This window comes from Paenibacillus sp. NPDC056722 (assembly GCF_042790635.1).
Lineage (GTDB): Bacteria > Bacillota > Bacilli > Paenibacillales > Paenibacillaceae > Paenibacillus_AQ > Paenibacillus_AQ agri.
The window spans coordinates 1-57,671 of record NZ_JBHTYV010000017.1 but is presented as its reverse complement, the minus strand read 5'-3'; the positions used below and the strand labels follow the sequence as shown (position 1 = coordinate 57,671).

Below are 57,671 nucleotides of genomic sequence, written 5' to 3'. Positions count from 1 at the left end.
GTAATGGGACTACCCACTTTGTTATCTGTTGTATTTTCCGCGAGTACAGGCGAAGCCTTCACTTCCCTAATCGCTACATCGTCGATAAAAATACTATGCTCCTTGCCATTGGTCGTACCATCCACATTACCTAGCAGATAAATCAGCTTCAGCGTCGTTGCATTACCTGGAGTAATCGCAGCCTTATACACTGCTTCACGATCACCGTTAATGTTGTAAGTTAGCTTATTCGTACCTGCATAGCCGTTCAGTTCAACGACAACTGGACGATCTAGCGTAGACCATGCTTTGAAGCTAAGTTCATAAGCCTTTCCGCCTTCCAGCTTGATACCTTCCTGCATTAGTTGGGTTGACCAGCTAAATGGAACGCCCCATTCATTCTGGTTGCCGCCATCATAATGAATATCAATCTTGGATACTCCGTCTACAACGTTCCAGTCGGACCAATCGGCAGCATTCTTCCAGACATCCCAGTTTGCTTTTCCATTAGACATGGAGCCATTGTAAACGAGGTTGCCATCACTGCTGAATATTGATTGCTTAACAGTAGCTGGAGCGTACCCGTTCGCTTCTACCGTAATCGTATAAGTTCCATCCGTTTCAAAAAGCTCCGCTGCCAGCGTCAAACGCTCGCCAGAGGCCGTATACTTGCTTGCCGGAACGACGCTCTCTCCAATCTTCACAGATTGAATAGCCTGGTTCCAAGCTTCTGTTCCCGTATAAGTGATCACCACCGGTGCGCCCACAACATTGCCGGTCCGGCTCGGTACCAGTGTCGGTGGACGTTTGACTGGTGCGTCCTTGATCTCGAACTCAACGTTACTAATCTCAATATCATGAATAGCAGACGGGCTGGACGAGGTCTTGCCCAGAATGAACTTCAACGCAACCAAATCATCTGATCCAGCTCTGAAGGTATACGCAAAATGCTTCGTATCCGGAGTCAGATCAATCGGTCCGGTCTCAAAACGCCGGGTGTAGCCCGCATTCTCCAGCGATACCTCTATATTACGTGCAACCGTGGAGCTGGCATCAAAGGACAGTACATATTCGAAACCCTTCGACAGCGGCAAGCCGGATTGGTTCAGCATTACATTCCAGGCTTCGCCTCCGGGATTGGATACTGTGATCTTGGCCTTGCCACCTTCACCAGAGAACGTTGCTGCGCCGCCTTGAACGAATGGCTCCCAGCCTTCCAGACCGAGCGCGAAATCACCGTTGACCAGCGGGAACAGCTTCACGCCCGAGTAATCCACATTATTATTGGTCGTACGGATGAGCCGGACATTGTCGAGGGTGATATTTCCCAGCTCCCCGCCAAGACCAAAGGCCAGTATCGCTTCTATATCCGTTGTTCCAGCAGTCATCGTGAATTCCAGCGTGTAAGTCTTCATATCCGGTGTTAGTGTATAGCTCTGTTCAGCATAGACCGTACCGCTATCCTTACTAAGCAGTGAGGTCTTCAAGCTTCTATCCGCTGCTGATTTGGCATCAAAGGTCAGCTTATAGCTATCCCGCTGCAACAGATTGATCCCCTTCTGCGTGAGCTGGATATCATCTGGCCCCGAACCCGGTTTACTGATCGAAACCGCCAGTTCTTTAGTAGCAGGATCTACCGACGCCTCAGCAGAAGCGTCATTCTTCGCTGCAAAATTCCAGAAAATCATCCGGTCCATCGTTCCAAGCTCGAAGCCGCCATTATAGACATGATCTCCGTTGTCCAATGGCGCCTTAGGCGCATTCAGATCAACCAGCATTTCTGTCTCTTCCACCTTGACGTTGCCAATCCATACCGGAAGGGTGCTTTGCCCCATGTTGAATTCCAAGCGCGCCCCAAGATCCGTATTCTCCGTCATTTGGAAAATAAAGCTGTAGTTCTCCAGCTGCCCCTTCAGCGCCGCAGAGAACACATCCGAGTAGGCCGCCCATGCTCTATCCGCTCCACCGGACAGCTTGACGTTCAGGTTCCGGGCTGCGCCGGCCTTTGCATCGAAGCTCACTTTGTAATAGTGGCCGGAGACCAAAGAGACCTTCTGTATCAGCTGTACCGAATAATCGTTGTTGCCCCCGGCGGTGATGTTCATCTTCGCGTAAGGTGTCCCATCGATGGTCTCGACACTTGCAGTTGCCGCCCCTCCTGTTCCGGTCACCGCGTTCCAATATAAAGGATCAAGAGTATCGTCAGGTGTAATCGCCTTGAATCCCTTCTCGTAGGCAGTATCGTATACATAGTTTCCGTTAATTGCTTTCTTGGCATTCTCCGGAATTGGCTCCTTGACCAGCTCAGGCTCCACCGGTGTCTTGTATTCACGTCCTGTCAGCTCATAGACACGGACATAGTCCACTAGCATTTGTGCAGGCAGCTTCGAGGCAGGCGGTTCCAAACCACCGTCATAGTTGCCTCCAACAGCCAAATTGAGAATCATGTAATATGGCTCGTCGAACGGTGCCGGATAAGCATTTTTCTCCGGTTGTCCTGTGCTCCAGCTGTACCAGTTACTTTCCTTGAAGAAAAGGACGCCATCCACGTACCAGCGGATTTCTCCCGGCTCCCATTCAACCGCATAGGTGTGAAAATCCGTAAAGGATTCCCCCTCAGGGAAAGTATAATGTCCCCCGCTGGCCTTGTTGTTGGGACTACTCTTTCCATAGTGGAGAGTGCCGTCCACGACATTAGGAACTCGGCCGCGCGCTTCCATAATATCAATCTCACCGGAAGCCGCCCAAGTGCCGTACGCCTGATCCTTTGGCATCATCCAGAACGCCGGCCACAGTCCCTGGCCTTCCGGCAGCTTGATCCGGGCCTCGAATTTCCCATAAGCTTTGGTGAAAGTAGGATTGGTCCATAGCCGGCCCGAGGTGTAAGGCTTACCGCCAACATTCTGCTCCTTCGCCTCGATGACCAAATGACCATCCTTCACCTTAATGTTGTCCCTTTGATAATACTGCTTCTCATTGTTACCCCAGCCGTCGAGTCCGAACTCTTGGCCGGTTCCGTTCTGGTATGCCCATTTGCTCAAATCCACGCCGTTGGTATCCAGCTGCGTACCCGTGCCGGAAAATTCATCATTCCAGACCAGGCTCCACTCACTTTCTCCCACAATACTTTGGGTCACGGACACAGGCTCAAAACCTGCCGCCTTAACAGTCACTGTGTATTCCCCTGTGTGCTCGAAGACACTGGCATTCAGTGTCAACACTCCTGCTGTCAACGAGTACGCGGAATCCGGCAGACTGACGTTGTTCACCAACACCTCGGTGACGGCCGTTCTCCAGGCAGGTAGATCAGCAAAAGTAAGCTGAATCGGTGCTCCCGGCTGATTGGCTGATGCATCCGGGGACAGCACAGGTCCTTTAGGCAAGGAAATATCATTACCTTCCTGTGCTTTCTCCCCCGTTGCGGCCTTCGCTCCTTTGACCTCCAGGGTAATCGTATCCAAAAAGATTTTATGAGCTGCAAGTTCTTCTCCATTTACTTTTCCAAGAAGGAACTTGAGGGCTCCAATACTGTTGCCCTTCATTGTGAACTCCAGGGTATAATGCTGAGTCGATGCATCTAATGCCACCTTTTCATTCAGAAAACGGACGTTGTCTGTACTTTCGACTACTGCTTCAATACTCCGCGGCAGTGTCGATCTCGCGAAGAAGGACAACACGTAGGTTTTGCCTTTCTCGAGAGGTTTGTCACCCTGCATCAGCATAATGTCCCATGGATTAGCGCCCGTCTTATCAACGGTGATTTGGGCTGCATGCCCACTGCCGTCAAAGTCGGCCTCTGAGGTGCCAGGATCATACTTGCCCTGCCAATGGGTATCCCATCCGATCAATCCATCGGTGAATTCGCCGTTTTTCAGCAGGAAAGCCTTGGCCCGTGCCCCTTTTAGCTCCACCCGAACATTGTCGACGAAGACATCATGATCTCCAGAGACAGCCAGCCCCTCTACCTTCCCTAGCAGCATTTTGAAGGAAGCTATCAAATTTGCCGTAACCGGAAGTTCATAAGTAAAGGTCTGCTTTTCCGGTGTCAGCCGCACCTTCTGATTGATATAGCGCTCATTAGCTGCGTCAACCACGATTTCAACGTCCCGGCTCTTGGTTGATCTTGCATCAACCGAGACGGTATAGGTGTTGCCTTTGCGCAGCGGGAAATCATTCTGCATCAGCATGACATCCCAAGGGTTATTGCCTTGGCCCGCGATATGGAATTTCAATTCTCCACCTTCCACGGAGAACTTCGTGACCTTATCCCAACCGTCATAACGTCCTTGCACATGCTCGTTCCAGCTCGCTGTACCATTGGAGAAATCGCCGTTTTTAAGCGGGAATTGCTCTTCCAGCGGCAGTTCGCCCATGTTGTTATTGGTCAGGCGTAGCAAAGAGATATCATCCAACACAAGATTGCCGCTATTGCCGCCGAGCAGGAAAATCAACTGTCCTTCAGGATCGGTGACTTCCGGCATGTCGAAGGTTACTGTCTTCTCTGCCATCGTCTCTGTCAGAGAGACCTTCTCAGCTTCCAAGTAACTTCTCAATCCATCTTTACTGCGAACAGCCACCTGAATCTCATGCGGCACATCCGCTCTTCCTTTGAACGTGAGCTGGTACTTGTTCTCTGCCACGAGATTTATACCCGGTTGGCTCAGTGTAACCGCTTCCGGTTTATCGCCACCACCCTTGATAGCTACAGACAACTCACGGGCTTCAGGATCTACCGATGCGGATGCTACGGCCTGATCAGCATTGAAATGCCAGTAAGTCATGCGATCCATACGTCCCAGATCAAAAGAACCGTTGTATACATGGTTGCCATCGGCCAGTGGCTCTTTAGCCTGATCAGGGTAGGCTTCAGGTGCTTCTGTCTCCACCAGCTTCACATTGCCGATCCAGACTGTGGATGGGCTGAGGCCCATATTCAATTCCAATCTCGCTAACGGATCTGAATCCTTATCCATCTGGAAAGTCATCTCATAAGGCTGTACTTCTGTGCCTAACTGAGCCTCCAGCACTCTGGAGTAACTGCTCCAGCCCCTATCTGCCCCACCGCTAAGCTTGGCGCTCAGAGAACGGCTGGAAGCGGCTTTGGCATCAAAACTCAGCTTATACCATCTTCCTTTGCCCAGGGTGACATTCTGAATGAGCTGAACTGCATGCACAGCATTACCAGGTTTAGAAATCTCGATCTTGGCAAACTTGCTGCCATTTACAGTATCGGCGCTTATGGCACCGTCACCACCAAAGGTATCCATATGGACGAAATTCCAATACCGGGTATCCAGTTCTACCGAAGAATCCGGTACATTCGTAAACCCTTGCTCATAACCGGGGTCATACACGTAGCTTCCATTTATAGCAGACTTCGTACCTTCCGGCAGCGGCTCCAGGGCAACGCTCGGTTCAACCGGAGTCTTATACGGTCTTCCGGTCAAATCGTACGCGCGAACATAATCGACTACCATTTCCGCAGGAAGCTGAGAAGCATCCGGCTCCCGATTGCCGTCATATGTTCCACCTACAGCGAGGTTCATAATCATATAGAAATCCTGATCAAACGGGGCTGGGAAGGCGTATTTGGCTGGCATATTCTTGCCCCAGCTATCCCAATTGTTGAGGATCTGGTAGATCTCCCCGTCCACATACCAACGAATCTCACCCGGCTCCCATTCAACGGAATACGTGTGGAAATCCGTGATATCGGTTCCTTCGGCAAAATGATAGGCGGTTCCTGTTGCGCGGTTGTTCGGCCAGCCCTCACCGAAGTGGATCGTACCGTCAACCTCGCCCGGCAGGCGTCCTCTCACTTCCATGATATCCAGCTCACCGGAGGAAGCCCACGTCCCGTATTTGCTCTCGGTCGGTACCATCCAGAATGCCGGCCACAGACCTTGACCTTTCGGAAGCTTGATTCTGGCTTCAAATTTGCCATAAGTTTTATTGAAGGTGGGCTCAGTATACAGTCTGGCTGAAGTATAGGGCTTGCCCTCGAAGCTTTCCTTCTTGGCCTGAATTACCAGCTTGCCATCTGTTACTTTGACATTCTCTTTACGATAATATTGCTGCTCGTTATTGCCCCAATCCGTCAACCCATATTGCGAACCTGTGCCAAGCTGGTATGCCCATTTATCCAGATTCACTCCGTTGGTATCCAGATTGTTACCCTTGCCGTCAAATTCGTCACTCCAGGCGAGTGTCCAATCCTTCTCCTCGGAAGGATTCTTCAACACTTCCTGCACAACGCTGCTGTCGCTGTATCCGGCGGCTGATACAACAATCCTGTTCTCCCCAACACTAAAGGTATCGGCCTTAAATGCGATGCTGCCTGCTCCTACTTTGTAGTGTCCGGCATCCAGGGACACGCCATTAACAGTGATTCCGCTGATCGCACTACGCCATGCCGCTGAATCTGCAAAGCTCAATTCAATAGTTTGGTTTACGAAATTAAACGTCGTATCCGGTGCCAGTACAGGTGGCTCCGTCGTCGGCTGACTTGTTGGCGCCGTCGTCGGCTGACTTGTTGGCGCCGTCGTCGGCTGACTTGTCGGTGTTGCCGTCGGCTGACTTGTTGGCGCTGCCGTCGGCTGACTTGTCGGTGCTGTCGTCGGCTGACTTGTCGGTGCTGTCGTCGGCTGACTTGTCGGTGCTGTCGTCGGCTGACTTGTTGGCGCTGTCGTCGGTTGACTTGTCGGCGCTGTCGTCGGTTGACTTGTCGGCGCTGTCGTCGGTTGACTTGTCGGCGCTGCCGTCGGCTGACTTGTCGGCGCCGTCGTCGGCTGACTTGTCGGGGACGGTGCCGGCGTACTTACCGGTCCCGAGATCGGTTGGCTTGTCGGCGACGTACTCGGTACGACATTGCCGTGAATAACAGGAGGCTGCGAAGGAGCGCTACTGCTCTGGGCTGCTGCTCCTAACACGCCTTTCTCCACTTTTACGCTGCTCTCAGTTGGCAGCGCAGTATTATTAAGGGTAACCGCTTGCGCGGCATTCCTGATCTCCAGGATCGTGCCTTCTGCATCGATCTCGTTGTTAGCCGCATCAGCAGCAATATTTAGTGACTGGATGACGGCGTCTTGCCCTACTTCAAGTCGATTGCCAGGCGTAAGAATGTCTACGTCCTCTACCTGGCTGCCTTCGGAAATAACAACGCGTACAGGACTCTTTTTCTCGATGGATACTTTCCCGAGCTTGGAATCCTTCAGATAGACACTGAACTGCCCTCCACCATTAATATGCACACTGCCCTTAACAGTGGAATGTTCCAGGATCAGATCGCCTTCCCCTACGCCAGGAGCTACATACAGATCCCCGGCGATGTCGGCTCCGGTTAGAGTCACACCCGGCACATTTACCACTACATTCCCAGAGCTCTTGATTCCGGGTACCTTGGCATTCTGCTTATTAACGATCTGACCCGCCAAGCGGTCCAGCAGCGTCACAGCCTCAGCACGGGTAATAACATTCTGAGGCCGCAGTGTATGATCACCGTATCCGCTTACATAACCACCGGCTAGGAGTCCACTCACGGCTTCGCGTGCATAAGCGCTAACTGCTGTGCCATCTCCAAATCCGGCCAATACAGAATCGCCGCTGTGTGGAAGCTTAAATACTCCAGCCAGCATCCGGGCAAATTGCTCCCGGTTCACCTTCTGCTCCGGCTTGAAGCTTCCGTCCGGATAACCTGTGATATAGCCTGCCGCTTTGGCTGCGGATACCGTATCCGCATACCAGGCATTGTCTTTCACATCACTAAAGCTCCCGGACGAAGAAACCTTAAAACCAAACAGCTTGTTGACGAGCGACGCAGCCTCTGCCCGGGTTAAAGCTTCATCCGGTCGCAGGGTGCCATCCGGGTATCCATGAATCAACCCTTTTTCTACCCATGAAGCCAGCGTTCCTTCGGCCCAATGAGCTACGGAAGCGGTTTCGTTTTTGGCCGCAAAAGCAGCCGGAAGATTGCTGAAAACCATCAGGAAACATAACACCAGTGAGATCCCTTTTTTACGCAATTCCTGTAAGCCTCCTTTTGTCTTTGAATGATACCGCTTTCAATGTCTTCTAAACTGGACTGCACAGATTCTTTCCTCCGCGCTGTCGTCTCGCACTGCTGCGCCCGATCCAAGCGGCTGAATAATTCTATGCTAGCGTATACTGCCATAGGATTCCATTACACAAAATAACGAAAGCTATACAATATTAACGGTTTTAAGCATTTATATCTGCAAAAAACCTGCAGTCCCCTATTATAGGAGAAGGCAGGCAGGTTCATCTCTTACTTATGATCCCCATGCAGCTTGTGGAATTCCCCGCTTCTGCGGAATGCCTTGGGGGTCATGCCGGTGTACTTCCGGAACAGCTGGGTATAATAGCTTTGGCTACAGAATTTGAACATGAATGAGATCTCGGAAATTGACTGATTGCTGTGGGCTAAAATGGACTTGGACTCTTCGATCTTACGACGGTTGATAAACTCCGTGATCCCCATCCCTGTCTCCCGCTTGAAGCGGTCTGACAAGTAGCTTGGGTGCACATTCACATGACGAGCGATCATCCCTAGAGTCAGGTCCTGAAACAGATGCTCACGGATGAAATACACGGACAGATTCACAATATGGGAATAGTGAAGGGTCTCTTTTTCTCTTTTCATAACGGCAATAAACTGCAATACCATCTCGTATTCAAAACGCAGCAGCCATTCGATTTCCGTTGCCATCTCAATGTCGCGGATTAGCGTATCACTTAATTGAAAAGCGGTCTCCGGGTCCACACCACCACGGATAATCGCTCTCGTGAACAACGTACATGAAGCGATCATGGCATTCTTCTTCGAACGCAGCGGATAACGGGCCAGCTTGGCCGCTTCCAGCGCATTAATTTTTCGCAGTGCCTCCAGGGCCCCGTTCTCATTCCCTACACGGATAGCTTCCAGCAGCTCATGCTCATAATCCAGCGGAGGATGAACAAAACCTTGGTTTAGGTTCTCGGAACGGGTGGATAAATAGGACGGCAAAGGGGTTGCTTTCTCCTGTCTTGTCATACTTCTACCCCCACCTTAAAATTTTGATAAAAAGTTAAATATATTAGTATAATCTTAAACTTTCCCGCCTTAAAATTCAATCCATAACCACCAAGGGAGGACTTAAAAAGCATGAGCTGGAACATTTCCAATCAGGGATTAACCGCAGAGACACTGCTTAATTTAGAAAGTATTTTCGCGCTGGGCAACGGGTATCTGGGGGTTCGCGGGAATTTTGAGGAAGGGTATGCCGACACTGGAATTCAGAGCATTCGTGGCACATACCTGAACGCCTTCCATGATGTTATTGACATTCCATATGGCGAGAAGCTGTACGCTTTCCCGGGCACGCAGCAGAAGCTGGTGAACATTATCGATGCACAGGGCATCAACATATATATCGGTGACGAGGAAGAAGCTTTCTCACTGACCGAAGGCAGCATTGTGAGTTATGAGCGCAGCCTGCATATGGACAAAGGCTATTCAGAGCGCAAAGTCCACTTCAGAACACCTTCCGGCAAAGAACTGAAGCTTCATTTCCGCAGACTGGTCTCCTTCACGCACAAGGAACTGTTCGCGATTAACCTCACGCTGGAACCAGTAAACTTTACAGGGGCAATCAAGATTGTATCCCGAGTAAACGGGGATGTCAGCAATTACAGTAACCCTAATGATCCGCGGGTCGCTGCCGGACACAGCAAACGGTTGTCTGTAGTCGGCTGCGGTATTCAGGGTGAGTATGTGCATGTCGAGAACGCCACTATGACTTCTGGTCTGCGCACTGCCTGCGTTACCCGGCACGAATGGGACGGGGCTTGGACAGTTAAGGCACAGAGCAACGATCTGGCAGGCGAAATAACAGCCACGGCTCAGCTCACGGGTCCACTGCAACTGACCAAATGGAATGTATATACCGATACGCTTCGTCATTCGGACGCTCTTGTTGAGACCGGAATTGCTCTGCAAGAAGGCCTTAAAGCTCTCACGTTTACGAATTTGCTGGAACAACAGCATCAATATCTGCAAGACTTCTGGAAGACTTCTGATATTGTGATTGAGAACGACACCCAGCTTCAGGAGGGTATTCGTTTCAACCTGTATCAGCTTCTGCAATCCGCGGGACGCGATCCGCACAGCAATATTTCTGCCAAAGGTCTATCCGGTGAAGGATACGAGGGCCACTATTTCTGGGATACGGAAATCTACATGTTGCCTGTCTTCCTAATGACCTCTCCTGACCTGGCTCGTCAACTGCTGCTATACCGTTATTCTAAGCTGGAGCAAGCTCGTGATCGTGCTAAGGAAATGGGACACTCCAAGGGCGCATTGTTCCCGTGGCGGACGATTTCCGGCACGGAATGCTCGTCGTTCTTCCCGTCCGGTACCGCTCAATATCATATCAGTGCCGATGTTGCCTATAGCTACATTCAGTATTATCTGGCTGAACAGGATAACGCCTTCCTGCTGGAATACGGCGCTGAAGTATTGTTCGAAACCGCCCGCTTGTGGATGGAAATTGGCCATTACCATGAAGGCAAATTCCACCTTGACGAAGTTACTGGACCGGATGAATACACTTGCCTCGTGAACAACAACTATTACACGAACGTGATGGCTAAGCATAACCTGAAATGGGCGGCTACCAGCTTCGAGACCCTGAAATCGTACGACGAGCAAGGCTTCCGCGCACTAACTGAGCGCCTTGGCGTGACAGCTGAAGAAGTTGCAGAATGGAGTCAAGCTGCCGAAGCCATGCTGCTGCCGTTCGATGAGAAGCTGGGGATCAACCCGCAGGACGACACTTTCTTGCGTAAAGCTGTTTGGGACTTCGAAAATACTCCAAAAGAGAAGCATCCTCTGCTGCTGCACTACCATCCGCTCACACTGTATCGCTACCAAGTGTGCAAGCAGGCCGATACCGTGTTAGCCCACTTCTTACTGGAAGATGAGCAAAGCGACGAAACGATCCGTCGTTCTTATGATTACTACGAGAAAATCACAACCCATGATTCCTCGTTGTCATCCTGTATTTTCAGCATCATGGCCTCCAAGATCGGCTATCACGAGAAAGCCTATGAGTATTTCATCGAGACTGCCCGTCTGGATCTCGACAATACACACGGCAATACCAAAGACGGTCTGCATCTGGCCAACATGGGCGGCACCTGGATGGCGATAGTCTATGGCTTTGCCGGCACCCGCTTAAAAGAAAGCGGATTGTCGCTTGCGCCTTCCATCCCGTCCGGATGGGAAAAATACGCATTCCGCCTGACCTTCCGCGGACGTCTGATTGCGGTAACCATCACCACCGGAAACGTGGAGTTGGAACTGCTCGAAGGCGAAGCGCTGTCGCTGAATCTGTACGGACAGTCCGTAGAGCTGGACAGCTCGAAGCCGGTGGTTCAACCATTGAAAGGTTAATAACCATCTCAGTCATTCCTCCGCTCTGCCAGTCTAGGCAGCAGCATACAGCTTAAGGGGCTGTCCCATAACAAGGCATGAGCCTTGTTATGGCCCCACCTGTTGAAAAATCATGCAAAAAAACAGAAAATGGCGGTGCTCAGGAGTATTCCTGAACCCGCCATTTCTTATTTTTCGTCCATGATCGCACTCTTGAACAAATGATGAGCAAGCGATAACCGCCCGGCCTTCAGGCGTGTAGAAGCGATTGAAGGCCGGGGGGAAATCCTATAGTCACTGAATAACTGGAAATACTACAGTTAATTGTTCAGAAATCGCACATTTCGCAAAAATAACTGGAAAAACTCCTGTTATTCACTTGGATTGGCCTCTATTTTCACCGAAATGGAAAAATTAACTGGAAAATTTCCCTTTAATACGAGAAAAATACTTAAAGAGACAGAGTTAACGGTATATTTTCCAGCTAAATCAACCACCGCATCATATTTTTAACTATATAAGACGAACAAAAGAAATTAATAACAAGCGAAGATGAGTGAACGGGTAGGGTTAGACTTGTAGGCACAAAGCGCTCGCTTGAAAGGTTTCCATAGGAAAGCTAGCACCAGCACATAGATTGTCAGATTGTCGACAGATTTCAACTACTAGAAGCGGTATATTCCCCTTCACCAGTCGTCTTAACAATGAAAACGAGGAGGCACCTCCCAACTAACGGCATTTTTGCACCTTATTTTTCATCATTATAGGTAAATTAAGTGAATAAGGGTATTATTGTATCTTATTTTTCGAAAAAGCACGCTGGACGAGGTATTCTGGAAGATTTAAGGTACAATATTGCACTTAATCTCCAATAACCCTTAGCTGCAGAGGATTTAAGGTACGAAAATGCCGTTAATTACTCTTCGATCCTACCTTCTTATATAAGCTCTCTTATCGCTTGGCTATGTTTTGTTTTTTTAATGTGTTCTAAATAGCATGAAAAAGCCCTCTTTGCCTTTGCTGGTGTTGCACCTGTACCGTAAGGAGAGCTCTCCGTTTAAGATCAATGCCGTTTCATGGATTTTTGTTGCATACTATCTACTTGAAGGGACCGTTCACTTTCGAATAGCCCCTAAGATACAGACACCCTTAAAGGTACTTCAGAGCCAGTGGAACAGGTTGTTTTGCAACCTTCACTTTGGATTACTACCCTACTCTCTTTTACAGTACTGCTCGATTAATTCTAGATTATCATTCACCTGAATGATCTTATCCCTATAATTAGACTGAGCAATAAAGTGAGGCAGCTTCTTCAGATTGTATTCTCTGTTCCACTCCGTAAGCCTTTGAACATCTTGTAGAGTCTCACGTTGTTTACCAAAAACAGCGCCTGAAATCCGCTCTTCATATCTATTCCAGATTCTCGCTTCTTGAACAGACAAGGGAGGCATCAGAACTATGATCTGGTCTGCAGCAGACAAACTTGGCTCTACCCATGATCTGTAAACACCCTCAATAATCCATGCCTCCTGGCTGACGATTTCTCTTAGCCTATGATCTCGTTCAGCCTCTGGAGCTTTCACCCCATACTCTGCGGATTCGTTATCCCAAAACAAATCATCCAAATCATAATGTGGAATATGGAGCTTTTGACTTAATAGCGCAGCTATATACGATTTCCCGCTTCCTGAACCGCCAATAATATGGATTTTTATGATAATCGCCCCTGTGTTATCGAGTAAAACTAACCGCCCACCTCAATACAATTCAGGCTCTTCTTCCACTACTTCATTATTCGCCTTCACCCGCTCTTCGTACAGGTATCCCCATTCTTTCATCATAAGGAGCATTGGCTCTAGCGTCCGTCCGAACTCCGTTAACGAATATTCTACCTTAGGCGGCACCTGATTATAGACCTTTCTTGATATGAGACCTTCCCGCTCCAGCTCCCTTAATTGCAAAGTAAGTGTATGGTGAGTTACTTGCGGATAAATCTTGCGAATCTCATTGAACCGCTTGGTCCCGCCGAGCAGAGAATATATAATGACGCCTTTCCATTTACCACCAATTACGCCTAGGGTGGTTTCAACCGGACAGCGTGTACTTGAGGAGCTTATCACAGTATTCATCCCTTCTATAGTATCTAACTGGATACTTGGTATGCTATTTTTGCGTACTTTTTGTATATAACTTATTAAACTATACTAAAATAGTACAGCGCAATTCCATAAAAAAAGAAAGGATTGATCCCATATGCAAAACTCAAAATCCATGCGAGCCGTCGGATATTATGAGTATTTACCAATTACACATCCAGATAGTCTGTTAGACCTCGAAATTCCTGTCCCTACACCGCAAGGCCATGATTTGCTTATCCGAATCGAATCCATCGCTGTCAATCCTGCCGATACAGTCGTACGTCAATACAATCCAGCGACTGAAGGTCCTTATATTCTCGGATGGGACGCGTCAGGCGTCGTCGTTGAAGTGGGTCCTGAATGTACACTCTTCAATCCAGGAGATGAAGTCTTCTATGCGGGTAGTGTGATTAGACCTGGAAACAATAGTGAATTTCATTTGGTGGATGAACGAATTGTAGGACGAAAGCCAAAGACGCTCGGCTTCGCGGAAGCTGCTTCATTGCCACTAACGACGATTACCGCTTGGGAGAGTTTGTTTGATCGTCTGGGGATTCCACATAATCCCGAAATCAACCGAAATAAATCCATTCTTATCATCGGAGCTGCCGGAGGCGTGGGCTCTATCGCAGTTCAACTTGCCAAGCTGGCAGGACTCACTGTCATCGGCACAGCATCACGTCCAGAATCCGCAGAGTGGGTCAAAGAGCTTGGAGCTGAGATTGTGATTAATCATTACGAGGACTTCCTGCCCCAATTGCAGCAGCACGGATTGGATTCCGTCGACTATATCTTTTGCCTCAACAAAGTTGACTGGAACCGTTTGACTCAGGTCATTGTTCCGCAAGGGAAAATCTGTTTCATCATTGATAATGATCCGCCTGTTGAACTGGGCCAATTTTTAGGCAAAAGCGTTACAGTGGTTTGGGAGAATATGTTCACTCGCTCGACTTTTCAAACGAAAGATATTACCGAACAGCATCATTTATTAAATCAGATGGCAGAGTTGGTCGACGAAGGAAAAATCCGGACTACAGTCACCGAGCGACTGTCCCCGATCAATGCCGCGAATCTCAAGCTCGCGCATGCCAAAATGGAAGCAAGAGGAGCTATCGGCAAGATTGTGCTGGAGCATTTTTAAAATAAAACACATGAGAAAGTCGACCGACGACCTAATTCGCCAGGCCGGCTTTTCACTTTCATTTTAGAAAAAAGGTTAGTACTACTCCCCCATCGGGCTTCATCCCCTCTTTCCTATCTGGATAACTTTTCTTCCCACAGGACAAGCTAATCCATGACCACTTTCACAGTTCGACAAAATCCGCATTTTATGCTTGACAGAAATCTAAAATTTAAATATAGTAAGCCCATCGGAATTAACCAACTGACTAATCAGTCGGGTTGAGAGGAGCGATGGAATCTGCCTGCTATAGAGGAACAAGATCAGGATCGCCGCCAGCAACTTATGGCCGCGGCACTAGACTTATTTGCCCGTAAGGGATATCACGGAACCAAAATTTCTGATGTGGTTAAGGCCACCGGAGTGTCGCAAGGCACGTTTTACTGGCATTTTAAAAGTAAGGAACAACTCACGCTGGAGTTGATTGAAGATGGCAAAGAAAAGCTGATTCAGGTCATCCAGCAAGGTTACCGCAAGCATGCAGGTACGGTAGATGACATGGTGGGCTCATCTGCACGACTGCTTACAGATTTGTTCACTTTTGCACACCAGAACCGGGATTTGATGGCGCTGTTGCTTATGAAAGGCCAGGGCGCTGATCAACCGATCCGGGAAGCCGTCTCTCAAACTTGGGTTGCCTTTGAAGCAGCGTTCAAGAACAATATCGAGCGGGCCGTAGAGCTGGGGATGCTTCCTGAAACAAATAACCTGTCACTGCGAGCTAACATTCTTGTCTGTTTAATTACCGGGGTGCTATCCAAGTGGCTGTTCGGGCCAATGCACGACGTTGATTACCAATCACCCTACTCCCCCGCTGCCATAGCCGAAGAAACCGCTAAATTCGAATTCCGGGGTTTGCTCGGATAACTTATAGCAAGATCGTGTATAACAACATCAAAGAGTGCCAAGGAGGCCATTGTAATGACAATCAAACTAAACAAGTTTTTAAAATCTGCTTCACTGCTGAGCGTGCTTGTGATCGCACTTGCGGGCTGCGGAACCAACAACACAGCGACGCCAGCTGCTACAGATGCCAATGCCGGCAACAAACCAGCTGAAACAGCAACCGCCGACAACTCACTTGAGCAGATCAAGAAAGCAGGCAAAATCAGAATCGGACTCATGGGCACCTATGCCCCATACAACTTCCTCAATGACAAGCATGAGATCGACGGCTTCGATGCGGACGTTGCCAAAGCTGTAGCCAAACGCATCGGCGTTGAAGCTGAATTCATCACTGGCGAATTTTCCGGGCTGATCGAAGGATTGCAAAAGGACAAATACGACGCGCTCGTTAGCCAAGTAACCATCACAGATGACCGCAAAAAGACGATGGACTTCTCTACCCCTTACATCAAGAATGCCGTCAACGTAATCGTCAAAAGCGACAACACAACCATCAAAAGTCTTGAAGACTTCAAAGGTAAAAAGATCGGTGTCGGACTCGGCACGAACGATGAGAAATATTTGCGCGATGAAGCCATGCCGAAAGTCGGCAAGTTTGAAATTGCTACGTATAACGATGTGATCACCTCGCTCAAGGATCTGAACGTTGGCCGCATCGATGCCACGATCAATAACACTTTTGCCATCCAGCCACTGGTTGAGAAAAATCACTTCAATGTCAAGGCGGTCGGCGAGCCGATTAAAGAGGACTTTGCGGGTATCGCGATTCGCAAGAACAATCCGGAGCTGCTGGATGCAATCAATAAAGCACTGGATGAAATGAAGACGGACGGGACGTTCAAAGAGATTTTCCAAAAATGGTTTAAAGTCGACCCTAACATTTAATTAGTGTGAACGTGGAGGATGTACGGCATGGAACTGGTGTTACAGAACTTCCAATTTCTATTGACAGGCGCGTATTATACGCTGCTGATCACAATTGTCTCAATGTTCTTCGGCTTGATTATTGGGCTGCTCCTCGCCCTAGCCCGACTCAAAGGAAATTGGCTGCTTAGCGGTCTGGCCAAAGGTTACGTGTCCATCGTTCGCGGCACACCGATTCTGGTTCAGATTTTCATTATCTATTTCGGACTCCCCGACTACGGGATTACACTCGGGCCGCTCACTGCGGCCTTTATTTCGCTCAGCATCAACATTGGTGCTTACTTGTCCGAGACCTTCCGTGGTGCGATTCTATCTGTACCTAAGGGACAGACGGAAGCTGCGCAGTCACTGGGCTTAACGTCTTGGCAAACGATGCGGCGGGTTATACTGCCACAGGCAGCTCGGGTGGCGATCCCACCGATGGGCAACACGTTTATTGGGATGCTGAAGGAGACATCGCTGGTGTCCGTCGTGACGGTAACCGAGCTTCTGCGCTCCGCACAACTGTTAATTGCACAGTATTATGTCGCTATGCCGTTTTATATCGCTATTGCTATTATGTATTGGGTGATGAGTGTGTTCTTTTCATTCATTTTGAACCGTATCGAAAACCGTTTATCAAAAGCTTATTAAGGGCGTGTGATGTTCATGATCGAGGTTAAGCAACTCGGCAAAAGCTTCGGCGATCTCGTCGTATTTCGCGATATCCATCTACATATTCATCCCCGCGAAATCGTGGTGCTGGTCGGTCCCAGCGGCTCCGGGAAAAGCACACTGCTGCGCTGTCTGAACGGACTGGAGGAACCGGACGCGGGATCGGTTGTGATCGGAGATGCGTCATGGGACTTCTCGATGGATGTGGGCAGCAAGAAGCAAGCGATCCGGAAAATTCGCACTTCCACAGGTATGGTGTTCCAGTCGTTCAACCTGTTCCCCCATATGACTGTCCTGGAGAACGTCATTATGGCTCCGACGATTGTCAAAAAAATGAGCCGCACAGAGGCCGTCGAAATCGGAGAAGCGCTGCTGGCCAAAGTAGGGCTTCTTAACAAAAGGGATGAGTACCCTTCCCGTCTGTCCGGCGGACAGCAGCAGCGGGTTGCGATTGCCCGGGCACTCGCCATGCAGCCAGAAATCATGCTGTTCGACGAGCCTACGTCGGCGCTGGACCCGGAATTAACAGGCGAAGTGCTCGCTGTCATGAAGCAGTTAGCAGAGGAAGGCATGACCATGATCGTCGTCACTCATGAGATGAAATTCGCACGGGAAGTGGCGAACCGGGTTATTTTTATGAGCGACGGTGTGATTCAGGAAGAAAGTACGCCAGAGCAATTTTTCAAACAGCCAAAGACAGAACGGGCACGCAAATTCTTGCGTCAGATCGAAGGCGTGCCAGACATAGAGTATCAAGTATGATTCAAGGGAGTGAACAATGGGATGCCCAGCAAAGCAGAGCATTTGAAGAACGTCGCGGAACGGGCGCGGGCAATCATGGAAAAAGAAAATGTAGAAGCGCTCGTGGCGACAAGCTGTGAAAATTTCTACTACTTGTCCGGACACCCCAGCACGTTCATGTATACGCTGCGTATGAGCGAAGTCGCGCTGGCTGTCATGTTCCGTGATCCGAACCGGCCTACGATCATCATCATGAACGAATTCGAAGCGGCCGGTGTTCCGGCTGACTTACCACAATGTGAGCTGCGTACGTACCCGACCTGGGTCGACGTCGACGATCCGCTCGGACTGCGCGGTGCCAAGTATGAAGGGCGACGGCCGGTGAACCACCAAGTGCAGGAGATGTTCGGACTGCTCGGTCAAGTGCTGGCGGAATATGGTGTAGACAGTGGCAGTATTGCTGTAGAGCTGAGCGCCATGCGCTATCCTGCTGTAACTGCGCTACGCGAAACCATTCCCGGTCTACAACTGGCCGAAGCAGGCCCAATTCTTACCGAGCTGCGGTCTCTCAAGACACCTTGGGAAATCGCGCAATTGCGCAAGAGCTGCGAATACGCAGAGATCGGCATCACTCAGACGATAAAGGGGATTCGAGCTGGTCATTCGGCAAAAGAAATTGCTGATGCGTTCCGGCTCGCTTTGCTGACCCATGCGGACGGCTTCGAATCCCGTTTTCATATGATTTCGGTCGGAGATCACTTTGCGCCTGCACATGTTTTCGATACCCGTCCGAGCAAGCCAGGTGATCTCATCAAATTCGATGTCGGTGTCGACGTGGCCGGGTATGGCTCAGACATTGCACGAACCTTTGTGCTTGGCTCCCCATCGGATACAGTCACGCGCATCTATGGCGCACTTCGGGCCGGACACGACCGGCTGCTGGAGATCATCGAACCCGGCCTGCCGATGAAAAATGCTTTTCACGAAGTGATGCCATTGATCCGCCGCTCCGGAATCCCAAATTATAATCGTGGGCATCTGGGACACAGCGCAGGACTAAGCCTTGCCGCCGAGGAAGCCCCCTTCCTCAGCCCATCGGAAGAAACTGTCTTCCGCCCGGGTATGGTCATCTGTCTGGAGACCCCTTACTACGGCTACGGCATCGGCTCAATCATGATCGAGGATATGGTGCTGGTGACAGACAATGGCTGTGAGCGGCTCAACAAGCTGTCGCGCGATTTGATATCATTGTAACTGAACTTTGCTATAATGAACAAAAGGACAAAAGGCGCTCTTACAAGCTCTTTTGTCCTTTTCTTTTGCCTGCCCAGCCTCTGCTGTAATTATTCTAACATTTAACCTCAACAAGACATGGTATATTGTAAACGGATTCCAATTTAAATATTAAGGAGGTACTACCTAATGCAGGCTTACTGGGAAAATAGGTTTGAGAGTGAAGATAAGATTTGGGGAGATAAACCAAGTAATAGCGTCTATAAGGCTATTTCATTGTTTAATCAAAATCATCTTAATAGAATTTTAGTTCCCGGAGCCGGGTATGGCAGAAATACAAAAGAGTTATCCAAACATTTTGATGTGGACGGGATTGAAATCTCCTCGCACGCGATCAGACTTGCTCAAGAATTTGATAGCACAACAACGTTCATTCATGACTCTGTGTTAGACCTCAAATTAGATGAGCAATATGAAGGGATATACTGCTATAATCTCCTTCACTTATTTAAACAAGAGGAGCGACACCTCATAATAGATAACTGTAAAAAAGTGCTGAGAGACAACGGCATTGCCTTCTTCACCGTTTTTTCAGATAAAGACCATAACAATAAGCAGGGACTTGAAGTGGAGCCAGGTACATACGAATATAAACCAGACAAGATCGCTCACTTTTTTACCGAGCAAGATTTAAGAGACCATTTTGTTCATTTCAAAATCGTTGACTGCGGAGAGCTAAAAGAACAACTAAGCTACCACAATCAAAGTCACACCTTCATTGATTTGAGATATATTGTGGTCAGGGCAAATAAATCTATTTATATGAAGTGAAATTATGATCCAAACACAAGATTTGGTGTCTCCCCGGTGAAGTCTGAGGCTTTAGGCCGCAGTTGTTGCCCATACCCCCAGCCTTCTTCACGACGAAAAAAACTCGTATCCCCAACTAAGAGCATTTTTGTACCTTAATTCCCCTCAATCCACCCAAAATAGGAATATAAGAGCATTTATGTATCTTAATTTTCGAAAAATCCACTGAAGCAGATAATATGGAAGAATTAACATACAAAATTGCACTTAATTAGGAAATACTCATAGCTGCAACCGATTTAAGGTACAAAAATGCCGCTATTTACTCTTTGGAAGGGATTAGTAGAAACTCCTTTTCAACTCAGGCAAGGATTGCTTTTAATGCGACCTATCAAACTAACTCTTCAACTCAAATAAATGTGAAGTATCATTAAAAATATGCAGTTCATGCTGTTGATAGCTATTTGTCTGCAAAAGTGAAATACTGCCCACCGAAGCCTTAAAGTGTGCTTTCTCCAACATATCGATGTTAAAGCCCATCCACCAAGCAATGATATAGCCTAATGTTCCGCCATGCGTCGCTATAACTAAATTTTTCTGTTCCGTATGAATGATTCGTTCCATACAATCACAGACGCGCAAATAAAATTCTCTCCAGGTCTCCCCGTCCTGAAACTCCTGATAATCGATGTGGAAGCCGCGTTCCCCCATAGGGTTTCTATTCGCTTTTGCCCATTCTTTTGTTTTACCAATGGCAGCTCCAGTATTGATTTCCCGCAGGCCTGCCTCTTCAATCACATTTAGTTCTAGATGCTTTCCAATAATATCTGCCGTTTGCTTGGCCCGCATTAAATCTGAAGCGTACAAAACGTACTCCTCTTTCACTAATTCACTCTTTAATTTTAGTCCAACCCGTTCGGCCTGCTTCACCCCAAAATCAGTCAGAGGTGTATCGGTCCATCCGCCTGACATATTGTTAATGTGATGCTCTGACTGGCAATGTTGAATAATATAAATTTTTCTCATCTCAAATCCCCTCCCTATGGGTCAGTACAACATTTTTAACATAAATTGATAAAACCTTCAATCGAACCGTAAATAGAGAATGGCTACACTGTAACCCTTCTTGTTGTACCAATATTAGTTATGTTTATTTTTTGCCTACTTCAGACTCAACTATTCTTTTACAATTATACTGGTTATTAGAATAGGGGGAGGCTATACAGGTGCAAGTGGTTTTAGACAGAATAAAGTCATTATTTGTTGAAGAGTTGGGGGACAATTTAGTTGGGGTCTATTTGCATGGTTCTTTGGCGATGGGTTGTTTTAATCCTTCAAGCAGCGATATTGATGTATTGATTGTGATAAAAGAAACATTATCCCTCTTCTCCGCAAAACAGATCTCACAAAGACTACTATTCCTCCATGACGATAGCGGAAATAGTATTGAATGCAGCATCATTCTGGAGGAGCATTTAACTGAATTTGTGTATCCAACACCCTGCGAGTATCATTTCTCGGATTTCCATAGAGAGCAGTATCGGAATAATGAGCATTATTTGTGTGGAGGGTATGAGGATAAGGACTTAGCCTCTCAAATAGCCGTAGCCTACCACAGAGGCAGGACTTTATACGGCAGGCCACTTACAGAAAATTATCCACCGATTGATAGACAACACTATCTTGCCTCCATCCTGTACGACATTGAATGTGCATCCGAAGAGATTTTGGATAAACCAATGTATGTAACGTTAAATTTATGTAGAGTGCTTTATTTTATTAAGGAAGGCAATATCTCCTCAAAGAAAGAAGGGGGAGCCTGGGGAACTGAGAACTTGCCAAGCAAGTACCAGCACCTGGTTCAAAATTATTTAGAGGAGTATGCAGGAGTGAGAGCAAATAAGAGTATAGCTCCATCCCAACTTTCGGAGTTTGCCGAATATATGCTGCTGGAAATACATCAGGAGCTCACGGGTGATCGACATGATATTTTTGTGCAAGGAATGCAAGGCTCCTCTTCTTCCCGCACCCTATAATCAAACTTGAAAGGAGGATCTGAATGGATTGGATGGACCGCATGAACAGCGCAATGGATTATATCGAAACACACCTGTCTGAAGAAATTGATTACGATCAATTGGCGAAAATCGCTTGTTGCTCCACTTATCATTTCCAGCGAATGTTTCCGTTCATAACCAATGTGACGCTGTCAGAATACATCAGGCGCAGACGGCTGACCCTTGCCGCATTCGAACTGCAACAAAGCGCTACGAAGGTGATCGACGTCGCTTTAAAGTATGGTTATGAGTCGCCTGAAGCCTTTTCCCGAGCGTTCAAAAAAATGCATAGCGTGATGCCAGTGTCTGCGCGTGACAAATGCGTTTCTTTAAAAGCCTTTCCACGATTATCCTTTCATATTTCGATACGAGGAGATGTGGAGATGAATTACAAGATTGAAGACAAACAGGCCTTTGAAATGTTCGGTGTTTCGACTCTGATTAATGCCGATGGAGAGAATCCGTACATTGAAATCCCTGCTTTTTGGACCAAATGTATTTCCGATGGAAGTGTTGATCGTATTCGCGCCGCCGCAGGATTAGGAGAAGATGGTCAAATCCATGGGATACTATACAACAAACAAGGTGATGACTTCTCCTACATGATCGGTTATTTTTCACCTCAAAGTGACTTGCCGGAAGGATTCGAAAAGCTTCAAATTCCTACGCAAACCTATGCTATTTTCTCAACCGGCGTCTATCCAGATGGGCAAAGTAACATCCACGACCTCTGGAAGCGCATTTTTTCAGAGTGGTTTCCGAATTCCAATTACGAAAACGCGAATACTCCCGAGTTTGAAATGACCTATGATCGTGGAAATAACATGTATGAAATGGAAATATGGATTCCTATCGTTAAGAAGCCCGTCTCTTAGAAAAAAAGGAGCAACACGAGTGCCTCCCACTTCGTGTCGCTCTTTTTTATTTGCAAAAAAACAATACAGTTCCATAGTGCTTCATAAAACTTTTATAATCGGCATTTCCGTTCAACACAATAATGGTCGGGTAAGCATTTACTTTGCGCTGCTTTAATATGGCCAATAGCTCTGTCTGTGCAATGCAATAAAATTTACCTGCTTCGTACCGAATTAGCAAAGGAGGATGAGTCACTGCATCATCGATGATATGATCGTCTCCCCCACTCTCCACCCCGTCCCGCTGAATGAGCCGCAGTGGAAACTTGACAACACCGTAATACCGGGGTTTTTCCTCCTCGAAGTCATGCAAGATAGAAGCAGCGTTTCGGGTAAGCAGCAGATAACAGTGAATCCATTCTTCCAGCATCCCGGCATTCGAATACTGTACTGCCGATTCTAAAGTGGGAGCGTACGTGATGTGTAGGTCATTTTTCTTAGAATAGATGATTTTTTTAATGGAATCCAAGGATAAAAAGTATTCATCCGCAAGCTCCGACACTGTCACTCCATGACCATACTTATTGCGAATCATGAGATTGCGCTTCTGCAAGGTCTCCCGGTAACCTGACGTTTCGCCCCAGGCTCTTTTTTCCTCCCCGGAGGGAATATACAGCAGCTTGCCTGCCGCATATTTCTGCAGTTCTTTGAGTAGCTCCGCCGGCAGTACATCGCCAGCATTTTCATATTTCATCTCATCACCATCTATATAGAGATAGCATCCATTCGGTCTTTCAATTCACTGATCGACTTCACAATCGAGCTGCAGGATTCCGTGTCATCAATAGATGCATGCCAGCGCAGGACATCGATTCCTTTATAATACGCCATACACAGGAATCTTTCCTTGTAATCCGGGATAACGATTCCCCTTTTCTTACTATACTCGGCCAACAATTCTGGAATTCTTAAGTATGGCTTATTCAAATCCATAATGGCAAAATCCAAGAGAAAATCGCAAATGCCGGACCGGCTCCAGTCAGGGAATCCCACTGTGGTCTGCCCATCTGTGATCATATTTTCAAAAAACGTATTATTATTGACCAAAAACCGCTGGCCTTCACAGTAAGAAATTCTTTTCTCCATTTCCTTAAAGTACATTTCGAAGAATTCGCGTTCCAAAACCGTTGTTTCGAACATCTCTCTCCAGTTCAGCCAATACCCCTCACGGTCGTCTGCAAAGTTATCGATTAGATAATCCCTGCAAGTTCCGTAGCCCACTTTGCATTCCTCGTCGAACTCCCCATAACCCTCTACGCCTGAAATATCGGATGAGCTAACATCGAAAATCTTGTCAAAAAACAACTCATATTGTTCCGCGAACTGCTCCCGATTTAATTGGTCGGCAATGAATCCGGCTGGTGTCATACTTACTTTTTCCGAAAGCATCGACTTAAGTGTGTTGTCCTTACTCATCTTTCATCTTCCTCTCTATGCTCAAATTATCCAAGCATCAGCTGCGCATCTGATATTGAAATCTTAACATTGGAAACAACTAGGAGATAGGCAATGAACATCTTAAATGAACTTTACATACTTTTAGAATTGGATTCTTTTCACACAGCATAGTAGGCTTGTCTTATGGGGTGAAGCCCTTCGCCAAGTGATCGCGCATGTGAAAAAGAAACGGAGTGAGATTGATGAACGTTGTAATTGCGGCGGGTCGCCGTCATACCGTTGGGCTTAAAGCGGGCGGAACGGTAGCTGCCGTGGGTGATGACAAATGTGGTCAATGTGATGTAAGCGGCTGGCGCGATATTGTCGCGGTTGCGGCAGGTAATGTTCATATGGCGACGAATACGGGTAATGCTCATACAATCGGTCTTAGATCAGATGGCTCGGTGGTTGCTGTGGGTTGGAATAAGCATGATCAATGCAATGTTAGTGATTGGCGCGATATTGTGGCCGTTGCGGCGGGTTGGCGTCGTAGCGTCGGGCTTAGATCGGATGGCTCGGTGGTTGCTGTGGGTCGAAATAATGAAGGCCAATGCAATGTTAGTGACTGGCGTGATATTGTGGCGGTTGCGGCGGGTGACTAGCATACTGCCGGACTTAAATCGGATGGCACAGTGACGATTGTAGGTAATAACCAGTGGGGCCAATGCAACGTTAGTGACTGGCGTGATATTGTGGCGGTCGCTGCGGGTTACCTTCATACGGTGGGGCTTAAAGCGGACGGAACGGTGGCGGCTGTGGGTCGGAACAAGCATGGCCAATGCGATGTTAGCGGTTGGCATGATATTGTGGCGATAGCGGCGGGTAGTTATCATACCCTCGGGCTTAAATCAGATGGAACAGTCATGGCTGTGGGGAATAATAAATATGGCCAATGTGACGTAAGCCACTGGTACGATATTGTGGCGGTGGCGGCTGGTTGCGCTCATACACTCGGCCTTAGATCGGACGGCTCGGTGGTTGCTGTGGGGGATAATGAATTTGGCCAATGCGATGTAAGTGGTTGGCATCTATGAGTAATGTAAAAAACAACAGGCGTTAATAAGTTGCCTGTTGTTTTTTTGCGCTGCAAATATGAAAAATATGGAGGCATTTCTGCGAACATTGGGAAAACCTTTAAATTAATGGACTGTATTTATATTTGCTTTGCGGGCTTCATTACAGAAGAAACGGATGAGCTTGCGGTGAATACCCGGAAAAAGGGTAAAGAATATATCGCTAGTCCGTCGAAAAGGCATTGGACAAACCAATGGCTCATTTCGCTCAAGAGCTCTTAAAGCGATCCGTGCAAACTGCTCGGGACTCATCATTTTCCTTTTCTTCATTTGCTCATTCATTTTCACTTTGTCGATGTTGATACCTTCAGCCGTTGAAAAGATGGATGTATTAACGAATGTCGGACATAATGTGCTCACCTTTACACCGAACGTTTCCGCCTCATAGTGGAGAGATGTCGTCAAGCCTACGATGGCATGCTTGGTTGTAGCGTAAGCGGCAGCCGTTGGTGAAGGGCCTAGTCCTGCCACGGATGCGGTATTCGCAATATGTCCGAAGCCTTGCTTTTTCATTAGAGAATACGCTGCTTGTGTACCATGGATCACGCTCCAGAGATTAACACTTATGATTCTCTCCCAATGCTCTCGCGACATATCATACAGTTCCCCATACATTGCAATCCCTGCATTGTTAAACATATAATCCAATCTCCCATGTTTCCTGTGCACGCTGAGCACTAGCGCTTCTATCTGATCAGCATCCGTAACATCCAGCCTTACAAATTGTGCACTGCCACCCTCTGTTTCAATCTGGCTAACCACCTGCTTACCACCATACTCATCAATATCAGCAATAACGACAAATACATGGGTGCTCACTAATTGCTCGACAATAGCCTTCCCAATACCCGAAGCACCGCCCGTTACAATCGCTACTTGGTTCAATGCTTTCACTACCATCACATCCCTATTAAATGTAGTTGAAAAGATTAGTACAATCGTTCTATTCTTAACAAAGAGAAATCTTACTATTTCAGAATTCCCTTTAAAAAGATCGTAACGCATTGTTGGAACATCCCCCGCAACGTATCATAATCCAGCGTATAGATATGCTGACATAATGCGCCTAACCAGTTCCCGAACAGAAATGTGGCAGCCTGCACATCCTCGATAACAAATTCATTGCTTTCGATTCCATATTGAAAAATAGCCTCGTACGCGCGCATAGGTGTTGATACCAGGTCGTACAGTTGCTTGACCGTTTCCGGCGATGAAGCCGGATTCCCCATTAATTCCTGGTGGACCTTAAGCAGCGGGGTTTTGTAATTATCCAGCACAAAGATAGCTACTGTGTACAATTTCTCTGTTGCTGTGGGGTAATTTGGCGAGAGAGCATTCCACTTCTCACCCCACACCCGCATGGCATCCTCAGCTATAGTAATGAACAGCTTCTCTTTATTCTCAAAATGATAATACACATGCCCTTTGCTAAAACCTGATTCCTTGGAGATATCCGAAATCGATGTTCCAGCAAAGCCCTTTTGCGAAAAAAGTTGCGCCGCTTTCTCCGCAATGATCTTCCTTGTCTGCTCACTATCATAATGCCTTTTCATGATTCTCATTCCTTTTGAACGATCGTTCTATTGTAAGCATAAAGGATTGGCGGCTCATTTACAAGAAGTGGAAGAGGGATTTGTTCACCGCTTAGGATGATAAAATTAAATCTCCATTCATACCAACAAAAAAAAGAGGAACAGAATGGCTACCAATAAATCGGTAGCCACTCTGTTCCCTTAACCTCTTTAGCTTTCGAATTCGCTCTTCGTTAAGCCAAATACATATTCATCGAAGTGTTGTCCTTTGGAATAAATCATATTCCGCAGTCTGCCCTCTTGAAGAAATCCAAGACGCTCTTGGAGGGCAATCGAACCTTCGTTAAAAGCATAGACATGTGCGGTCACTTTCTGATAGCGCAGCTCTTCGAAATAATAGCGTAACAAGATCATTACTGCCTCAGAAGCGTATCCCTTGCGCCAGTGTTCTCGAAAAATGGCTACACCATACTTAAACGTCCCATGCCGCGTATCACAGTTATGTGCATTAATACTACCAACAAGACTGCCATCGAGTGTCTCAATCGCTAGCATGATGTTATCACCCTCTGGGCTTTTGGACGCTTGATGCTCAGCCCAATTCTTCGTACCTTCTTCTGATCTTGGAAAATAGATCATATCGCAGAGCCTGGCACTTTCAGAATCGAGATCATTATTGTGGAACTTTTCCCAGTCGGTAGGTACAATCGCTCTTAATCTTACTTTATCGCCAGTCCAAATGTTGTTAATCATATAAACCCTCCTAAAGTAAATTGAAAATCTCCCAGCCTTCGCAAAAAAGTGGCGGAGATCTTGCGCAAGGATTTATATTTCTGGTTGTGAACTACATTGTTCTCAGTCCCTTCGTATATGTAAATTATACCATTTCATATTAGGAAGGTGTCCCCGCCAGCAGCGTCTTGTACAATTTAATAGCAGTCAAATGCTGGCCTTCATGGTACAGATTGAGGCTGAGAAATTCCTCTACCGATCCTAGTCTCATCCCTCCCGATGTCGTATATGGAGGCACAATGGGGTCCTTCAAGCGGTCAGCTAAGGTACGCTGAATGCGCTGCGGCTGCTCCCGCAGAAGTAACTTCAGTTCTTCAAGACTCGGAAATGCCAATGATACAGGTGCATTGAGTGGGGACGTGCCGTTCTCAAACAATTCCAGAAAGCCATCCGGCAAATGCATCGGCAGCCCGATATTTTTGAAAGCAAAACGTTCATTCAATGTGTATACATGTCCCAAATGCCACAGAATGTGATTACGGAAGCCCTGCGGAATGTGTAAGGCGGTCTCCTCCTCCAGTCCTTCCACACTCTTTAACAGTTGCGTCCGTACATAAGCCGATTGATAAAATAAGTAATGTTCCATTGATCTTACCCCTTAGCATTATTGATCCCTATCTATTCCATGAACGTGCTAGAAAATCCTTTTATACGATTGGCAAGACATTCAAGGACGCCGATGACTATAGAGATAATTCTCACGCAAGTCGCACAGTGAAAGCATTATTTTATAAAAAAAGAGAGCGCCCGTACCGGACCCTCTCCTCTGCATTTTCAAGTGGAATATGAGGTTGTTGCACCATTCCCCGGTAGCGGAGTGCCGGCAGGTTCAAGCCGTTCGGCTTCGGCCTTCCGCAGCACTTTCTGACCGCGCCAGCGCAGCAGGACGCACAGACCTCTAACCAGCTCATCGGCAATCATGCAGCAGTAAATGCCAATTAACCCCCATCCAGCCCAAATCCCGAATACGTAGGAACAACCAACGCCAATCAACGACATAGAAGCAATTGACGTATACATCATATACCGGGTATCGCCAATGGCACTTAGGGCGTTGCCCATGCCCATGTTGAGCATTTTGGACGGCTGCAGAATCAGATTGATTGCCAGCAGCGACACACCAAGTGCAAGGATTCCCGGGTCTTGAGTAAAGAGCCCTAATATTTGTCGTCCGAACAGGAAGAGAAGCAGCATGTTGCCCATCACAACTGCAAGCCCAATGAGCAGGGTGCGATAGGCCAGTTTGTAGGCTTCCCTCGTCTTTCCTCCTCCGTACAAGTGGGCGATTTGAATCTGTGCCGCTAAGGCGACAGCGTAACCCAAGGTGAAACAGTAGGATTCTAGCGTATTCAGATAGGTGCGTGCAGCCAGAGCTTCTGAGCCAAGCACCGCCAGGAAAGAGTATACGATTAGCTGCGAGAACACCCAGCAAGATGAATTGACGCCAAGCGGCCAGCCAATCTTCAGGATTTCCCTGAACAATCGCTTGTCAAAAACAAGAAAATCCTTCAGCCCAATTCGGATCTCAAATGCGCGCCTGAACATCACGAACAACATGATCAGCCCGATTGCCCGGCTTATAATCGTGGAGATCGCCACTCCCGCAAGTCCCAGCTTCGGCATGCCCATTACACCAAAAATAAATAGATAATTCAAAATAATATGAACGACATTCACCAATATACCCGTATACATCGGCCCCCGGGTGTTCCCGGTATTACGAATCGCTGTTCCAAGTGAAGCGATCAGGCCGACCATGAACAAGCCGCCGCCCACGTGCGAAATATATATATTGGAAAGCGGAAGAAGATCGCCCGAAATATTCAGCAGTCCTCCGATCGGAGCAGCAAAGAACAATAGAAAGATACTAACGGCAATACCGAGAACAAAGCTCGCTGACACCCCCATAATCGCCAGGGTACGTGCCTCTTTGATCTTCTTCGAGCCCATCCGCTGGGCGATCAGAATACCCGCGCCTCCGGCAAATGTCGTAAATAACGTGGTTAAAGCACCGAATAATTGGTTCGAGATCCCGACAACCGCAACAGCATCATCCGAGATCCGGCTGACCATCAGCGTATCCACCGTCCCCAGCAACGTCTGGAGAAAAATCTCCAGGAATATAGGCCAGGCCAGCATCCACAGCCCAAATCCCCCAGTATTCTTTTTCACAAAACAAACCCTCCTTGCAAGTATACCAACCCTGATGTTCTGTCTACATTGACATGATTTATCTCTGTGGCTAGTATATGATTATAGAGGAAAACGACCAGATTTAAGTACACATAATCAACCAAAACTTTCAATATTCCAACCTGAACGAAAGGAGTTGTCCGGGTGACTATTCTGCATTTCACCGTCCCGCCGATGCTGCATTATATTGTAAGCGGGCTGCATTATTTCGAAGCGGGCCACCGCCATATCGGGCGCCATCACATCGGTGTATTCGATCTGTTAGTCGTGAAAAGCGGATGTCTATACATGGGAGAAGAGGACTTACGCTTTGAGGTTCAGGCGGGGGAGATGCTGATCCTTCGTCCGGGTAACCATCATTTCGGCACAATGGATTGCACCGAAAGGACTACCTATTATTGGCTGCACTTTCATACAGGAGGCTGCTGGAGTGTATCGGATGAGTATTCACCTCTGACGGGTAGTAGTCCTATGGGCAGTGAACTCCAAAACTCACAGCTATTCGAGGTCCGCCCGTTCACACTCAGCTTGCCTCAGTACGCTGCACTGCGACAGCCGCAGACCGTTCAGAGCCTGCTGGACCAGCTCATTCAGCTCGGACCCAGCGCCCATCTTAGCGCTACACCGCTACGTCAGCAGCTTTTGTTCCAGGAGGTCATTCAGCATCTGACGGCTTCCCTGAATAGTGAACGAAGCACGCCCTCCCGGGCATGCGCCGAACAGACCGCCTCCTACCTGCGCACCCATTATCGTGAAGACATTACCGCCAAGCGGCTAGGTGAGCATCTGAATTTCCATCCTGTCTATATCGCACGGTGCATGGGCAAGGAATACGGCTGCTCGCCGATGGAATATCTGCTGCATTACCGGATTCAGCAAAGCAAGCTCCTCCTGATGCAGACCGATTATCCGGTGGCCCGCATTGCTGAAGAAGTTGGCTTCAATCATGTTCCCTATTTCAGCTCCAGCTTCGCCAAAATCGAAGGAATGTCGCCGCGAAAGTACCGTCAGCAGTTCTCGTGAGGATCTTCGAGGGGGACTTTAAGTAAATCTACTACTGATTTCTGGTTAACGTACCCTGGCTTGTGTCATGAACCTGGCATCTCGTTTTGCTCCTTCACATTCTTGCTATGCTCGATATGATAAAATCCCCAGTCACACATATCATTAAGCACCGAATGAAGTGTTTTTCCGTGCTCAGAGATGGTGTATTCCACTTTGGGCGGGATTTCCTGATACACCCGGCGGACAATGAGTCCGTCCTGCTCCAGCTCACGAAGCTGGTTGGTCAGCATGCCTTGGGTGATGCTTGGAATGATCCGTCTCAGCTCTCCGAACCGCTTGGTGCCATCATTCAACAGGATATATAAGATAAATGGCTTCCACTTACCTCCAATTGCTTGAAGGATAGCCACGATTCCCTGTGATATGGGAGACTTGCTTAAATCTTCGGACATACATGTGCTCCTCACTTCCTGACCGTTCTCTGCAACTGCTGTTATTGTATCAAAGGTTGCAGGCTTAACCAATACACCGAAAAAACATACTAAGTACGGTTTACCATACTTAACAAGAGCCCACATGCTGCCTAAAGGTACGTTAAACCTGACCTAGTATGTTAAAACAGCGTACTTTACAATGTTCTAGTTCTCTTGAATAATGTGGTTGTCAGGTGTAAGAAGCCTTGATGATATCACTTAAGAGAGAGGAAGAAACACATGAACATTTTGGTTATTGTTGCACATCCATCCTTGGAGGAATCCCGGGCCAACCGTGCTCTAATTCAGGAGCTGAGTCCGCATGACAACATTCATATCCACGACTTGTACAAAGAGTATCCGAATTGGACTATCGACATAGAGCGGGAACAACAGCTATTGCTCAAGTATGATCGAATTGTTTTTCAGTTCCCTTTTTATTGGTATAGCACACCACCACTGCTTAAAAAATGGTTCGACGACGTGCTGACATACGGATGGGCCTTTGGAACTGGAGGCGACCATCTGAATGGAAAAGAGTTTATCCTGGCGATCACAGTAGGCGCTAGCGAACAAGATTATCACGAAATCACAGTTAACGAGTTCCTTAGACCGCTGGAAGCGTCCATCAAATACGTCGACGGAATCTATTTGCCTTCTTTCATTATGTACGATTCAATGGAAACCACAGATGAGCAGTTGAACTTAGAGGCGCGCAGGTACGAGGAATATATCCGTGCTTCTGCCGAGACGCTCGTTTAAGAGTTTTAAAAACACAAAAATCATGTACTGGACAAAAAATAGAGGATCGCAGTGTAGCTCCTGTGGCCCTCTTCTTCTTTATGAGCTATGAAATTCAATCTCTGCATAGGACACTGGAATAGTTCTTATTGTCTATGTTACCTTCTGCAACCAAGTTTTTGTCGTTATGACATGCCGCAATCCCTGCATTGTTATTAGCAGCGGCACCTCTTCCAGTAACAAAAGGAAAGAACCGATCCTTAAACACCGGATCGGTCCTACCGCTTCCTGATATTAACGAATAACTAATGCTAATGGATCGTTGATTTTCACAGAAGCCCCCGCCTGATTATTAATTTCTGTCGTTTCGGTCGTATTCGTAATGATGATCGGTGTAATAATGCTAAAGCCTTCATGGCGGATGCTTTCCAGATCAACTTCCATCAAGATGTCACCTGCATTCACCGTGTCACCTGGCTGAACCCGAGTATTGAAGTATTTACCTTTCAGCTTAACCGTATCAATACCCACATGAATCAGTACTTCTGTCCCATCATGGCCTACAATGGCGATCGCATGCTTCGATTTTGCCAAGGTAGCCACTATCCCCCCAATAGGTGATACTACCTGTCCTGAAGAAGGCTCCAGTGCCAGCCCTTTGCCCATCGCCTCACTTGCGAACGCCTCATCTGGCACAGCAGAGAGCGGCAATACCTTGCCTGTCATAGGACTAGACAACAATGTCGCATTAACTTTGTCTATTTTTACAGCGTTGAAGTTAATTTCATTGTTTACCGAATCCTGCACGGAGTTGTTACCGGACTCCGGAGCAGCTGCAACCAGCGTATTGTTTTCAACATCTTTGAAACCGAGCATGAGGCACAGCAGAAACGCTGCTACAAAGGAAACGGCCATCATAATGACACCATATATAATGTTTGAAGTTCCCTTTTCACCGGAAAAAGCAAGCAAAGCCATAATGCTGTTCTGCGGAACATAAAGGGTAACATGTACAATCCCCGCGAAGCAGCCCGCAATGCCTGCTGAGATGGCGGCGGCTAACATCGGTTTCTTCAGCTTCAAGAGTACACCATACAAAGCTGGTTCGGTGATGCCCATCGTGGAAGAAATCCAAGAAGCGGAAGCTAATTGCTTCATCGTCTTGCTCTTAGAGCGAATGGCAACTGCTAACGTAGCTCCAGCCTGAGCAAGATTCGCACAAATCTGAGCTACCAGAATTAAGGCTTCCTGCCCAGTAGCTGCGAAAGCAGAGATAAAGATCGGTGTAAGCGCATGATGCATCCCGGTCATAACAATGAACGGAAATGCAGCAGCAAGGAGAGCTACCATGACAAAACCGAGCGTGCCTTGCATCAATTCAATTACATAAGCCAGTCCTTGTCCGGCATAATTCCCTAGCGGTCCGACAACGATTAGCGCCAAAGGTGCGCTGATCAACAGCAGTAGCGTTGGATTAAACAGAATTTTCAGCATATTAGGAACGATTCGGTCTATATATTTCTCAATATAGGACATCATCCATACAGTCAGCAGGATAGGAATAACTGAGGCTGCATAAATGACAGGTGAAACCGTAATCCCTAAGAAGGAGATTGGATCTTTAGAAGCCACCCAGGAAGAGAAGCTAGGATGGAGTAGAACACCAGCGACGATAACCGCAACTGAAGTATTGACTTTGAATTTCCGGGATGCACTAACCGCTAACAGAATCGGCATGAAATAGAATGCCGCATCCCCGATAATATCCAAGATTCGATAGGTGTCTGCTTCTGGTGACATCAGATCGAAGGTGGTCAACAGTGACAGAATGACCTTGATCATTCCTGCAGCCGTTAACGCCGGAATCATTGGTGTCATACAGCCGGTAATCGTATCAATGATCTGGCTAAGTACTCCTTTGGTTTTGCCGTTCCCTGAAGGCTTACCGGAACCGCTTTCATCCGCACTCTGCATATTAAGATCAATAATTTCTTTATAAACCGTATTTACTTCATTGCCGATGATGACCTGATATTGATCGGATGTTATGTTCACCCCTGCTACCACTTCCATTCCGTTCAACTGCTGCTTATCGGCTTTATCATTGTCTTTTAAACGGAACCGCAAGCGAGTCATGCAATGCTCCAGATCAATGATATTTTCCTTCCCGCCGACTAGATGTATGATTTGTTCCGCGATTTGTTTATAGTCTTTTTTCATATGATCTTCCCCTTAACCGTTTTCATTTGAAGCCTTTGAAAATAACGGAGCCGCAAGTCCTCTTCCAGAGGACTGCAGCTTCGTATATAGAGACCGCTTTAGAGGCACTCACCATTTGATTCAATCACCTTTTTATACCAGTGGTAACTGGCCTTTTTATACCGTTTAAAGGTACCATTCCCATAGTCATCTGCTTCCACATAAATAAATCCGTAACGTTTAGACATTTTGCCTTCACTTACACTGACCAAGTCGATACAACCCCATGACATATAACCAATGAGCTCGACTCCATCCTGTTCTACAGCATCCTTCATGTTGCGTAAATGATCGGTGAGGTATTCAATTCGATAATCATCTTGAACATGAAAGTCCTTATTTGGTTCATCTGCGATTCCAAGGCCATTCTCGACAATAAACAACGGAATCCGGTATCGATCATACAATTGATTCATTGTTATGCGAAGTCCAATCGGATCTACCTGCCAGACACTTCCACTTGGTGGTAGATACGGATTTTTAACTGTCTCAAAACCATTCGTACGACGAGTCTCTAGTCCTTCTGTGGATACTGCCGTACAAGCGCTTGAGTAATAGCTGAAGGAGACAAAGTCTACTGTATTGTTCTTCAGGATTTCAAAATCTTCCGGTTCCGTGTGAATGTTGATCTTGTGCTTCGCAAAATATGGTGCGATATAATTTGGATATTGACCATATACCTGTACATCGGAGAAGAATAGTGTATGTTTGTCACTTTCCAGAGAAGCGAATACATCCTCCGGTTTGCATGTGTATGGATATGTCTTGCCAGCCGCTAGCATACAGCCGAACTGAATGCCTGGAACGATTTGCTTGCCCGCTTCCACGGTCAGAGCGTTAGCCAGAAGCTGATGATGCGCAGCCTGATACTTTTTCTCCAGCTTGTTTTCAGCCGCTGTAAAGGTTAAGCCCCCGCCTATAAAAGGGATATGCAAAACCATATTCATCTCATTGAAAGGAATCCAATATTTTACTCGGTGCCCAAATCGGTGAAGTAGCGTCTTAGCATAATTTACGTAAAAACCAACCACTTGGCGGTTCGCCCATCCCCCGTAATGTTCCACCAAATGCATCGGCAAGTCAAAGTGTGAGATCGTAATCACTGGCTCAATGTTGTACTTTTCAAGCTCGTCCAATATGCTCTCATAGAATGCGAGGCCTGACTCTAGCGCAGTAGCTTCATCCCCTTTCGGGAATAGGCGCGGCCAAGAGATAGAAAATCGGAATGAATTGATGCCCATTTCCGCCAGCAATGCGATATCCTCTTTATAATGTTCTCGGAAATGAATCCCAGTATGGCTCGGATAATGTTGGCCTTCTTCTGTGAAAATATTATCTTCGTCCATCACAACGTCTTTTAAACGACGGTCATTCATCGGCAGTACATCAAAATTAGATAGACCTTTGCCATCTTCTAAATGCGCACCCTCGGTCTGTACAGCCGAAATAGCGCCGCCCCACAGGAAATCTCGGGATAATTTCATGATAAAACCTCCAAGTTACTAACAGTTTGTAAATGCTCTCATTTATAAACACCCAAGCTGTTTTCTTTTGTTGCCTATGCCTATAATAAGGCTTGGTACGCAAGAATGAATCCCTTGATCTTGTCAAATTGTTCTCATATTTTGTCCTGTCCAAAGGCACCTTTGATGGTTGAGTTTTTATATTGCAAAGGGGCAATCCCAATAATCTCCTTAAACAGCCGATAGAAAGTCTTGGTGCTTCCGAAGCCCACCTTACCGGCGATCTCTGTCACAGAATCATCATCATTGAGGAGAATCCACTTCGCCTTATCAATCCGATATTCGTTCAAAAAGGTGACAAAAGTTTTGCCGGTATGCTTTTTAAAAAATTTAGTGAAATACGGTGGGGTAAAGCCGAGAATTTTGGCAGCATCGGCAAGTTGTATAGGATGAGTATAGTTTTTCTCTACATATTGGAAGACCATGGACAACTGTTCAAGAATTTCACGAGAATACGGCTTATTGGAGACTATACGCGGCTTAAAATGATTCATTTCACGATACATCACGGTGATCAGCTCACACAAAAGGCTTTTGATAGCATATGCGTAACCGATCTGCTGCACCTTGCCTTCCTGGTATAGCTCATTCAATAACTGAAGAATTTTCTTCTGAACCTCTGGCCGCCAGTACGTGGAATACGGTTCAATTGAGGCAAACAGCTCCTCCAGCGTAAAAGGTGTGTTGTTCAGAAGCATCACATCCTGAAAAAAGCTAAGGTCAAATTGGAAAACCAGCCGCTCACTTTTAGGTGAAGCCATCACATAATGAATATCTCCACCTTTGATGAAGACGAACTCATTTTCTTTGAGCTGCATCGGCTGGTCATTTACGCCAAGATTCACTTTTCCTTTTACAATCCAGATAATCTCCATTTCCTTATGCCAATGCGGTGTAGTCAATATGTTGCCGTCGTTCACAATACAGCGATACGGAAAGGCTTTATCCAGTCGGGGGAATTCCAAATAAATGGCCATCTTATCATCTCTCTAACTTAATTTAATGGAGTAATAATCTCATTTTTCACGGATAAAGGCGAGGGTAGTCACTGATACTTAACATAAAAAAGAGCTATCCAGTACCCAATTAGGGAAGTAAGGATAGCTATTTGGGGATAGACCTCGACTCCTCAATTTTACAGCGGTTGATAAATCCACCTAAAAATTTCGACAATTCTCTAAATATTTTAGTATAATTTCAGATCTTTCCGACTTAAAATTCCATTCATAACTATTAAGAGAGGAAGGTATGGAGCTTGAATTGATAGAGGGTGAAGCACTGGATCTAATTCTCTACGGTCAATCGGTGACTCTGGGCAACGACAAGTCAGTGCTCAAGCACTCAAACCTAATTTATAAGGAGCACAATACAATGAATGCAACTTCTCAAATTCAAGCTGTAATCTTTGATCTAGACGGCGTTATTACCGATACCGCAGAATATCATTATCAGGCGTGGGACCTGATCGCGAAGGAGCTTGGACTTCCGTTCACTCGAGAGTTCAATGAGAATCTCAAAGGTGTATCACGTATAGCCTCACTGGAGTTGCTGCTTGGACAAGCAGCAACTCCACACACTTACTCTCCCGAAGAGTTGGAGGAGATGGCAACTCGCAAAAATGAGTTCTATCAGCAGCTCATTCAGCAGGTAACCCCGGCCGATGTACTGCCTGGTATTTCTGAATTACTGGCCGAGCTGAAGGCACACGGAGTGAAGACCGGTATTGCTTCCGCAAGCAAAAATGCCTTTACGGTGATCCGCCTTCTCGGCATGGAGAAAGATTTCGAAGTCATCGTGGATGCAGCCAAACTTGCCCACAACAAACCAGACCCGGAAGTATTCCTGACCGCTGCAGCTGCGCTTGGGGTAGATCCGCAATTCTGCGTCGGGGTTGAAGATGCTGTAGCTGGGGTAGATGCGATCAAAGCGGCAGGTATGTTCACAGTATATATCTCTTTACAGGAAAACCTATCCATCGCTAATATGAACTTGAATCATACTGCTGAACTTAACTATTCAGAGCTAAACCAGCAATTCGCCGCTACAAGGAATAAAGTAAGATAAATAATTGAGCAGCGCTACTCCGGTTGATAGCTCTAGTGGCCCTCTCGTTATTTATGAGCTATAGGATTCAATCTGTGTTTTCTCTCCTCATTAGTACATCAGCACATGTACTTCATCTAACGTAGAGTATAGATAGTAATCTATACTCCCTTAGTGGTACAATCTACACCACGTATAGTGAAGGGAGTAACACAATGCAAGTACATATTCCTGGGCGGGAGAAGCTTATTCTCTCCCATCTCGTTCTAGATTTTAATGGAACAATTGCTCTAGACGGTCAGGTTCTACCGAATGTCCAAGAGAAGCTTACAGAACTACACTCTTTAATTAAAATCCATGTATTAACTGCCGATAGCAACGGTAGTGCGGCTAGAGAATGTGAAGGTTTACCTGTAGAACTGCATGTTATCGGTAAAGATAATCAGCGGGAAGAAAAGCGAAAGTTTATTAGCCAGCTTGAACAAGGTGTTGCTGTTATGGGCAACGGCGTGAATGATGAGCTAATGTTTCGGGAAGCGGATCTGTCCATTGCAGTCATTGGAAAAGAAGGCTGTGCAACGGTAACGTTAATGTCTAGCGATATCACCGTGACCGATATAATTGATGGATTAGACTTGTTAATCCATCATCATCGCCTAATTCCTACCCTTAGAAATTAAGCGATGTATCATTATAAACAGGCTAAGATAAGGATCGTTGCTGATCTATCTTAGCCTGTTGGGTTATTCTGATAACTGAGGGCGGCTGTTCAGTAATGTGATCGGGTGGCCTATCATATATTCTCTTGCTTTAACGCATCAATAATGTTTTCCTTTTTTACTTTTGCGCTGGAATATAGCATGGCGGAACCAACAATGACAAATACGGCGACAATGACAGACACAATGCTTATCCATGGTATGGTGAACCCGTAGCTAAATTTATTCGCAAATGCCCCATAGATCACATACATCACGACGAAACTGGCGGGCAGCCCGAAGAGCAGCGACTTGACCCCGTAAAAAACACTTTCATAGTTCATCATTTTCGCAAAGCTTTTTGGCGTCATGCCAACGGATTTAAGCATCGCGAACTCTCGTTTTCTCAGGAATATACCCGTAGAGATCGTATTAAATATGTTCGCAATGGAAATCGCTGAGATCAATACGATAAAACCATAAGAAAAGACGGACATCAATAGAATCTGTTGCTCTTCACTTTTTCTGGATTGATATAAATTACTGACATTCAGATTGGTCTCATGCATCTCTTCGATTTCCTGCTGCGTCTTCATCGGTTCCGTACTTTTCAAATGGAGGGAGGTGTGAATGTTAATTATGTCCTCGTCGACTGTCAATGTATTCAAAATCCGTTCCGAAACGATAATATCTAACCCGCCTATACCTATCGCGTTCATCCCCATCGGTGCTTGATCCGTCAATGCGGCAATGGTTACTTTGTTTAGCTTCGTATCTCTCACATTTTCTTCATAGATATTCGTTAATTCGATGCTTTGGCCGACCTTCGCATATACGGCCTTCGTCTGCACATATTTTCCTGTGTCCATATCATTGTAATGGATCGTATCCCTCACGATCGCGGCAGGATGCTCCGGGTCTGTGAGCCGTTCGTAATCTACGCCGACCGCTTTGGCATAGGCTTGCAGACTGAAATGATTCAAGGCGTGGATCTTAATATCGTAAGGATATTTTCCGTCTTGCAGCAAACTCTTATCTTTCTTAACCTTCTCTTGCAGTTCATCGGCGATGAACGCTTCATCAATCCAGGCGTTCTTATACAAATCATGCATCACGTTGTATTCCGTTACTCCATCCAGGGATGCAATGTCTTGTACCAAGGAATCGTCTATTCTTTTTCCGTTGCTATACGATACTTCAATATCGAAATTGACGCCTTCTTGCGACATATTCAGGGATTGTTTCACCTCGGCAGTAAAAAAGGATACTGTCAAAAACAGAACAATGCTGATCACGAGCGAAAATACGATGGCATGATATCTTCGTTTGTTCCGTTTTAGATTTTTCAATCCGATTTCCGCTTCGATGCCGAAGAGCTTGCGAATGAATTTCGATGTTTTCACGGCTTTGACTGTGAGCTTTAAGTCGCTTGTTTGACGAATGGCGTCCATGGCGGATACTTTGGATGCTTTGATCGCCGGGAAATACGTCGAAATGAAAATCGTCAGTATCGAGACAACACAGATGATCAGAAGCGTTAACGGCGTGACGATGAGCGTCAGCTTTTCAGTGGTCCATAACGCGCCTCGAATCATGGCATTCATGAACCAAAAGATAATTCCCATCCCTGCAAGACCGCATAAAATTCCAAGAGGAATGCTGATCGCACCAATGACGACCCCTTCAAAAAGCACAGAGTTTCGCTTCTGCCTTTTCGTAGCCCCTACGCTTGCGAGCATCCCTAAATGGCGGGAACGTTCCGAAACGGATATTGCGAAAGCATTATAGATAAGCGAGACCGAGCCGATCATAATAACGGCTATCAGGATCACCGATAAGGAGTATATGGTGCTGTATGAGGCTTTGTTTTTGGACAAGCCATAATAATGAAGTAAATCGTTATTAAATTGGACCCTCTTGATGTTGTTTCTTTCAGCCAAGTTCTCCGCATGCGTGAACAAGTTGGGATTAATACTCTGAAGGGCTACGGCCGCATTGACTCCATCGTTTGCCCCGATAAGCTTGTCATCGAGATAGCTAATAACTGTATATCCTGGAGCCCAAGCCGTTTCCCACATGGGACGTTTGATGAACCCCACCACCGTATAATCCTTTGTTTTCATATGCTGTAGCGTTTCGGCCAAAGTATCGTTGACCCTACGAAGCGGATCTCTATCATTCAGGGGATGATCGCCCCCTTGCTGAAATCGTTCACCAACGCGAAGAGTTAAATGATCGCCAATTTCGTATTTCACTTTAGCATTCGTTGCAACAGCTTCGGAAATAACAACTTCCTTGTCACTTTGCGGCAGACGTCCCTTACTTAATCCAATTGGAAGTTGCGTGAAAGCTTGTGCATCATATTCCTTGATGATCAAATACGGCTTATTGGGATCCTGCCCCCTTTCTAATAAGGCATATCCAAGATCTTTTGTGACCGCAACCGTTTTGGTTGCATCATCGGCGCGTATCGCCGCGAGTTGTTCTTTGGTTACATCTTGATATTGGACATGCCACTCCCCTCTTTCCGCAATGGTCTGCCTAATCATTAAATTGGAAAAGGAAAAAACAAATGTTGCAACCGCTGTCACCATGGCCACCGAAATGATTACGCCGATAATGGTTACGAGCGTTCTTCGCTTGTTTTGCTTCAAATGCCGGATGGTGAGCGTATTGACAATATTCATCGCCGGATCACCTCGTCTTTGGCAATTCTTCCGTCTTCAATCGAGATGATCCGATCGGCCTGTAAGGCGATTTGTTCGTCATGCGTAATAACGATCAGCGTTTGATGATAGGTTTTATTCAGCATTTTCAAAAGTTCGACGATCTCGCTGCTATTCTTGCTATCCAAATTCCCCGTTGGCTCGTCTGCCAGCATGATCGCAGGATTTCCAATAATTGCTCTGCCAATCGAGACCCGTTGCTGCTGTCCACCAGATAATTGATTCGGCAGATGGTTTAGCCGATGCTGCAAATTCAGCGTACTGACAAGACTATCCAGATGCTTTTTATCTACCTTCTGCTTATCCAGCAGGAGCGGCAGCGTAATATTCTCCTCCACCGTCAGGACAGGAATCAGGTTGAAGAACTGGTAGATCAAACCGATTTGCCTGCGCCGAAAGATGGCCAGCTGTGTTTCGTTCAAGGCATACAGGTCCGTATCCTCGACAAAAACTTTACCGCTAGTCGGCCGATCCACGCCGCCCAGCATATGGAGAAGCGTCGATTTCCCCGAGCCGGACGGGCCGATAATCGCAACGAATTCGCCTTTTTGAACAGAGAAAGAAACATCGTCAAGCGCCTTTACCACAGATTCACCTGTGCCGTACATTTTAGACAGATGCTCTATTCTTAAAATCTCCAAAGGTATCCCTCCTTTCCTCGATACTCATTCCCAGAAATACTTCATCTTGCTATATCCAACATCCCATAGGGTTACATTCCCCTCAATGGTTATCCTAATTTCATTTGCCTGCGGGAGATACATTTCAGACTCACCTATCTCATGGCCTTGATCTCCTGCAGATATGCTAAGGTACTCATTCCCATCGACGGAAACACTGATACTTCCATAATTACCCTTTTGGTCAGATATGCCATAATTTATGAAGAGATACATCTCCTCCTCAATGCCTAACGTGTACGTATACGTTTCCTTCATTTTTCCTTCGGTACTATACACATTATATTGGGGTTTCACGTTGTGACCGCCAATGATGAGACTGGACGTTTTAGTTCCCGCTGCTGGATTTCCGGTGCTGTCTTTCAATTCATCTATAGCTATAAAAGGACCGATTTCTTTGGTGAACACTTTATCAACCACTACAAAGCACCCCCAGATCCCGCTCATAAGGACAACTATGGAAATACCTGTAGCCGCTATATTTCTCCAGACGTTTGTTGTACGAAATCCAAGTTTATACGCCCCGAATCCAACTGCTGCGCCTATTGCGTTCTGAATGACGTCGTTCGTATCGAAGCTGCCAAGCATCGTTATTCCCTGAATGGTCTCCAGTACGAATATGGACAAGATGAACACTGTAATAAATCGGACAAAGCTAGTCCGGTATAACAACGGAATGAAGATCCCAAAAGGGGTGAAGGCTATGAAGTTTCCGATACCCACAAAATCCATCAACGTTGGGTGCAGAAAATCAGGTAGACTTGGCATCTTAAAAAAACTGTCTGGTAAAAACATAAAGGTGTGCTCCGTAGCGTACCCTGCTTTACCTGCTCTACCAAAAGCGAAAAACATAAAATAAAGAACTAAAATAGAGTAGGATATGGTCAGGAACAAAAGAATCTTACGTTGTTGCTTCAATTGCAATTGCATTGTCTTACCTCCATCGCTTATCTGATGGATATCATTGTATCTGTCGAACATGACTTTCCGGTGACGATGAAGGTGACAATTCAGTCACTTACGGAGTGTCCTAAATGACTTGCTTATAAAATTTAATCCGAAACTGCGTGCCTTGCCCGCTATCGCTCGTCACATCGATCACTCCGTTCTGGCTAGCAATAATGCTGTGAGCCATCGCAAGCCCTATCCCGATACTCCCTTCGCTGGCATTTTTCCCTTTGTAAAAACGTTTGAAAATATAAGGTAAATCTTCTTTTGGAATGCCTTGTCCATTGTCGGCAATAATGATTTCCGTAAATAAAGCATTTTCGGAAAATGTGATCGAAATGGTTCCGCCTTCCTGTGTGTGCTCTACACCGTTTTTCAAAATATTGAGGACTGCTTCGACAGTCCAATTGAAATCGCCAATAAAAGTGACTTCGTCATCTCCCGTAATGGAAAGATTTTGTCCCTTAATATCCATCGGGATCATCACCGGCTCTAATGCCTTTTGAATAAGCTTTTTCATGGGAATTACATCTTTTTTGAATGGGATGGTTTTCGCGTCCATTTTCGATAGTTTTAATAAAGAGGAGACAAGCCAATCGATGCGTTCAAGCTGAATGCGAATATGATGGGTGAACTCTGTTCTTTTGGCAGGAGGCAAGTCAGGGGCGCTTAACAAATCCGCCATTACCGTCATGGAAGTGAGCGGCGTTTTGAGCTGATGCGAAATATCGGATATGGCATCCGTTAGCTGAATTTTGTCCCGCTGCAGGAGCGACCGGTGTTCCGATAGCATGAGCGTCACCTTATAAATATCATTTTTTAAAATGCTAAGCTCGCCTTCTTGATTATCGCGAACGTCAAGCGTATCATTGCCGTTGCTAATTTCCCGCAAATAGATCGACAGCTTCTCTAGCTCGCGATATCTCCATCTCGTGAATAACAAACTGCTGGCAATAAGCAGAATGGATAGAATACAAACAAACGCTGCTGTGACAAACGAAATGAACACAGACACAATGATTGCCGTTACGCTAATGGAGCCCATGATGAGCAATAACATTTGAATTTCCCTATTACGCAGCATCTAATCACCAACCTTATAGCCTAAACCACGTACTGTTCTAATCAAAGCCGGGTTCCCTGGGTCATCCTCCAGCTTTTCCCTTAGTCTTTTAATATAAACTGTTAAGGTATTGTCGTTCACGAACTCGCCGGCCATATCCCAGATTTGCTCTAAAAGCTGATTTCTTGTGAGAACCTGTCCAAGGTGGTTGCCGAAGATCAGCAATAAGCGATATTCTAAGGCAGTCAGCGAAACCTCGACGCCGTTTTTATACACTTTTCCTTCCAGCGTATGGATACGGACATTGTCGATATCTATGATCGCTCTCGTATGGGGCGACTTTTGGTATCTCCGCAAAACAGTCTTGATCCGGGAGAGAAGCTCACGAACCCGAAAAGGCTTTGTAATGTAATCATCAGCCCCCATATCAAGACCCATCACAACATTGACCTCATCATCAATCACCGTTAGGAAAATGACCGGAATGTCCCGCCGCTCTTTCACCATCCTGCACAATTCATAGCCGCTTCCGTCCGGAAGCTGTAAATCGAACAGGCACAAAGCGAACTGATCGATATCTTCTTCGAGTACCTTTTTGGCTGAGGCGACATCATGGCATAGAACCGTTGAGTAATGATCCTGCTGTAGTGAATATTCGAGACCTGAGGCGATCGTCTTATCATCTTCGACTAATAAAATTTTCATGTGGGGATCATCCTTACAGTTAATTGTTCAGATTATTTCAGGCTTAATTGATCTATCGACTAAAAATGTGAGATATATTCAAGGGCGGTTGTTCCATATACACTTTTAAAGTGTTTATTTAAGTGGGTCAGATCAAAGAAACCGCATGCAGCTACCGCTGAATAGATATCTCTATTTTTTTCGATTAACTGCTTTGCCCGTTCGACTTTGCAATTAAGGAAGTACTGGTAGGGTGAAATTCCAGTGTGAGCCTTAAATATACGGATAAATTGATATTTTGATAAATTAAGCTCTGTACAGATCTCATCAAGCTTGAGGACATGCTCCAGGTTTCCATAAATCATATCCTTTGCTTTTCTTATGATCGCGCTATCCTTCTTGTCCTCCAAAGAAAGATTGATCTGTACAAGACTATCCGTCAGAGATAGGAACAACTCACAGCATAACGCCTCATCTTTTTCACCTAATATTGCTTGTGACAGGCTTACAACTCGTTGTCCAAGTCTATCATCGTACACAATAGGTGTTGAAAAGCGTACAATATCCTTTTTTCCTATACCCTCTAGAAGCATTTGCGTATCAATATATAACATTACATAATCTAGACCTGACTTATCATGTGCCATACCGTCATGTACCTGTTCTGGATTGAAGAACATCACACCATTTTGATGAGATAATTGCAAGCTGCCATCTATGTGATAATGTTGAATGCCGCGCAAAGTTACGCCTATTGCATACTCCTTGTGAGCGTGCTTCTTATACTTGAATTCCGTCATACTTGCCGACAATGCGGTAATACCTGCCGATTTTTTATAGAGAAATTTCTCCATTATAGCACCTCTACATGAACTTATCTAAACCCAGATCATGATGCCAGCATAAACTAATAAAATGGCCATCATAACACTAACAATCTTATTGTGCTTCTGTAAGAACTCTTTAAAGATCGTGCCGAACAGCACCCATGTTATAAAAGCTAAAAAGCCGATCAATGTTATCACAATGACACTTAGCATTATAGCAGGGGCTCCACTGTAATAGGGCAGGACAAATGTTGGAATTACAGTCAATGTGAATAATACTAATTTGGGATTTAAAAACTGCATCATGAAGCCAGACCAAAAGGTGGCTGCTTGGTTTTCAGATGGATTTGACGAATCCTTTTTGCAAATTAGATAAGCCAGATAGAGCATATAAAGGCTCCCGATGACCTGCATAATCATTAATACTTTCGGTAGAATCGTTAGTAACAAATTATTCAGAACAGCGGAAATAACAAGTAATAAACCAAAACCAACCGTGGCTCCATACGAATATTTTAAAGCTTGTTTTGCCCCGTAATGATTAACAGTAGACAAGATGACGATATTCGTAGGTCCTGGTGTAAATGTGGCTATCATACAGTAAATCAAAAAAGATGTAGTGTCCATGAGAAGGCTCCTTTCAAGCGGTTCTCACATCCTACATCTTATAATGAGTGACATATAGTACATTATTGCTGATCATAAGTTACTTGAGCCAGGTGTGCGAATTTGCTCAGCACATCAGTCCCGGCCCGCCTCGTACAGCTTCTGCGCTACCATGGACGGCCTTACGAATGCATCTGTCATGTGGTCACCGTCACCAACAATCAGGCGGAACATGCCGAGCCGCGAAGCCATATGCGGATACCAGCCGAAGCCCTCTGCTCCTGTAAAAACGTTGTCTTGGTAAAAAAACAAATAGCTTTTAGGCGTAGGCAGAGCATAGAACGCCTTAAGATCCAGCTTCTCAAAGAGTGGTTTTGCCGGCTCTGGAGCAACGCCTGCGTATATCCACTTGGCTTGCTCCAAAGTCGCTGTATTAACGAATAGAGCCCGGAAAAGCGAAAACGGAAGCATAATTGTATCGTCATGCGATGCGCCTCTGAGCTGCTCGAACCCTTGCCTCGTTTGCGGTGGCAACTCGTCGGCAACAGACTCCCCGTCTTTTAATACAAATGCGTCCCAGAAGACAAGCCGCTTGAGGCGGTCCGGTATCTGTTCCGCAACTTTCTGAATAACGCTTCCTCCGAAGCTATGCCCGACGAGAATGATGTCATGCAGGTTCAGCCTTGTTACATAGTCGACAACAGACTTCGTAATCATGTCATGCGTTACCGCCTTGTTTGGGTCTTTACCGTGTCCTGCGTACTCTGGCGTGTAGACGGTATGCCCTCTCTTGCGCAGCTCGGCTGCTATACCGTCCCAGAAGTGCGCGTCGGCCCAAGAACCATGTACAAGCACAAAGGTCAGTTTTTGCTCCGGTGGCAACCGGTGACTTTCAAATGTTTCACGGGCATCATATTGCCCAAACCATCCGTTTGCAGGATATGGGGAGTTATAAAAGCTTGGAAGCATTAAATGGCAATTGGGATAGGGAAATTGAGGAACCTGCGGGTAATAAGGATACATGCTAAAACATCCTCTCAACATCGATATAACTCAGCTTATGCCTAATGCTTTTGAGAGGTTCCTTCCATCCCTGAATGATTACTTCCATGATAATCATGGCAATGCTCCGCAATTAAAACAATGTGTTAAGTTACGATATCCCCGCCATAAAACATCTGATCTTCCTATCCATTATTCACTTGACGGATATATCAATGATGGATATAATTCAGGTATATCCATCATTGATATAGGAGGTGGTACGGTGGCTAGAACAAGCCCCTATGAGTCTGGTGAGCTTACAGACAGTATCTTTCTGATTTTATTAGCAACACTTGAGCCGATACATGGCTATAGAATTATGCAAGTCATCCAAGATATGACTGAGGGCGATGTCGAAATCGGCCCAGCAACGATGTATACAACACTTAGAAAATTAAAGAATGCCGGTTGGATTGCAGAAGCAAATGAAGAAGATTTAAAAATTTCATATCAAATCACAGACGAAGGTAAAATAATACTCCTTGAAAATTTCAATAAAAGAATACGTATGGTGGAAATTGCAAAAAAACATCTCGCTAAGGAGGGTAAATAAATGGCTAAATATCGTATGAGCGGTGGATTGGCAATGACACCTGAGAGCGATATGAATTTGCTTAAAGAAATGAGTCAAAAAGGTTGGCATGTTACCGGGATGAGGGGCTTTTTCTACCGCTTCGAAAAAGGAGCGCGGCATGACTTTGATTATTCTCTGAACTTGGAAGAGCGCATTAATCCTGAAATGATGACTTTTTACGAAGCCAGCGGATGGATACCCATTGTAGCCGAGAACGGCTATCAGATTTTCAGGGCAGAAGCAGGCTCATCTCCCATATTCAGCGATTCGGATTCCGAAATAGAGCTTCTTAGCAGGAAAAGACAGCAATATGGCAAGTGGTCCTTGGTATTTATGAGTTTAATGATAGTCTGCATTATTGTAGCAAATCAGATTGAATGGGACGCTTTTATTCGGACAGGACTAATGCTATTTATGGTGTGCTTTATTTTCACATTCCTTCCGTTCATCGGATTCAGCAAATCATTGTATATGAGAAAACGACAACAAGGTTAAACAATAGGCGGTAAGTTTTTAGGCCATCCTTGAGGGATGGCCTTTTCGCTATTACAAGTATTATCTATGCTCAAATCATTCCTTAAACAGCTATATCTTTTTTACTGGTCGCAATACCGCATAACCATATCCCTCTGGGAAATGCCGTTGGTAGTCCTGCTTGCTTCCTTCATCCCATACGTATCCCATACCTTTGGGGTCGAAGTTCCATGCTACGTCCTCAACTGTACTCATAACAGCGCTATTATCTTTTAGGTAGTCGAACGTAGGGTGGAAAAAGACCAAATATTCCGATTCTGGGATCTCCCTGCATTCCATCCCTTCCGGAATAGGCCCATCATACTCCAGTGAAACGGGGATTCCATACAAGTACCCCTTCTGCCCATTCTGGTAAAACCATCCTGCCGTCTGACCAAGTTGTCCCGGTAGGGCATGATTAGACATACTCTCCAACGTACCGCTAACCTCATCACAAGAGTGTCCGTTTCCCCAGAAGTCCCCATAATTTGTTACGGAAATGTCCCAGATCCCGATAAATTTGTGTGCTGGAATGAACTCGACTTTGATCTCCGCTGGTTGCAAATGTACTTTACTCATCTTATCCCGCTCCTTGATCAAATAATGATAAGGTGAGAATACCTCCTGACGAATAGCCAACGGAATAGGCCGGGGAGCTTTTTGGTATGCTGCAGGGGTGAGCCGAAAAGCCTTGTTGAATGCTCGTGTAAACGCTTCTTGTGATGAGAATCCATACTTTACGGCAACGTCTAAAACCCGCTGATCACTATCGCGGAGCTCCAGGGCGGCACGGCTGATCCTTCGAGTCCAGATGTAATCCCGTAAAGTCATCCCGGTTAATTGATTGAACTGTCTAGAACAATAATAGGGTGAATAGCCTAGCTGTTCTGACATCTGAATAAGAGATGCGCTCTCCGTAATATTGCTCTCCACCCAGTCTACCATTAGCTGGACCATTTCATTCCATTCGTACATGGAAGTCCTCCCTCCTTTCGTTTTGATCATATCACTGGTGATTTTTGCATACTTGATTTGAGTTGTACATCAAAGCTCCCCTATTCTTGCTCCTACTCCTCAAGTTGTAACAACCTTCAGTCCCTTCATACGCATCCACCAGCCCCCAACCAAGACAGTAACCACGTAGATTACGCCACAGGTTAAGAACAAAGGCTTCAAGTCACTCTCAACATAAAGCAATGAACCAATCATCGGGCCAAGCGCACTGCCTATATACCGGACCAAGTTAAACACGCCGATGACAGTAGCACGTTCCTCTGGAAATTGTTCCGCCAGAATAGTCGTTGGCATGGACGTAGTCAATCCCATCGTAAAGCCGAATAGACAGACGTCCACAATCAAGAACGACAGCGATAGCTGGGCGGTTAATGCAAACAGAACGACACTAAACGATTGAAAGAGAAAGGCATACATTAAACCTTTTCCGCTTCCCATAACATTACGCATCCAACTACCCATTCTAATACTCACAATCGTACAGACAGACATCAGGAGGAGTACAGTACCGACTTTTCCTGAAGACATGCTGTAAAACGTACTTAAGATTTGGGGCACGAACACGATGTATACCAAATAAATGACAAACTGGATGAATCCATACAATACGACGACAGCACCAAGATGATTGCGAAAAATAATCGTAAGTGACTTTAGACTAAAGCCTTGCGCAGATCCTGTCTGTGACTTAGTCTCGGGCAGGAACTTCATGTTTGCGAACAGAAGCAGCAGTATGATGAGTGTTAAAAAGATAAACACACCTTGGTAACCGAACTTCTCTCCAATCACTCCACCCAGAAGTGGCCCTATAGCGGGCGCAAGTAAAAGCATAAGCTGATAAGTTGCCATTCCCTTTGCCAACTCTTTTCCACGGAACAAGTCCCCAATTACGGCTGCCCCTATAACAGGAACTGCTGCTGAACCTATACCCTGCAAGACGCGAAACACCAAGAATAAACCAATGGAATGAGAGAATGCGCAGCCTAAAGATGCCACACAATATAAGACAAGCGCGGGTATAAGCACTTTTCTTCTTCCTTTAGTGTCCGCCAGTGGTCCGAACACGATCTGCATAACAGCTAAGGCAATCAAAAATAATGAGACCGTCAAACTCATTAAATAACTTGTTGTATTCAGCTCATTTTGCATGTCGGATAACAGAGGTGTATATAAGTTCTGTCCTAGAGATCCTGTAAAAGCACTGAAACCAACAAGATATAAAATAAGGCGTAAATTCATAATAACTTTCTCCCTTTCGTCTTAACTGACTAATAGTCAGTTTTATGATGTCCAGCTCATTATATTGACTAACTGACTAATAGTCAATAAAATAAAGAATACAAAAGGGAGGATAAATACCTTGAAAAGAGTCAACAAAAAACCAGAGATACGGCGCCATGAAATCATAGAGACCTCATTGGAACTCTTTAGAGAGAAGGGTTACGATCAAACTGCTGTAAGCGATATTGTCAAAAAAATGGGCATCGCTCAAGGTACGTTTTTTTATCATTTCAAAACTAAAAAAGATATTATGATCGCCATAGTGGAGCGCTTGGTCGATGAAAAAATCACCAAGATCAAAGCGCTGGCTGAAACCGAAGAAATGAATGCGGAGGCCAAACTCTATGCCATCTTGTGGAGACAATCCTATGATGATGAGAGCATTATAGAATTTCTTCACCACGAATATAATGCATCGATTCACCAGAAAGTCCTCGTACAAATCGTCCAGGAAAGCGTCCCTTATGTGATACAAATTCTGGAGCAAGGGGTATCCGAAGAGATTTTTCAAATTCAAGACCTGCAGGAAACCGCTGAATTCATACTCGTTGGAGTTAACATTATGTTTGATACAGGGATTTTCTCGTGGCAGGAAAATACATTAGACCAAAAAAAATTAGCATTCAATCGAATCGTCGAGCGTATGCTCGGGAATTCTTTTACTTTTTCTAACCCGAATACATCGGAAAAATGATAATACCGTATGAAACATTACTCTATAAATAACAAAACCACTCCTGCTAATATTGGAGTGGTTTCATTATTTTAAAATCGTATTAAACTTCCTTAATCCTTAACATACTGTTGGCACCCTTTTGAAACTCATAACCAACTTTAATTTCTTCTGCAATGTAACCTTGGCTTTGTATAAAATCAATTATCTTATCCAGATGCTCATATCGATTGCAGGATAGGTCCACCAAAGGGAATATGCGTATCTCTTCCTTGGTAACACGCATTAACTCTTGTATAGCTTGCAAGTGGAAGTCATAGTCCAACCGATCAGCGTACATAAATAAGAAATGGGCAGATAGCGTTAAATCAAATTCCTTATCGCCAAAAGGCAATACAGGTAAAACAGCAGGAACATAACGATTAGGGAATTCTTTCATATCATTGGCACAATCAGTTAACGCTTGTACTCTGTGGGCGCTTAAACCTTCTACAGACTTAAAATAATCCCATTTGTAATTCCCCTGTGCCTGTTCCATGTTAAGCATAGCATGCTCAATATCTTCAGAACCTTTTTCAGCAAGCTGTTCAAAAGGATGATCATAAGCAATATCAGTGGCAGTAACATCTGCCCCTAGTTGGTTGGCAATTGCAGTGAACGAACATGTACCCGCCGGGCAATCAAGAATTTTTCGTCCTTTTAACTCCGCTTTAGACAAACCAAACATCAACATGTACTCATCAAATGTTCTTCCAATAAAAACAATCCGACTTAAATCTAATTTAACCTCTGCTCTACTCATCTCGGCTCACCTGTCCTCTTCTCAACTATTCTAATCTAACGGGACTGCTCAGGAAAAATTATACCAATAAATGTTATAAAAAACCATGTTATTGTATAGCTTTTTGAAGAAATGCCCTAATTAGCGGGTGAACCATATTTTTTAATGCTGAGCGTTCAGGCTGAAATAGCGTCCCAATAAAGAAAGGATGATCCATTAGTTCCATAATACGAACTTCTCCATCTGTATCAACTCCTGCAATCCGCATACCTGCTTTCTCTAACAGAGGAGCAAACTCAGGGTTTAAGCCATAATTACAAACTCCATACTGCTCAACAATCTCATGCTCACCATAAATTTCAGCTACTTTTAAGCCAGGTGTAAGTTTAAAAGTATGCGTTTGCTCGCTTACGAAACAAGTTAGAGGAGCAACCAGGATGAATGAAGAGTTAGGATTCTCCTCAGCATGATCCGCCTCTGAAATCTCCAGAACATTCCTGGCAAACTCAATAATCATATGCTGAAAACCGCCGCATGTCCCTAGAAATGGTATATTATGTTCTCTTGCAAATCGGATACCATTTAACGCGCCTTGCATACTTTTATAAGGACTAGCCGGAACTGTCCAGACCTTTAAGCCATTTTACCGCCTCGTAATTTGTTTGCTGCGTGATCTTCTTCTCCTCGGCTAAATAGATCCCCTTACCCATGCCAGGTTCTAATGACCGAATAACGCTATCAAGATCATGCTCCTCTTGAAAGGTGTCAATATTTAAGATTGCCAGTACATCTCCTTTTTCACTTTTCATCTCCATGTTCTACACTCTCCTCAATATATTGAAATATCCGTTCCGTAAAGATGAAGATCAAGACGTTTGGCAATAGACAACGAAGCATAATTATCCCATGAGGTACTATATAACGGGATCCTCTGAGAACGTCGTATCGCTTGTGCCCAGGAGGACGTTACGGTCATCGCATATCCTTTTCCACGATAAGCTTTCAATGTCTCGACGCCAGCCTCTGCCGCTAGATCGTTACTTCTCGCACTAAAACAGACAGATACAGCCATGTTATTCTCTGTCACCATATAACAAGGTCCTCGAAATTTCAGTTCCGATAATAGACTAGGGAATCCTGGTTCCAAGCAGTATTTATTGTCTTCCGTAACCAAGGTAGCAGCTGCATGCTCCTTTGCCGTTTCTTGGAATGTAAAAGCCGGGCCCATCCATAAGCTCCTGATTTCTTTATCTTTCTCAAGCGCACGAATAATCTTGGCAAGCTGCACGGTTGAATCGCCCTGGTCTATAAGCTGTAGAATGTCATGGACTACATGGTCAGGTACATCACTGCGGAATCGCACAATACGGCCCGCAATAGTCTGTCCCCAAAAAAATCGCGGAGCAGGCTGATTCATTGGCTCATTAATCGTTGTCATCCGTCCAGCCTGATTATGCAGATAAAGTACATCTGCTTGTATACTCATTAGTTCTAGATGGTTATACAAAAGCTTACCTCCTCTATTGGTTATAGCTCACCCTTTCTCTATACCATTAGATCATCCTTAAAGATCACTCGCTCGTAGTGTAATATACATAATCTATGTGTTCACCGGCAGCACCCGCGATATCTTGGCTCTTCCCCTTGCCTTTCAAAATCTCGCCAATCAGCATTACTGCTTTGTTTGTATCTTTAAACAAATGAATACGCATCTGTCAATAATTCAAAGAGTATGCCTCGATTAAAATTGCTCACTTTTTTTGAAATTCAATCCTCATATCCCTCCAAGTAGAGCGTCGAGCTGCTCCCAATGCTCCGCAGTATAGATCATTTCTTCGGCAAAACGGACAGGAACTACGCTGGACGATTCGAGCGACGGCTGAATCCACCAGAACGATTCGATACACCAGACATACTTGATTGCCCTTAAAAGCGAGCCCGGTGGCAACGGCCGCACCTTGCTGTAGCCTTCAGCGAAAGCGATCACCGCATCCTTATGGAACCCGCACCCGCTGAGCGTACCGGACAGGATAGCCCGCCCGAGGTCCATCTCAGGAAACGAATAGCGTGCTCGGTCGAAATCAACGATGGCTGCCAGAGCGTCTCCTTCGAAAAGCAGGTTGTCTGCCCACAGATCAAGGTGTGCCCAGCCCGCAGTCAGTGGCGCAAAGTCTTCATCTCCAAGTGAATCAAGAATTGCTTTCTGTAATTGCATTGCGTTCCGGACACGATCAGACGAGTTACGAGCAGCATCCCAACTTACCTCCCAGGTGCGCTCGATCTCCTCGCGAGACAACTGCCAAATCGGCTCCTCCGGCGGCACTGCCGCTTCGAACCCTAATGTCGCCGCGGAATCCCAGAAAGCATGCATATCCGCAGCAGCTCTTCCGAGTGAGTACATTTTACGCTCACCGATTATTATGCCAGCAGGCACCATAGCGCCCGGACAACGCGTCATGACGGTTATGTACCTTCCGCACGGCAAGATGTGCATGCAGCGCCCTTCCAGCATCAGTGGCTCAGGACACCGTCCTCCAGATTGATAAAAAAGAAGCTGCAGCTGCAGCGCATTTTCAATCTTGCCGCGAAACTCCGGATCATGGATCTTAAACCGCCTGGGATGATAGCTTTTGACGAACAGCCACCCTTTGCTTGTCTCGATGATCCACTTCTCGTTCATTAGCCCGCGCCTTACACGCCCGGCGGATAGAATTTCAGTCGACAAATACTTTTTCAGCCAGTCATCGATTTCGCCAATTAATTGATCCTCAGTCGTTAACGGCATTCAAAACCAACCTTTCTAATCGACAGTTTTAATCCCTAACCTAACCAAAGGAAACATCTCACAAGCAAAATTTCTCTTCCCGCATCATCAGGCATCACCTGTTCCAAAGGAGCAAGCGTGTGACCGCAAATAAACTTTTTAATTAAATTCCATTTTGATAAAAAAATCCCTTCTTATCACCACCAAAAACCTGCCCTGCTTAGGCTAGGTTCTCCAGGCTGTATGTAACGGCAATAGAGGCTGTCCCAAAAGTCGTTTTTCTAACGAACCGGACTCAGCTCCCTTCTTTCACTAAAAAAAGTAAGAAGAGCAGCAATTCTCCCGTTATTGGAGAATCACTGCTCTTCGTTGTTGGTCCACTGCAGCTTGCTTCAACACGTTATACGCAAGCGAAAGCCCTCCGACCGGAGGCGTCACTTTCTCTATGCCGCGAAGCAGAAAACGCCGGAAACCACGGTTCTTCTTTAGTTGTCCTGACACACTCCCGAGTTCAAGGTTGAAACTCCTGCATGGGGGCTAACGGACCCTATCGTCGTTATTTGCACATTAAACAGCATCTGGAACATGTAACGGACTGAGGGGACGCTATTTCCGCCCAAACCGTGGATTTCACACCGGATTTCTACTCATAACGTCTTTGGAGTCCGTTATTTTCTGGAACCTGTCGGTTACTGGGAAATAACGTCTCTGGGGTCCGTTAGCAGACGGAACAGGGAGCATTTCGTGTATACAACTTATTCTAAAAGCACACACAAATTACTTTTGCGCATCAAGAATAAACATCGAAGCATCTTGCCCCATGAATATCTTACTTCCGGTATAAAAAGTTTTGGATTGGATATTCCCATACCCGATTTTCGTCATCTTGCCGGTTAACTCATCTTGCTGGAATCCGTTATGCACGAGATCTGAAGCGACATTTTCATTTTTATCAAAATCAACGATCAGCAAATGTCCCCCTTCATTGAGAACATCATATAATCTTGATAAAACAAGTTCATAATCAGCAATGTGAAGCAAAACCTGAGCCATAAAAATATAGTCCACACGCAAATCCGATAAAGCTTCCTTTTCAAAATCAAAGCACAATGTATCTGCATTTTGAATATTGAACTCGGAGATTTTTTGCTTAATTTGATTAATCATATTTGGTGAGGTATCAAGAAAAAGCACGGAGTGAAAATCGCCCAGAAGGTTCATGCCAAGGAGACCGGTTCCGCTCCCAAAATCAATAGCCGTCTTGCTCTTAGCATCAACTAAATATTCACGAATGGCATCAGAGGATACCTTGGCAACCTGAATTCTTTCAGGAGTGTCGTATGTGTTCGCTATCATTTCAAACTTATCTGTATTTCCCATTTAGATTTCTCCCCTCTTTTCATCTAGGTTTATCTCAGAAGAATCCTCTCCGTATAACTCATTCATATGCTCCATATGAGCCGCTCCCCAATCAAAAGAGTATCGGGATATCGGCGTGAATATTGTTTTCTTCGCGTTAACTGTATTTGTTGCTTTGAGTCGCTTTTAAACACTATTATTCAATCCATTTTCTCGGTCCAATAATATGGAATAGCTGCTGTCTATCATCATTTATTGCGTCTTCTATTCGTTTACACGTGAAATCACTTATCGGTCTAGGAAGATCATCTCTTGAAAAAAATCTGCATTCTAAAATTTCAGGGGAGCTTGGTTGAGGTGCCCCATCACTCTCATTACTTGCAATGAATACAAAATGATGCATATCATAGTTCGGGTCGTAGTAAATACCTGTCAATTGCCTTACTCCTACTTGTAATCCTACTTCTTCGTGCACTTCTCTTTTTGCTGTTTCCTCGGCAGATTCATTATCTTCAGCTTTGCCGCCAGGGAGGTCCCAGTTGTTTTTTCCATAACTATGCTTTACCAATAATACTCTTCCTTCGGGATCCAAGATAACTGCTGCTGCTCCAATCATTTTTGACAAATCAGTCGCCCCATTCCTAGTATCAAGTATTGATTGACATATAGTTCTTTCCTTCAACAAAACCAAGACTTTCATACAACGGTATAGCCATATCAGACGAATGTAGCAGAATTTTTCTAATTCCTTGTGTCCTCAAATCGTCTATTGCTTCACTAACAAGTTTGGATACTATACCTTGGCGGCGGTAATTGGGGATTGTGTAAACATTAGTCATGTATGCAACCAATCCAGAAGGATTGTCAAATCGTGGTGCAAATCGACATAGGCAAAAGCATACTGTTGACACGGCTACCCCGTCATCATCTGCTACCCATACAACGAGTGACTTATCTGATAATGAGGAATTAAAATAGTCACTAAATATTTCATCCATACTACTGTTGTCCTCATGACCTAGCAAGATCTTACGAAATTTAATTAACTGCGGTATATCGGTTGTACTAGCTTTTCGAAACAGCACAATTGACTTCCTCCCTGTTCACAAATTCTGAACTACCGCTGCAAATATATTTCGTGAATAAATCCGTTATCTAAATATTGCACCAATCTATCTAGCAAGTATAAGAGGCCTTCAAGCGTACGACAGCTAAAAAACATACACTTCCTCCTAGTTTATTCCCGTTTACGCCAGTCACGCACTCCGAATGAGAGAGCAACATTTCAAAAGTCCCCCCGTGATATAACTAGGACGTGTCTGAAAACTCATCACTGAGTCAATTTGAAAATGGCAGCTACGTATACAAACGCCAAGAATGACTTGGCCAACTTGTCGTAAC

The 57,671-nt window shown here is 45.7% G+C and carries 52 protein-coding genes and 1 pseudogene (1 of these 53 running past the window's edge); 18 read left to right on the top strand and 35 right to left on the bottom strand.

The annotated features are described in order from the left end of the window. Together ACFRAM_RS26305 and ACFRAM_RS26300 are read right to left on the bottom strand one after the other, a co-directional pair. A protein-coding gene (locus tag ACFRAM_RS26305; RefSeq protein WP_379469766.1) for a hemoblobin-interacting domain-containing protein crosses the window boundary here: on the bottom strand, positions 1-8,000 show its 5' portion. Its footprint begins 1,327 nt before the window's first position; only the first 8,000 of its 9,327 coding nucleotides appear in the window; it begins with the start codon at positions 7,998-8,000; the stop codon falls past the left edge of the window. A gap of 263 nt (positions 8,001-8,263) precedes the next feature. Continuing rightward, a complete protein-coding gene (locus ACFRAM_RS26300) occupies positions 8,264-9,028 on the bottom strand; it encodes a helix-turn-helix transcriptional regulator (protein ID WP_379469764.1) in 765 nt (254 codons plus the stop codon). A gap of 111 nt (positions 9,029-9,139) precedes the next feature. On the opposite strand from ACFRAM_RS26300, the gene ACFRAM_RS26295 reads away from it, so the two are divergent. Next, positions 9,140-11,428 carry a glycoside hydrolase family 65 protein gene (locus ACFRAM_RS26295; protein WP_379469762.1) on the top strand — a complete coding sequence of 763 codons (2,289 nt, stop codon included), beginning with the start codon at positions 9,140-9,142 and terminating at the stop codon, positions 11,426-11,428. A 1,190-nt stretch (positions 11,429-12,618) separates the two neighbouring features. Here ACFRAM_RS26295 and ACFRAM_RS26290 read toward each other — a convergent pair. Both ACFRAM_RS26290 and ACFRAM_RS26285 read right to left on the bottom strand, forming a co-directional pair. Further along, positions 12,619-12,990, bottom strand: a complete 372-nt coding sequence (locus ACFRAM_RS26290) for a P-loop NTPase family protein (protein WP_379469760.1) — start codon at positions 12,988-12,990, stop codon at positions 12,619-12,621. Between the two features lie 174 nt (positions 12,991-13,164). Continuing rightward, entirely contained in the window at positions 13,165-13,536 is a 372-nt protein-coding gene (locus ACFRAM_RS26285; RefSeq protein ID WP_379469758.1) for a winged helix-turn-helix transcriptional regulator, read from the bottom strand. Positions 13,537-13,660: 124 nt separating this feature from the next. On the opposite strand from ACFRAM_RS26285, the gene ACFRAM_RS26280 reads away from it, so the two are divergent. The 7 genes from ACFRAM_RS26280 to ACFRAM_RS26250 all read left to right on the top strand — a co-directional run bounded on the left by ACFRAM_RS26280 (position 13,661) and on the right by ACFRAM_RS26250 (position 20,014). Continuing rightward, positions 13,661-14,686, top strand: coding sequence for a zinc-binding alcohol dehydrogenase family protein (locus ACFRAM_RS26280; protein ID WP_379469756.1), 1,026 nt, complete (start codon positions 13,661-13,663; stop codon positions 14,684-14,686). 324 nt (positions 14,687-15,010) lie between these two features. Further along, positions 15,011-15,592 carry a TetR/AcrR family transcriptional regulator gene (locus ACFRAM_RS26275; protein WP_379469754.1) on the top strand — a complete coding sequence of 194 codons (582 nt, stop codon included), beginning with the start codon at positions 15,011-15,013 and terminating at the stop codon, positions 15,590-15,592. Between the two features lie 54 nt (positions 15,593-15,646). Further along, complete coding sequence (locus ACFRAM_RS26270) at positions 15,647-16,516, top strand: transporter substrate-binding domain-containing protein (protein WP_175374026.1); 870 nt, start codon at positions 15,647-15,649, stop codon at positions 16,514-16,516. A gap of 27 nt (positions 16,517-16,543) precedes the next feature. Continuing rightward, entirely contained in the window at positions 16,544-17,188 is a 645-nt protein-coding gene (locus ACFRAM_RS26265; protein WP_175374025.1) for an amino acid ABC transporter permease, read from the top strand. 15 nt (positions 17,189-17,203) lie between these two features. Then, positions 17,204-17,971 (top strand): amino acid ABC transporter ATP-binding protein, encoded by a 768-nt coding sequence (locus ACFRAM_RS26260; protein ID WP_379469751.1) that lies wholly within the window; start codon positions 17,204-17,206, stop codon positions 17,969-17,971. A gap of 21 nt (positions 17,972-17,992) precedes the next feature. Next, positions 17,993-19,204 carry a M24 family metallopeptidase gene (locus tag ACFRAM_RS26255; protein ID WP_379469749.1) on the top strand — a complete coding sequence of 404 codons (1,212 nt, stop codon included), beginning with the start codon at positions 17,993-17,995 and terminating at the stop codon, positions 19,202-19,204. 168 nt (positions 19,205-19,372) lie between these two features. Beyond that, positions 19,373-20,014: a class I SAM-dependent methyltransferase gene (locus ACFRAM_RS26250; RefSeq protein WP_379469747.1), complete on the top strand. Its 642-nt coding sequence runs from the start codon at positions 19,373-19,375 to the stop codon at positions 20,012-20,014. Between the two features lie 375 nt (positions 20,015-20,389). On the opposite strand, the gene ACFRAM_RS26245 is transcribed toward ACFRAM_RS26250, so the two are convergent. Continuing rightward, a complete protein-coding gene (locus ACFRAM_RS26245) occupies positions 20,390-21,019 on the bottom strand; it encodes a histidine phosphatase family protein (protein ID WP_379469745.1) in 630 nt (209 codons plus the stop codon). Between the two features lie 200 nt (positions 21,020-21,219). Between ACFRAM_RS26245 and ACFRAM_RS26240 the strand changes: the two genes are divergently transcribed. After that, positions 21,220-22,029 carry an aminoglycoside adenylyltransferase domain-containing protein gene (locus ACFRAM_RS26240; RefSeq protein WP_379469742.1) on the top strand — a complete coding sequence of 270 codons (810 nt, stop codon included), beginning with the start codon at positions 21,220-21,222 and terminating at the stop codon, positions 22,027-22,029. Between the two features lie 23 nt (positions 22,030-22,052). Beyond that, a complete protein-coding gene (locus ACFRAM_RS26235) occupies positions 22,053-22,925 on the top strand; it encodes an effector binding domain-containing protein (protein ID WP_379469740.1) in 873 nt (290 codons plus the stop codon). Between the two features lie 46 nt (positions 22,926-22,971). Here the strand turns inward: ACFRAM_RS26235 and ACFRAM_RS26230 are convergent, their stop codons facing one another. Both ACFRAM_RS26230 and ACFRAM_RS26225 read right to left on the bottom strand, forming a co-directional pair. Next, positions 22,972-23,658, bottom strand: coding sequence for a CD3324 family protein (locus ACFRAM_RS26230; RefSeq protein ID WP_379469738.1), 687 nt, complete (start codon positions 23,656-23,658; stop codon positions 22,972-22,974). 11 nt (positions 23,659-23,669) lie between these two features. After that, the gene (locus tag ACFRAM_RS26225; protein WP_379469736.1) at positions 23,670-24,380 is read right to left on the bottom strand and encodes a hypothetical protein; all 711 of its coding nucleotides are present in this window, start codon (positions 24,378-24,380) and stop codon (positions 23,670-23,672) included. A 224-nt stretch (positions 24,381-24,604) separates the two neighbouring features. On the opposite strand from ACFRAM_RS26225, the pseudogene ACFRAM_RS26220 reads away from it, so the two are divergent. Then, positions 24,605-25,435: pseudogene (locus tag ACFRAM_RS26220) on the top strand (RCC1 domain-containing protein). A gap of 105 nt (positions 25,436-25,540) precedes the next feature. Here the strand turns inward: ACFRAM_RS26220 and ACFRAM_RS26215 are convergent. The 5 genes from ACFRAM_RS26215 to ACFRAM_RS26195 all read right to left on the bottom strand — a co-directional run bounded on the left by ACFRAM_RS26215 (position 25,541) and on the right by ACFRAM_RS26195 (position 29,970). Further along, the gene (locus tag ACFRAM_RS26215; protein ID WP_379469734.1) at positions 25,541-26,368 is read right to left on the bottom strand and encodes an SDR family NAD(P)-dependent oxidoreductase; all 828 of its coding nucleotides are present in this window, start codon (positions 26,366-26,368) and stop codon (positions 25,541-25,543) included. 74 nt (positions 26,369-26,442) lie between these two features. Continuing rightward, positions 26,443-27,027, bottom strand: coding sequence for a TetR family transcriptional regulator C-terminal domain-containing protein (locus ACFRAM_RS26210; protein ID WP_379469732.1), 585 nt, complete (start codon positions 27,025-27,027; stop codon positions 26,443-26,445). Between the two features lie 189 nt (positions 27,028-27,216). Beyond that, positions 27,217-27,759 carry a GNAT family N-acetyltransferase gene (locus ACFRAM_RS26205; RefSeq protein WP_066377633.1) on the bottom strand — a complete coding sequence of 181 codons (543 nt, stop codon included), beginning with the start codon at positions 27,757-27,759 and terminating at the stop codon, positions 27,217-27,219. Positions 27,760-27,898: 139 nt separating this feature from the next. Then, positions 27,899-28,384 carry a DinB family protein gene (locus ACFRAM_RS26200; protein ID WP_379469730.1) on the bottom strand — a complete coding sequence of 162 codons (486 nt, stop codon included), beginning with the start codon at positions 28,382-28,384 and terminating at the stop codon, positions 27,899-27,901. Positions 28,385-28,572: 188 nt separating this feature from the next. Then, a complete protein-coding gene (locus ACFRAM_RS26195) occupies positions 28,573-29,970 on the bottom strand; it encodes an MATE family efflux transporter (RefSeq protein ID WP_379469728.1) in 1,398 nt (465 codons plus the stop codon). A gap of 165 nt (positions 29,971-30,135) precedes the next feature. On the opposite strand from ACFRAM_RS26195, the gene ACFRAM_RS26190 reads away from it, so the two are divergent. Then, complete coding sequence (locus ACFRAM_RS26190) at positions 30,136-31,014, top strand: AraC family transcriptional regulator (RefSeq protein WP_379469726.1); 879 nt, start codon at positions 30,136-30,138, stop codon at positions 31,012-31,014. Positions 31,015-31,079: 65 nt separating this feature from the next. On the opposite strand, the gene ACFRAM_RS26185 is transcribed toward ACFRAM_RS26190, so the two are convergent. Next, the gene (locus ACFRAM_RS26185) at positions 31,080-31,448 is read right to left on the bottom strand and encodes a winged helix-turn-helix transcriptional regulator (RefSeq protein ID WP_066377628.1); all 369 of its coding nucleotides are present in this window, start codon (positions 31,446-31,448) and stop codon (positions 31,080-31,082) included. Between the two features lie 261 nt (positions 31,449-31,709). Between ACFRAM_RS26185 and ACFRAM_RS26180 the strand changes: the two genes are divergently transcribed. Next, positions 31,710-32,231 (top strand): NAD(P)H-dependent oxidoreductase, encoded by a 522-nt coding sequence (locus ACFRAM_RS26180; protein WP_379469718.1) that lies wholly within the window; start codon positions 31,710-31,712, stop codon positions 32,229-32,231. 273 nt (positions 32,232-32,504) lie between these two features. Here ACFRAM_RS26180 and ACFRAM_RS26175 read toward each other — a convergent pair whose 3' ends face one another. The 3 genes from ACFRAM_RS26175 to ACFRAM_RS26165 all read right to left on the bottom strand — a co-directional run bounded on the left by ACFRAM_RS26175 (position 32,505) and on the right by ACFRAM_RS26165 (position 36,969). Then, entirely contained in the window at positions 32,505-34,430 is a 1,926-nt protein-coding gene (locus tag ACFRAM_RS26175) for a beta-glucoside-specific PTS transporter subunit IIABC (protein WP_379469715.1), read from the bottom strand. Between the two features lie 98 nt (positions 34,431-34,528). Next, on the bottom strand, positions 34,529-35,953 hold the full coding sequence (locus ACFRAM_RS26170) for a 6-phospho-beta-glucosidase (protein ID WP_379469713.1): 1,425 nt from the start codon (positions 35,951-35,953) through the stop codon (positions 34,529-34,531). Positions 35,954-36,087: 134 nt separating this feature from the next. Continuing rightward, positions 36,088-36,969 carry an AraC family transcriptional regulator gene (locus ACFRAM_RS26165; protein ID WP_379469709.1) on the bottom strand — a complete coding sequence of 294 codons (882 nt, stop codon included), beginning with the start codon at positions 36,967-36,969 and terminating at the stop codon, positions 36,088-36,090. Positions 36,970-37,363: 394 nt separating this feature from the next. Between ACFRAM_RS26165 and pgmB the strand changes: the two genes are divergently transcribed. Together pgmB and ACFRAM_RS26155 are read left to right on the top strand one after the other, a co-directional pair. Then, positions 37,364-38,056 (top strand): beta-phosphoglucomutase, encoded by a 693-nt coding sequence (pgmB, locus tag ACFRAM_RS26160; RefSeq protein ID WP_379469822.1) that lies wholly within the window; start codon positions 37,364-37,366, stop codon positions 38,054-38,056. 194 nt (positions 38,057-38,250) lie between these two features. Beyond that, positions 38,251-38,715 carry an HAD family hydrolase gene (locus ACFRAM_RS26155; RefSeq protein ID WP_379469707.1) on the top strand — a complete coding sequence of 155 codons (465 nt, stop codon included), beginning with the start codon at positions 38,251-38,253 and terminating at the stop codon, positions 38,713-38,715. 113 nt (positions 38,716-38,828) lie between these two features. Here the strand turns inward: ACFRAM_RS26155 and ACFRAM_RS26150 are convergent, their stop codons facing one another. The 8 genes from ACFRAM_RS26150 to ACFRAM_RS26115 all read right to left on the bottom strand — a co-directional run bounded on the left by ACFRAM_RS26150 (position 38,829) and on the right by ACFRAM_RS26115 (position 47,290). Further along, positions 38,829-41,420 carry an ABC transporter permease gene (locus ACFRAM_RS26150; protein WP_379469705.1) on the bottom strand — a complete coding sequence of 864 codons (2,592 nt, stop codon included), beginning with the start codon at positions 41,418-41,420 and terminating at the stop codon, positions 38,829-38,831. Then, on the bottom strand, positions 41,417-42,100 hold the full coding sequence (locus tag ACFRAM_RS26145; RefSeq protein ID WP_379202219.1) for an ABC transporter ATP-binding protein: 684 nt from the start codon (positions 42,098-42,100) through the stop codon (positions 41,417-41,419). Before ACFRAM_RS26145 ends, ACFRAM_RS26150 begins: the two co-directional genes overlap by 4 nt. Positions 42,101-42,124: 24 nt before the next feature. Further along, positions 42,125-43,063 carry a VanZ family protein gene (locus ACFRAM_RS26140; protein ID WP_379469703.1) on the bottom strand — a complete coding sequence of 313 codons (939 nt, stop codon included), beginning with the start codon at positions 43,061-43,063 and terminating at the stop codon, positions 42,125-42,127. Between the two features lie 106 nt (positions 43,064-43,169). Next, the gene (locus ACFRAM_RS26135) at positions 43,170-44,171 is read right to left on the bottom strand and encodes a sensor histidine kinase (RefSeq protein ID WP_379469701.1); all 1,002 of its coding nucleotides are present in this window, start codon (positions 44,169-44,171) and stop codon (positions 43,170-43,172) included. Further along, complete coding sequence (locus ACFRAM_RS26130; protein WP_379469699.1) at positions 44,172-44,855, bottom strand: response regulator transcription factor; 684 nt, start codon at positions 44,853-44,855, stop codon at positions 44,172-44,174. Positions 44,856-44,914: 59 nt separating this feature from the next. Then, the gene (locus ACFRAM_RS26125; RefSeq protein ID WP_379469697.1) at positions 44,915-45,688 is read right to left on the bottom strand and encodes a helix-turn-helix domain-containing protein; all 774 of its coding nucleotides are present in this window, start codon (positions 45,686-45,688) and stop codon (positions 44,915-44,917) included. A gap of 24 nt (positions 45,689-45,712) precedes the next feature. Continuing rightward, the gene (locus ACFRAM_RS26120; RefSeq protein WP_379469695.1) at positions 45,713-46,288 is read right to left on the bottom strand and encodes a LysE family translocator; all 576 of its coding nucleotides are present in this window, start codon (positions 46,286-46,288) and stop codon (positions 45,713-45,715) included. A 114-nt stretch (positions 46,289-46,402) separates the two neighbouring features. Next, on the bottom strand, positions 46,403-47,290 hold the full coding sequence (locus tag ACFRAM_RS26115) for an alpha/beta fold hydrolase (protein ID WP_379469693.1): 888 nt from the start codon (positions 47,288-47,290) through the stop codon (positions 46,403-46,405). Between ACFRAM_RS26115 and ACFRAM_RS26110 the strand changes: the two genes are divergently transcribed. Together ACFRAM_RS26110 and ACFRAM_RS26105 are read left to right on the top strand one after the other, a co-directional pair. Then, positions 47,289-47,864, top strand: a complete 576-nt coding sequence (locus ACFRAM_RS26110; RefSeq protein ID WP_379469691.1) for a PadR family transcriptional regulator — start codon at positions 47,289-47,291, stop codon at positions 47,862-47,864. The two genes, ACFRAM_RS26115 and ACFRAM_RS26110, sit on opposite strands and share 2 nt — an antisense overlap. Continuing rightward, on the top strand, positions 47,865-48,380 hold the full coding sequence (locus ACFRAM_RS26105) for a DUF2812 domain-containing protein (RefSeq protein WP_379469689.1): 516 nt from the start codon (positions 47,865-47,867) through the stop codon (positions 48,378-48,380). Between the two features lie 90 nt (positions 48,381-48,470). Here the strand turns inward: ACFRAM_RS26105 and ACFRAM_RS26100 are convergent, their stop codons facing one another. After that, positions 48,471-49,373, bottom strand: coding sequence for a helix-turn-helix domain-containing protein (locus ACFRAM_RS26100; protein WP_379469687.1), 903 nt, complete (start codon positions 49,371-49,373; stop codon positions 48,471-48,473). Positions 49,374-49,472: 99 nt separating this feature from the next. Continuing rightward, the gene (locus tag ACFRAM_RS26095) at positions 49,473-50,651 is read right to left on the bottom strand and encodes an MFS transporter (protein ID WP_379469685.1); all 1,179 of its coding nucleotides are present in this window, start codon (positions 50,649-50,651) and stop codon (positions 49,473-49,475) included. Positions 50,652-50,772: 121 nt separating this feature from the next. Here ACFRAM_RS26095 and ACFRAM_RS26090 point away from each other — a divergent pair, with 121 nt between their 5' ends. Continuing rightward, positions 50,773-51,387, top strand: a complete 615-nt coding sequence (locus tag ACFRAM_RS26090) for a TetR/AcrR family transcriptional regulator (protein WP_379469683.1) — start codon at positions 50,773-50,775, stop codon at positions 51,385-51,387. Positions 51,388-51,469: 82 nt separating this feature from the next. Here ACFRAM_RS26090 and ACFRAM_RS26085 read toward each other — a convergent pair whose 3' ends face one another. The 9 genes from ACFRAM_RS26085 to ACFRAM_RS26045 all read right to left on the bottom strand — a co-directional run bounded on the left by ACFRAM_RS26085 (position 51,470) and on the right by ACFRAM_RS26045 (position 57,355). Then, positions 51,470-52,168: a class I SAM-dependent methyltransferase gene (locus ACFRAM_RS26085; protein WP_379469681.1), complete on the bottom strand. Its 699-nt coding sequence runs from the start codon at positions 52,166-52,168 to the stop codon at positions 51,470-51,472. 88 nt (positions 52,169-52,256) lie between these two features. Then, the gene (locus ACFRAM_RS26080) at positions 52,257-52,745 is read right to left on the bottom strand and encodes a glutamine amidotransferase-related protein (RefSeq protein ID WP_379469679.1); all 489 of its coding nucleotides are present in this window, start codon (positions 52,743-52,745) and stop codon (positions 52,257-52,259) included. A gap of 13 nt (positions 52,746-52,758) precedes the next feature. Then, on the bottom strand, positions 52,759-52,962 hold the full coding sequence (locus ACFRAM_RS26075; protein WP_379469677.1) for a hypothetical protein: 204 nt from the start codon (positions 52,960-52,962) through the stop codon (positions 52,759-52,761). A gap of 14 nt (positions 52,963-52,976) precedes the next feature. After that, positions 52,977-53,654 carry a GNAT family N-acetyltransferase gene (locus tag ACFRAM_RS26070; protein ID WP_379469675.1) on the bottom strand — a complete coding sequence of 226 codons (678 nt, stop codon included), beginning with the start codon at positions 53,652-53,654 and terminating at the stop codon, positions 52,977-52,979. Positions 53,655-53,921: 267 nt separating this feature from the next. Further along, positions 53,922-54,932 carry a phosphotransferase gene (locus ACFRAM_RS26065; RefSeq protein ID WP_379469674.1) on the bottom strand — a complete coding sequence of 337 codons (1,011 nt, stop codon included), beginning with the start codon at positions 54,930-54,932 and terminating at the stop codon, positions 53,922-53,924. Between the two features lie 324 nt (positions 54,933-55,256). Beyond that, positions 55,257-55,412: a hypothetical protein gene (locus ACFRAM_RS26060; protein WP_379469824.1), complete on the bottom strand. Its 156-nt coding sequence runs from the start codon at positions 55,410-55,412 to the stop codon at positions 55,257-55,259. Positions 55,413-55,688: 276 nt separating this feature from the next. Further along, on the bottom strand, positions 55,689-56,291 hold the full coding sequence (locus ACFRAM_RS26055) for a class I SAM-dependent methyltransferase (RefSeq protein ID WP_379469672.1): 603 nt from the start codon (positions 56,289-56,291) through the stop codon (positions 55,689-55,691). Between the two features lie 175 nt (positions 56,292-56,466). Then, complete coding sequence (locus ACFRAM_RS26050) at positions 56,467-56,886, bottom strand: NUDIX domain-containing protein (RefSeq protein WP_379469819.1); 420 nt, start codon at positions 56,884-56,886, stop codon at positions 56,467-56,469. Positions 56,887-56,917: 31 nt separating this feature from the next. Beyond that, complete coding sequence (locus ACFRAM_RS26045; RefSeq protein ID WP_379469670.1) at positions 56,918-57,355, bottom strand: GNAT family N-acetyltransferase; 438 nt, start codon at positions 57,353-57,355, stop codon at positions 56,918-56,920. Positions 57,356-57,671: the final 316 nt, after the last annotated feature.

Excerpts from the sequence above, each read along its gene's own strand:
- ACFRAM_RS26300 (WP_379469764.1), bottom strand. The coding sequence starts at position 9,028 with ATGACAAGACAGGAGAAAGCAACCCCTTTGCCGTCCTATTTATCCACC.
- ACFRAM_RS26295 (WP_379469762.1), top strand. The coding sequence starts at position 9,140 with ATGAGCTGGAACATTTCCAATCAGGGATTAACCGCAGAGACACTGCTT.
- ACFRAM_RS26285 (WP_379469758.1), bottom strand. The coding sequence starts at position 13,536 with ATGAATACTGTGATAAGCTCCTCAAGTACACGCTGTCCGGTTGAAACC.
- ACFRAM_RS26280 (WP_379469756.1), top strand. The coding sequence starts at position 13,661 with ATGCAAAACTCAAAATCCATGCGAGCCGTCGGATATTATGAGTATTTA.
- ACFRAM_RS26275 (WP_379469754.1), top strand. The coding sequence starts at position 15,011 with ATGGCCGCGGCACTAGACTTATTTGCCCGTAAGGGATATCACGGAACC.
- ACFRAM_RS26270 (WP_175374026.1), top strand. The coding sequence starts at position 15,647 with ATGACAATCAAACTAAACAAGTTTTTAAAATCTGCTTCACTGCTGAGC.
- ACFRAM_RS26265 (WP_175374025.1), top strand. The coding sequence starts at position 16,544 with ATGGAACTGGTGTTACAGAACTTCCAATTTCTATTGACAGGCGCGTAT.
- ACFRAM_RS26260 (WP_379469751.1), top strand. The coding sequence starts at position 17,204 with ATGATCGAGGTTAAGCAACTCGGCAAAAGCTTCGGCGATCTCGTCGTA.
- ACFRAM_RS26255 (WP_379469749.1), top strand. The coding sequence starts at position 17,993 with ATGCCCAGCAAAGCAGAGCATTTGAAGAACGTCGCGGAACGGGCGCGG.
- ACFRAM_RS26250 (WP_379469747.1), top strand. The coding sequence starts at position 19,373 with ATGCAGGCTTACTGGGAAAATAGGTTTGAGAGTGAAGATAAGATTTGG.
- ACFRAM_RS26245 (WP_379469745.1), bottom strand. The coding sequence starts at position 21,019 with ATGAGAAAAATTTATATTATTCAACATTGCCAGTCAGAGCATCACATT.
- ACFRAM_RS26235 (WP_379469740.1), top strand. The coding sequence starts at position 22,053 with ATGGATTGGATGGACCGCATGAACAGCGCAATGGATTATATCGAAACA.
- ACFRAM_RS26230 (WP_379469738.1), bottom strand. The coding sequence starts at position 23,658 with ATGAAATATGAAAATGCTGGCGATGTACTGCCGGCGGAGCTACTCAAA.
- ACFRAM_RS26225 (WP_379469736.1), bottom strand. The coding sequence starts at position 24,380 with ATGAGTAAGGACAACACACTTAAGTCGATGCTTTCGGAAAAAGTAAGT.
- ACFRAM_RS26210 (WP_379469732.1), bottom strand. The coding sequence starts at position 27,027 with ATGAAAAGGCATTATGATAGTGAGCAGACAAGGAAGATCATTGCGGAG.
- ACFRAM_RS26205 (WP_066377633.1), bottom strand. The coding sequence starts at position 27,759 with ATGATTAACAACATTTGGACTGGCGATAAAGTAAGATTAAGAGCGATT.
- ACFRAM_RS26200 (WP_379469730.1), bottom strand. The coding sequence starts at position 28,384 with ATGGAACATTACTTATTTTATCAATCGGCTTATGTACGGACGCAACTG.
- ACFRAM_RS26185 (WP_066377628.1), bottom strand. The coding sequence starts at position 31,448 with ATGTCCGAAGATTTAAGCAAGTCTCCCATATCACAGGGAATCGTGGCT.
- ACFRAM_RS26180 (WP_379469718.1), top strand. The coding sequence starts at position 31,710 with ATGAACATTTTGGTTATTGTTGCACATCCATCCTTGGAGGAATCCCGG.
- ACFRAM_RS26175 (WP_379469715.1), bottom strand. The coding sequence starts at position 34,430 with ATGAAAAAAGACTATAAACAAATCGCGGAACAAATCATACATCTAGTC.
- ACFRAM_RS26170 (WP_379469713.1), bottom strand. The coding sequence starts at position 35,953 with ATGAAATTATCCCGAGATTTCCTGTGGGGCGGCGCTATTTCGGCTGTA.
- ACFRAM_RS26165 (WP_379469709.1), bottom strand. The coding sequence starts at position 36,969 with ATGGCCATTTATTTGGAATTCCCCCGACTGGATAAAGCCTTTCCGTAT.
- pgmB (WP_379469822.1), top strand. The coding sequence starts at position 37,364 with ATGAATGCAACTTCTCAAATTCAAGCTGTAATCTTTGATCTAGACGGC.
- ACFRAM_RS26155 (WP_379469707.1), top strand. The coding sequence starts at position 38,251 with ATGCAAGTACATATTCCTGGGCGGGAGAAGCTTATTCTCTCCCATCTC.
- ACFRAM_RS26150 (WP_379469705.1), bottom strand. The coding sequence starts at position 41,420 with ATGAATATTGTCAATACGCTCACCATCCGGCATTTGAAGCAAAACAAG.
- ACFRAM_RS26135 (WP_379469701.1), bottom strand. The coding sequence starts at position 44,171 with ATGCTGCGTAATAGGGAAATTCAAATGTTATTGCTCATCATGGGCTCC.
- ACFRAM_RS26130 (WP_379469699.1), bottom strand. The coding sequence starts at position 44,855 with ATGAAAATTTTATTAGTCGAAGATGATAAGACGATCGCCTCAGGTCTC.
- ACFRAM_RS26125 (WP_379469697.1), bottom strand. The coding sequence starts at position 45,688 with ATGGAGAAATTTCTCTATAAAAAATCGGCAGGTATTACCGCATTGTCG.
- ACFRAM_RS26120 (WP_379469695.1), bottom strand. The coding sequence starts at position 46,288 with ATGGACACTACATCTTTTTTGATTTACTGTATGATAGCCACATTTACA.
- ACFRAM_RS26110 (WP_379469691.1), top strand. The coding sequence starts at position 47,289 with ATGCTAAAACATCCTCTCAACATCGATATAACTCAGCTTATGCCTAAT.
- ACFRAM_RS26115 (WP_379469693.1), bottom strand. The coding sequence starts at position 47,290 with ATGTATCCTTATTACCCGCAGGTTCCTCAATTTCCCTATCCCAATTGC.
- ACFRAM_RS26105 (WP_379469689.1), top strand. The coding sequence starts at position 47,865 with ATGGCTAAATATCGTATGAGCGGTGGATTGGCAATGACACCTGAGAGC.
- ACFRAM_RS26100 (WP_379469687.1), bottom strand. The coding sequence starts at position 49,373 with ATGTACGAATGGAATGAAATGGTCCAGCTAATGGTAGACTGGGTGGAG.
- ACFRAM_RS26095 (WP_379469685.1), bottom strand. The coding sequence starts at position 50,651 with ATGAATTTACGCCTTATTTTATATCTTGTTGGTTTCAGTGCTTTTACA.
- ACFRAM_RS26085 (WP_379469681.1), bottom strand. The coding sequence starts at position 52,168 with ATGAGTAGAGCAGAGGTTAAATTAGATTTAAGTCGGATTGTTTTTATT.
- ACFRAM_RS26080 (WP_379469679.1), bottom strand. The coding sequence starts at position 52,745 with ATGCAAGGCGCGTTAAATGGTATCCGATTTGCAAGAGAACATAATATA.
- ACFRAM_RS26075 (WP_379469677.1), bottom strand. The coding sequence starts at position 52,962 with ATGGAGATGAAAAGTGAAAAAGGAGATGTACTGGCAATCTTAAATATT.
- ACFRAM_RS26065 (WP_379469674.1), bottom strand. The coding sequence starts at position 54,932 with ATGCCGTTAACGACTGAGGATCAATTAATTGGCGAAATCGATGACTGG.
- ACFRAM_RS26055 (WP_379469672.1), bottom strand. The coding sequence starts at position 56,291 with ATGGGAAATACAGATAAGTTTGAAATGATAGCGAACACATACGACACT.
- ACFRAM_RS26050 (WP_379469819.1), bottom strand. The coding sequence starts at position 56,886 with ATGATTGGAGCAGCAGCAGTTATCTTGGATCCCGAAGGAAGAGTATTA.